The following is a 56,279-nucleotide window of genomic DNA, read 5'->3' as shown; positions in this document are numbered from 1 at the left end:
TCGGCCGACGGCGTGAAAAAAGTGGTATTGAAAGGGGCGCTGGCGGCCAGCCACTGGGCGCCCGATGGCACGCTGTGGCTGGGCAACGAGCAGGAACTGCACCATCGCGCGCGCAATGGCGCCATGACGCGCGTGGTGCCACCCGTGCAAGGACTCGATCCGCAGGCGCTGCAGCAGGATCGCTCGGGCGCCCTGTGGGCCTCGTTTTCCGGCGGCGGGCTGTTTCGCCTGGGCGAAGGAAAATGGATCACGAACGGCGGTTTATCCGGCCTGCCGGCGGTGCTGACCACGGCCATGGCGATCGATGGCGCCGGCACCGTCTGGCTGGGCCATGCCGACAATACCATCAGCCTGGTGGCCGAGGGGCAGCGCGCAGGCGCCGTCAGGCGGCTTGGCGCGCCCGAGGGCCTGCAAGTGGGCACCGTGCTACAGCTGTACCGCGATGGCGACGCGATGTGGGCCGGCGGCGAAAACGGCGTGGCCCTGTACCGCGCCGGCCGCTTCCACACCTTGCGCGGCGCGCACGGCGCGGCGTTTCGCGGCGTGTCGGGCATCGTGCGCCTGCCGGACGGCGACCTGTGGCTGCACGGCGCGGATGGCATAGCCCATATCGCCGCCGCCAGCCTGGCCGCGTGGATGCGGGACGGCAGCGCCGTCACCTCGGAACGCTTCGACGCGCTCGACGGCTTGCAGGGCCATGCCTCGCAGCTGCGCCCCGTACCGTCGCTGATCCATGCGCCCGATGGCAAGCTGTGGTTTTCCACCTCGGCCACCATCGCCATGCTCGACCCGCTGCATATCCGCCGCAACGCCCTGGCGCCGCCCGTGCAGATCCACAGCTTGCTGGCCGATGGCGCGCGTTATGCGCTGGACGATGGCAAGCCTCTGCACCTGCCGCAGGGCAGCAAGTCCCTGCAGATCGGCTTCACGGCCCTGAGCCTGTCGATGCCGGAACGCGTACGCCTGCGCTACAAGCTGGCGGGCGTCGACGCGGGCTGGCAGGAAGCGGTGGGACGCCGCGAGGCGTACTACACCAATCTTGCGCCAGGCAGCTACCGCTTCGACGTCACGGCCGCCAACGAAGACGGCGTGTGGAACACGCAGGGAGCGGGGCTCGACATCGTCATCGCGCCCGCCTTCGTGCAGACGCCGTGGTTCATCGTGCTGCTGGCGCTGGGCGCCGCGCTGCTGCTGTATGGCGGCTATGTGCTGCGCATCCGCCACCTGACGCGCAATATGCAGGAACGGCTGCAGGAACGCTTGCAGGAGCGCCTGGCCGAACGCTCGCGCATCGCCCGTTCGCTGCACGACACCCTGCTGCAAAGCGTGCAAGGCCTGATCCTGTCGTTCCATGCGCATGCGGACATGCTGCCCAAGGGCACGCGCGAACGGGCGCGCCTCGATGGCACGCTCAACCTGGCCGACCAGCTGCTGATCGAAGGGCGCGACCAGATCATGGACTTGCGCGCTTCGGCCGAACCCGACGAACTGCGCCTCGCGCTGCAGCAATTCGGCAAGGGCCTGGCCGAGCACCGCGCGCACGCGTTCACGGTGCATGTCAGCGGCACCTGCCGGCGCCTGCAGCCGCGCGTGCACGACGAAATCTATGCCATCGCGCGCGAAGCGCTGTTCAACGCCTCGCGCTATGCCGAGGCGGCAAACATCGTGCTGGAACTCGACTATGCGGAACAGGCCTTCACGCTGCGCGTGCGCGACGACGGCTGCGGCCTCGATGACGCCGTGGCGCAAACAGGCCAGCGGCCCGGCCACTGGGGCCTGGTCGGCATGCGCGAGCGCGCCGCCAACATCGAGGCCAGCCTGCGCATCGACAGCCGCCCCGGCGCCGGCACGCAGATCGAAGTGAGCGTGCCGGGCCGCCTGGCCTATTGACGGCGCTGGCGGGCGCGCCCGCAAGCGTCTGCGGCCTCGATGAAAAATGTTGTACGATGCGCAAGAGCAATACCTTGCTCGCCCATCCAGCCACACCACTTTCTGAAAGCACCCGATGAAAAAATACCTGCTCGCCCTGCTGCTCTGCGCCTCCGGCTCCGCCTTCGCCAACTCGGCCTGCGACACGCCGCGCAACGACTTCGACGGCCTGTATTGCCTCAACAAGGTCTACCAGGAAGCGGACAAGGAACTCAACGCCAACTACAAGAAACTCGCCGCCCAGCTCGATGCCGGCGGCAAGCAAAAGCTGAAATCGGGCCAGCTGGCGTGGATAAGCAACCGCAACCAGAATTGCTCCAAACGCGAATCGTCGGGCTTTTATGTGAACCTTGATTGCGCCACCCAGACCACCATCGAACGCGCGCAATTTTTGCAGGACCGCGTGCGCGAATGCGTGAGCGCCGGTTGCCAGAACAGCAAACTGTGAGCTGAAGCTGCGCGCCATGGCCGCCCCGCACCGGTCGCAACTGGCCATTCTTGAGCGCCAGTTGCCACGCCCGCTGGCCTGGCGGGGCCACACGCCACCGCCAATACGGCTCAGGCCGGCAAGCGGGCTGCCTTGAAGCGCCGCCAAGCCTTGCGCATGCTGCCATCGCTGCCCTGCGCCTGTGCGTGCGCCGCCAGGTAGCCGCGCACGAAAGCCGCGTGCAGCCGCAGCCCGTCCTGGGCGGACTGGTCAGCCTGAACCTCGGGCAATTGCTGCAGCAGCCGGTCGGCCACCTGCACATCGTTGAGCCAGCCCAGCTCATCCTGCAGCACGGACAGCCGCCCCACATACGGTTGCACGGCGCGCGCGGCAAACAGCGAGGCAAAAAATTCCGTCGCATAGCGCGTCTTCTTGGCCGCGATGCGCACGCGGTGGCGCTGCTGCGGCGTGGCATGCAGCAGGCGCTTGCCGCGCTTCATCAGGCGGCGCTGATCCTTGCGCAGGGTGGCGCGGGCAAACGGCGAGACGTGCGCGTCCAGGCGCCGCACTTGCCGCGCAGAACAGCTGTCGCGCCAGGCGCGCGCCTGCAGCCAGCGCTGCACGCCCAGCATGCAGGCCGTGTAGCGCGCCGACGTGACGGCCTGGGCCGCTTGCACGTGCTTGAGGCGGGCCTGCGCGTGCGCCGCCTCCGCCAGCGCCGCCGCATCCGTGGCCGCCTCGCCATCGAGCTGCGCCAGGGTATTGCCTGCCAACACATCCCAGTCGCGCGCCTCGCCCAGCGCGCCGCCCAGCCAGTCGAGTTCAGCCTTCAAGGCGTCCGGCAAGGCCAGCAGCGCCTTGAACATGCCCAGCGCCGAGCGCAAACGGCGCAGGCCCACGCGCATCTGGTGCACGCTTTCCACATCCTCGCCCGCCGCCACGCCATCCTGGTTGCCGCTGACTTGCTCCAGGCAATTGCCGGCGATGGCCAGGAATACCTGCTCCACGGACATCGCCGCGTCCAGCGCCAAAGGCTGCGCCTTGACCGCCCGCAGGGGCTGCGACACCGCGAGGCGGTAGCCGCGCTCCGCCTTGCTCATGTGGCCCAGTTGCAGCGGCACGTCCTGCAGCAGGGCCAGCGCCACGTCGAACAGGCTGGCGGCCTGCCCCTGCTTCAACTCCAGCTCGATCTCGCTGACGGGCACGCTGTGCACGACACCATCGGCACCATCGGCCCCGTCCGCGCCGCGTTCAATGACACCCTGGTCCAGCACGCATTCGATCTCGTCGCCCTGCGGCGTGCGCAACTGCCATACGGTGCGCTCCATGCGCGTGGTAAACACGGGCTGCAAGGCGTCGCGGATGGCGTCCTGGCGCAGCAGCGCGCGGATGGGCTGCTTGTGGCCGATGGCCGCATCGAGCGCGGCGAGGTTCGGTTGCGGCCCGGGCACCTCGCCTTCCCATTCATGGCGGCTGTGCAAGCCGCCGCTGACGCTGCCGCCGGCCTTCAGGGTTTGCAGCCAGCGCCCGTCCACCTGGCGCACGCGCAAGCCTGCCTGGTGGCGGCACAGCTGCAAATCGGGCGTATCGACATAGATATCGTGCATCTGCAGCACCAGGGGCGCACCTTGCGTAGTCTGCGCCAGCAACGGGTGCGTGCGCAGGCGGGGGGCGTCTTGCGGCGCCAGCAACAATTTCAATTCGATTTCCATGACCGCTCCTTGCGAGACTCCTCAACGCCCATTGTAAGGCGCGTCCGGTCGCGCGCAAGGCGCACGCACACCGGCCTTGATTTTGCGCGAAAATAGGCGCTTCATTCAACCAGGAGATGCCATGACCTACCACGCCGCCGAAAACCGCTACGACAGCATGCCATACCGCACCTGCGGGCGCAGCGGGCTGAAACTGCCGCTGCTGTCGCTGGGACTGTGGCACAACTTTGGCGACAGCAACAGCCTCGCTTCCCAGCGCGACATGCTGCGCACGGCGTTTGACCTCGGCATCACGCATTTCGACCTGGCGAACAACTACGGCCCGCCGTATGGCAGCGCGGAAAGCAATTTCGGCAAGCTGCTACGCGACGATTTTCTACCGTACCGCGATGAACTGATCATTTCCACCAAGGCGGGCTGGGACATGTGGCCGGGGCCGTACGGCCAGGGCGGCGGTTCGCGCAAATACGTGCTGGCCAGCCTGGACCAGAGCCTGCAACGCCTGGGCCTCGATTACGTCGACATCTTTTACTCGCACCGCTACGACGCCGACACGCCGCTGGAAGAAACCATGGGTGCGCTGGCCACCGCCGTGCAACAGGGCAAGGCGCTGTACGTGGGCCTGTCCTCGTACTCTCCGCAAAAGACGGCCGAAGCGGCCAAGCTGCTGAAAGAGTGGAAAGTGCCGTGCCTGATCCACCAGCCAGCCTACAACATGCTCAACCGCTGGATCGAGGAAGACGGCTTGCTCGATACCTTGCAACAGGAGGGCATGGGTTGCATCACGTTCACGGCGCTGGCGCAGGGACTGCTGAGCGACAAATACCTCGATGGCGTACCGCAGGATGCCCGCGTCAACCGCCCCGGCGGCGGCTCGCTGCTGCAAAAACACCTGAGCGCGGAAAACCTGGCCCGCGTGCGCGCGCTGAACCAGATCGCCGCCCAGCGGGGGCAAACCCTGGCGCAGATGGCGCTGGCCTGGGTGTTGCGCGATCCCCGCGTCACCTCGACCCTGATCGGCGCGAGCAGCAGCGCGCAAATCCGCGAAAACGTGGCCGCACTGCAGCAATTGTCGTTCACGGCCGACGAGCTGGCCGCCATCGACGTGCAGGCGCGCGAAGGCCATATCAATCTGTGGGAAGGTCCTTCGCGGGCCGTGTAAGCCGATCACGGTGGCGCTGGCGGCGACAGGGGCGGTGGCAACAGGGCCAGCAGTTCCTGCGCCACCTGCCTTCGCCGTTCGGGCGTGGCAAACACGCCGACGTCGACGTGTGCTCCACCACCGCCGATATCCTTGATGTGTATCAACTGGCGCGGCCACTGCGGCACATCGATGCGCGTGCGCCACGGATGAAAATGGTGGCGCCGGCAATGCCCGGCACTGACCTGTTCGATGATCAACTCACCGTCGCGCAAGGCAATGTGTTCGTAGTCGCGCGCGTGGCGCAGGTAATGCAGCAGGGCGAAGGCCACCAAGGCCAGTTCGGCAAACGAAAAAACGGGGATGTACCAGAGGCCGCGCAATGCAAAGGCGGCGGCAACGACGAGGGAAAACAGGCACAGCAAGCCGTAGGCGCGCAGCAACTGGCGCGCCGTCAAGGCACTGTGGCGCGCGAGCAGCCATTGCGGCTGCTCGCGCGAGTGATCGCGTGGCATGACGCCTCCCGCACTATCGCTCCATCACCGCAGCGGCCCTCGCCGCCACAGGTTCAGCCAGATTGCGCCCGGCTCAGGCGCCCATGCGCACCAGCGCGTGACCCACGTGCTGCCACCAGTGATCGCGCGACTTGACCTGTTTCAGGCAAGACGTGTCGATTTCCACCGGGAAGACGCGATCCTGGCACACCTTCATTTCCAGGGCGTAGCGCTGGTTTTCCGCAGCCGCCAGGGCCACGACGAGCCAGAACGCCAGCGCCAGCAAAACCACCAGCAAACTCCAGGCCAGGTGATTGGTGTTACTTTTTTCGCCAAAAAACTCGCGCGGCCGCGTCTCGCGGTACATCGACATCAAGTCTTTTTCTTTCTCTTCCGACATCTGCGTTTGCATCCTCTGACATCCTATCCTGTGCCGGCCGGCTGGCCATGGCGGCGCGCACGCCGCCTTGCCCACATTTTACGCTGATGGCGCAGGAGAGGCGGTAATTCATGAGGGCAATTCGCCATCGCCTCCCTCGTCCGGCCGCACGGGAGCCAGACTTTCCACATGATCGACATCGATGTCGCCGCCATCGGGCGCCGTATTGCGCGGCTCCACGCCGGCCCGCTCGCCCGTACCGGCCGCATCGCTGTCGTTGTCCAGTGCTTCCGCATCCTGGCCCGGCACGCCCTGCATGTCGCTGCCGCTGTCGGAACTGTCGCTGGGGCCGAGTGCGCCCTTGCCATGGCCGCTGCCCAGGACGCCGTCGGGCGTGACGGGCAAATTGTCCGGATCGAGTGTGCTGCCGTTCATGGCGATCTCCCATTCACAAAAAAACCAGCTTACTCGCCTGGCCTGACTGGCGGCGCACGCCTGCACGGCATTTTCCAAGGAGAAAATGCGGCGGCGCACAACTATTTTCAGAAAATACTTCACAAATGTACTATTCATTGCTATAGTTAATTCAAGTAAGCATCTTCTCATCCAGAAACTGCTTCATCGGCGGCACGGCGCCCACCAGCGCCATGCCGACGAACCGACCGGTACGTGGCGATCCGGCCCATCCACCCAGCCATCATGCACATTTTGGAGTCTTATCATGCAAGCCAAATCACTCATCGCAGCATTGTTTGCCATCACCACCGCCACCTCGGCTTTCGCCCAAAGCACCGCGCCTGCCGCTGCCAGCCAGCAACTCACGCGCGCTGACGTCACGGCCGAATACATCCGTGCCCGCAACGCCGGCGAAATCGCCACCAGCGAAGTCGACTATCCGAAAACGCCGGCCACCGCCGCCAGCAACGTGACGCGCGAACAAGTCATGGCCGAGTTCTACGCCGCCCGCAAGGCTGGCCTGATCCCGCAAACGGAAGCGGACTTTGACGTCGCGCAAACGACAAAACACGTCGTGAAATAAGAAACCAGTCAGCCGGTTTCAGTCAGTAACACATCTCAGTTGCGGCGCAGCACTCGGGCCACTCCCGAAGCTCACCGCGGCGAGCTGTCAGCAGCACCCCCAACACGATCTTTCCCGGAGTCCCTGCATGCCCCTGCACCGCCGTTTGCTTGCCGCCAGCCTGATCCTTGCCTTGAGCGCGTGCGCCGACATGGGCCATATCGCGCCGCAATCGGCCATGCTCGACGCTAACAAGCTGCAATCGAGCCAGGCCATGGATGCCGCCGCCAGTGCCGCCATCCAATGGCCCCGCACGCAATGGTGGCAAGACTTGCACGACCCCCAATTGAACCGCCTGATGGACCAGGCGCTGGCCGATAGCCCCACCCTGCGCGGCGCCCAGGCGCGCGTGCGCCAGGCCGAGGCGCTGGCCGGCGCTGCCGAGGACAAGACCCGCCCACAGGCGGACGCGAGTGTTTCCATCAACCGCGAACTGTATTCGCAGCATGGCAGCACGCCGGCGCCGCTGGCCGGCAATTACGCCTGGCGCAACCAGGCCACCGTCACGGCGTCGTACGACCTGGACCTGTGGGGCCGCAACCGCGCCGCCCTGTCCGCCGCCCTGGGCGACGTGCAACTGGCGTCGGCCGAATCGCAGATGGCCCGCCTGGCCCTGGAAACGGCGCTGGTGCGCACCTACATCCAGCTGTCGTATGAGTTCCGGGTGCAGGATGTGATCGAACGCAGCCTGGCGCAGCGCGCCCGCATCCTCGACATCACGCGCCAGCGCAAGGCGGCCGGCATCGGCACGGACATCGACGTGGCGCAAATAGAAACCACCTTGCCGGCCGGCCGCCGCCAGCTGGAGCAGTCGGCCGAATCGCTGGCCCTGCTGCGCAACCAGCTGGCCGCCCTGGCAGGCAAGGGGCCGGCCGCCGGTGCGGCGCTCACGCGTCCCGTGCTGCGCCTGGACCAGCCGCTGGCCATTCCCGCCGCCCTGCCGGCCGAGCTGATCGGCCGCCGCCCCGACATCGCCGCCCAGCGCTGGCGCGTGGAAGCGGCGGCGCAGCGCATCGACGCGGCCAAGGCCGAGTTCTACCCGAACGTCAACCTGGTGGCCTTTGCCGGCTTCCAGGCCTTTGGTTTCAGCCATTTTCTGGACGCCAACTCGGACATCCGCGGCGTCTCGCCCGCGCTGAGCCTGCCCATCTTTGCCGGCGCCCGTTTGCGCGCCCAGCTGGGCAGCCAGACGGCCGTGTATGACGGCGCCGTGGAGCAATACAACGCCACCGTCATCAACGCCATGTCGGACGTGGCCAATGCCGTCACCAAGGCGCAATCGCTGGCGAAACAGCACCAGCTGACCGTGCAGGCGCTGGCGACGGCGCAGCGCGCGCGCGACCTGGCGGAAAAGGCCTACAAGGCGGGCATGAGCGACGCCATCGCCATGCTCAACACGCAAGTGGCGCTGCTGGCGGAAGAACAGCAGCAGGCGCAGAATGGGGCGCGCGAACTCGATCTGTACGTTTCCTTGATGAATGCACTGGGAGGCGGCATCTGAGCTTGCAATCCTGGCATTGCCCTAGCCCAACAAGATACAATCGGAACTTTATTCACACATGAAGGAATATGACATGACCGCTTTTGACGCCACCTCCAAGCGGCTGCAAAACATCCGCACGCGCATGCCAGGCTTCCCCATGGAACTGATGCGTTTGTTGCGCATGACGTATCACATTCAAAAAGGCATGAAGGACCTGACCAATGCCGCGCTGAAAAAGCACGACCTGGTCGATGCCAGCTACATGGTGCTGGCCGTGCTGTACGGCACGGACGACGAAACCTCGAACGCCTGCACCCTGGGCATGGCCTGCCATGAAAAGCCGGCCAACCTGACACGCGTGTGCAACGACCTGGAAACGCGCGGCCTGATCCACCGCGGCACCCGCCCTGGCGACCGCCGCTCGGTGATGATCTCGCTGACCGACAAGGGCCGCGCCCTGATCGAGACGGCGCTGCCCGACGTGTACCAGGAAACCTCGGCCCTGTACGAAGGCTTCACGGAAGAAGAGCTGCAAGTGCTCGACAAGCTGTACATGCGCCAGCTGCGCAACCTCAACAATCTCAACAACCAGAACTGATAGCCTATCGATGACGCCAGCCACAGCAACAAAACCCACATACGGCCCCCTGACCCAGGCGGCCCGCTGGCTGGCGCTGGCGCTGCAGGACTGGCGCGCGACGGAAGGCGAACGCTGGATCTACGTCGCCAAGACCCTCATCGCATCCTTCTGCGCCCTGTGGCTGGCCTACCGCCTGGGCCTCGATTCGCCCAGCACGGCGATGACCACCACCATCATCCTGGCCCTGCCCAGCAGCGGCATGGTGCTGGAAAAGAGCTTTTACCGCCTGTGCGGCACCCTGCTGGGATGCACGGCCGCGCTGACCCTGATCGGCCTGTTCCCGCAGCAGCCCGTGCTGCTGTTCGCCGGCCTGGCCCTGTGGGTGGGCCTGTGCACGAGCGGCTCGGCCCTGCACCGCAACGCCCAGTCGTATGTGTACGTGCTGGCCGGCTACACGGCCTGCATGATCGTGCTGCCCGCCATCGAGCAGCCGATGCAGGTGTTCGCGCTGGCCGTCACGCGGGTGGCCGAAGTGAGCCTGGGCATCATCTGCTCGGCGGCGGTTTCCAGCGTGCTGCTGCCGCGCCATCAGGGCACGCAGGTGATGCGCACGGTGCAGGCCCGCTACGGAAAATTCCTCACCTTTTGCCAGGACGTGCTGCAGCAAAAGCTCACGCCGGCGCAGGTGGAACTGACGCATCTGCAGTTTGCCGCCGACGTGGCGGCGCTGGAACTGGGGCGCTCGGCCGCCCTGTTCGAAGTCACCAGCAAGGTGAGCCACGTGCGCGCGCAAAACCGCAAGCTGCACGCCTTCAACGCCACCTTCATGACGGCGCTGACCACCTTCTATACCTTCCACCGCCTGTTCGATCGCCTGCAGCGCGACGACGAAACGCTGGTCATGCAAGCCTGCGCGCCCCTGTACGCCATCGTCGCCGAGGCGCTGCAAACGACGCCGTCGCAAGACTCGCTCGACACCATGCAGCGGCATCTGCAGACGGCGCTGGGCCAGGCGCGCGCCGAGATCGACGGCGCCGCCATCGCGCATGCGCAGCGCATCGATTTCGATACCGTATGCGAGCTGCTCGAGCGCTTCGCGCGCGACATGAGCCGCTTTCACGAAGTGTATTTCAGCCTGGCGCACGACACGCCGCTGGAAATCAGCACGCCGCAGGCTTACGCGCCGAAGACGCCACCTGCGCTGGTGATCGCCAGCGGCGCGCGCGCGGCCATCAGCCTGGCCCTGCTGGCGCTGGGCGCCTACTTCCTCGCCTGGCCCTACGCCAGCACGGCGATGCTGATGGCGGCCGTGTTCTGCGCGCTGGCCTCGTCCTCGCCGCGCCCCATCCTGATGATCCGCCAGGTGCTGGCAGGCTTCCTCATCGCCATGCCGCTGTCGCTCGTCTGCGTGTATTTCGTGCTGGTGCACGGCGACGGCTTCCCCATGCTGGTACTCAGTTTTGCGCCCTTCCTGGCCGTCGGCCTGTATCTGATGACGAATCCCGCCAAGCTGGGCGTGGGCCTGGGCGTGTCGACCTTCATCACGCAGATGGCGCCGACGAATCTGATGCACGTCGATGGCGCGGCCTTTTTGAACACGGGCATGGCCCTGATCGTCGGCCTGATGCTGGCCGCCCTCGTGTTTGCCGTGCTGCTGCCCGAGCACACGATGGGCCACAAGGACCATATCGGCCGCGCACTGTGGCGCGAAGCGCTGCATGCGTGCACGGCGCCCGCGCGGCGCGTGAAACACCGCTTCGACAACCGCGTGCGCGACCTGCTCAGCCAGCTTAATGCGGCGGCCGGACCGGCGCCGGGCGAGGCCACGCGCGCCGTCGTGCGCCAGGCCCTGACCCTGCTGGAAATTGGCCATTCCGTGATCGAATTGCGCGAACTGATCGCCACGGCCCGGCCGGGCGCCACGCCTCACGCGCTGCAACAGTGCGTGGACCACATCGCCACCTGGCTGCGCACGCGCAGCGACACGGCACTGCAGGCGGCCCTGGCGGCCACCCTGCAGGCGGGCGCCGTGGTGCGCGCGGCGCAGACGGAAGCGGGTGCGACGCAAGAACGCAAGCAGGAGCAAGACCTGCGCCTGCAGACGGCATTGGCCGACCTGCATTCGATCTACACCTCATTGCTCGACCACATGGCGCCTGGCGCCGGAGACCACCATGCCGCGTGAATTCGCCCTGTTCGGAATTTTGATTCCCACCCTGCTGCCCCTGTTCATCCTCAGCATAGTCCTGCAAACCCTGCTCGACCGCGTGCTGGGCTGGCTGGGCGTGTACCGCATGGTGTGGCACCCGTCGCTGGCGCGGCTGTGCATCTTCATCGCCATCTTCGGCGCGCTGGCTTTATCGCTGTACAAATAATTAAAAAAACTGTTCAACCCCATCAAGGAAAGGCTGCCGCCATGGTAAGCAAACTGACCCGCTATGCAATCACCCTGCTGCTACTGGCCGCAGCCCTGTGGATAGGCAAGACCGTCTGGGACCGCTACATGGAGTCGCCGTGGACGCGCGATGGCCGTATCAAGGCCGACATCGTCAACATCAGCGCCGACGTCGCCGGCACCGTCACGGACGTGCTGGTGCGCGACAACCAGGTGGTGCAAAAGGGAGATATCCTGTTCGTCGTCGACAAGGAGCGCTATGCCAGCGCGCTGGCGCAGGCCGACGCCGTGCTGGCCGCGCAAAAAACGGAGCAGGGCCGCCGCGGCAAGGAAGCGCAGCGTCGCGCAGGCCTGGACGCCAGCATCATTTCCACGGAAAGCCGCGAAAGCGCCGGCTTTGCCGCCAGCTCGGCCTCGTCGCAAGTGCAGGCTGCCATGGCCGCGCGCACCCTGGCGCAATTGAACCTGGAGCGCACCACCGTGCGTGCGCCCGTCAGCGGCTACGTGACGAACCTGAACGTGCACAAGGGCGACTTCGCCGCCGTCGGCGCGGCCAAGCTGGCCGTCATCGACAGCGCCTCGTACTATGTCGTCGGCTACTTCGAAGAGACCAAGCTGGGCATGCTGGCGCAGGACGACAAGGCGGAAATGAACCTGATGAGCGGCGGCACCCTGCATGGCCACATCGAAAGCATCGCGCGCGGCATCACCGACCGCGACGCCGCCACGGGCCGCGAATTGCTGGCCGACGTCAACCCCACCTTCAACTGGGTGCGTCTGGCGCAGCGCGTGCCCGTGCGCATCCACATCGACGAGCAGCCGAAGGGACAACTGCTGGTGGCAGGCACCACTTGCACCGTGGTGATCACGCCCCATTCGGCTCATTCGGCACCGGCGCCGAAACCAGCGGCCGCGCACCCGGCATGATCCGCGGCGGCGCCGGACGCCTGGCGGAAATCGCCCTGTTCCTCGACGCCGCGGCGCTGGGCAGCTTTTCCGCGGCCGGCCGCAAGCACGGCCTGTCGCCGGCCGCCGCCAGCGCCGCCATCGCGCGCCTGGAAACGGCGCTGGGCGTCACCCTGTTCGAGCGCACCACGCGCCAGCTGCGCCTGACGGACGAAGGTGCGCACTACCGCCGCTACAGCGAACAGGCGCTGGACTTGCTGGCGCAGGCCGAAGACGGCTTGCACGCGGGCGGCGCCGTGCGCGGCGTGGTGCGCATCTCGGCGCCGTCCGACATCGGCCGCCAGTTGCTGCTGCCGATGCTCGACAGCTTTGCCGCGCTGCACCCGCAGGTGCGCCATGCGCTGACCTTGACGGACGCCACGGCCAACCTGGTGCAGGACGACGTCGACCTGGCCATCCGCTACGGCGAGCTGCCCGACAGCGACATGGTGGCGCGCCTGCTGCACCCGGGCCGGCGCGTCGTGTGCGTAGCGCCCGCGCTGGCCGCCAGGGTCGGTTTGCCAGCCGCGCCGCGCGACCTGGCGTCGCTGCCGACGCTCGTGCTGACGGCCGGCGACGGCGCGCCGCAGGAATGGCGCTACCGCGAAGACGGCAAGCGCCACAGTCTGCGCCTGCAGGGCGCCTGGCACAGCAACGACGGCGAAATCATCCGCCGCTGGGCAGTGGCCGGCCATGGCTATGCCTACAAATCTCTGCTCGACATCGGCGATGACCTGCGCGCAGGGCGCCTGCAGACGGTGCTCGACGATCACTTTGCCGATAGCGTCCCCCTGAACCTGCTGTACCGGCGCAGCCGCTTCCAGGCGCCGCGCATCACCCTGCTGGCCGACTTCCTGCAGCAGCAGTTCGCCGCCCTGCCAGCCCAGCGCTAAGGGGCCACGCTCAGGGCACCAGCACGCCCAGCTGCCGCAGCAGCGTCAAATTATCTTCCAGGTGCCAGTTGTCGCTGATGCGTCCCTGCGCATTGACCCGGTACAAATCAAACGCGTAAAAGTCGATGGATTGCCCCTGACCGCGCAGCTCGCCCTGTGGCGTGGGGAAGACGCCCGTGAAATGGCCCGTAAAATGCAGGCGCAAGGTGACCCGGTCACCGGCTACCAGCATGTCGTCGATGGTCACCTGCAAGTCCGGCACGGCAGCGTGGAACACCTGCGATGCCTGCAGCGGGCCGGCCCATCCCTGTGGACGCCCGGCGGGCAAGGTGCGGTCGGTAAAATCGTCGGCCAGCGCCTGGCGCGCCACGGCTGGATCGCCGCTCTGCCAGAACGCGGCGTAGCGGCGCGCGGCCAGCACCACCTTGTCGGTGGCAGCGGCACCGGCCAGGTGGGCCGGCATGGGCAGATTGACGACGGCATGGGCTGGCGCGGCGGCCAGCAGCGACAGGGCGAGGATGGCGGGGGCAAAAGCGGGCATGGTAGTTCCAAATGAGTTGATCGGCGTGCCTACTGCAATGGCACACCGTCATTCTGGACTCGCTTGCCCCACTTGATAATTGGCCCTGCGCTTGAATCAGTTGCTTGCAGAAGTTGAAAATCAGCGCCCGCCCGCCACGTCGAGGATGCTGCCCGTCACATACGTGGCGTCCGGTCCCAGCAGGTACAGGATGGCGCCGGCAATTTCTTCCGGCTGGCCGCCCCGCTGCATCGGCACGCCGGACGCCAGGCGCGCCACCCGTCCCGGCTCGCCGCCCGAAGCGTGGATCTCCGTGTAGATGATGCCGGGCCGCACGCCGTTGACGCGGATGCCCTCGGCCGCCACTTCCTTCGCCAGGCCCAGGGTCAAGGTGTCGACGGCGCCTTTCGAGGCAGCGTAATCGATGTATTCGCCCGGGGAGCCGATGCGCGCGGCCACCGACGAGACGTTCACGATGCGCCCGCCCTGCCCGCCATTCGCCGTCGACATGCGCCGCACGGCTTGCTGGCAGCACAGGAAATAACTGATCACGTTGGTGCGCAGCACGCGTTCGAGACGCTGCACGGAAATGTCGGCCAGCCGGCATTTCTGCTCCAGCACGCCCACATTGTTGACCAGCGCCGTGAGCGTCCCCAGGCGCGCGTCGATTTCCGCAAACAGGCGTTCCACGTCCGCTTCATCGCTGACGTCAGCCTGCACAGCGATGGCCTCGCCCCCGTCGGCCACGATGCGCGCACACAGTTCCCCGGCCGCCTGCGCATCGCGCACATAATTGACGCACACGGCATAGCCCTGGCGCGCCGCCAGCTGCGCCGTCGCTGCACCGATGCCGCGGCTGCTGCCGGTAATCAAGATCACTTCCTTCATTGTCCCTCCTGAATAGTTGTGGCTTCATCATACGCGGACGAAAAAAAAACCCGCGCGCGGCGGGTTTTTCGTACTGATACTTTCAATTTCGGAAATGCGTCATGGCGTAAGTCAAGTGCTGCCACCAGTGTTCGCGCGACCGCACGGACGCCAGGCATTTCGCATCGACCTCGTTCTTGAACGCGGGGTCCACGCAAGCCTTGGTGACCAGCGCATTGCGCTGGTTTTCCACGCTGACGACGGCGATCGCCAGCCACGCCACGAGGGCGAAGGCCAGCGCGCACAGGGTCCAGGGCAGCTGTTTCATGACGTTCTCCGTTTACTTCTTCGCAGGCGCCGGGGCGCGCTCTTTCAGCACGCGCGCCACCAGTTCATCCATCACGCGCAGGGTCGCTGCCTGGGTTTGCGGCTCGGACTGGCCAGGACGCGACAGCTGCGCCGGCGACGTGACGAAGCGGCCATCGATGACGATGGTCGGCGCGCTGTCGATCTTGCTGGCGGCGATCAGCTGCTCGTTGCGTTTCAGCTTGGTCTGCACGCCGAAGGAATTGAACATGTCCAGGTACTTCGCCTTGTCGATGCCGTTCTTCACCAGCAGGTCGAGGATGGCGTCATCGCGGTTCAGGCGGTTGCGCTCGACGTGGATGGCGCGGAATATCTTATCGTGGAACTGGTCCAGCTGGCCCATCGCTTCCAGGGTGGCATAGGCGTGCGCCTGCGGGTCTTTCGGGCCGGAGAAGGCCAGGTGGATGCGGCGGAAGGCGATCTTGTCGCCCTGCTTCTTGACCCAGTCGTGCATCAGCGGATCGAGCGCGTAGCAATGCGGGCAGGAATACATGAAGTACTCGACCACTTCCACCTTCTTGCCCGTGTCCGTGCGCACTGGCGTCGGGAGCGTGGTAAAGCCGGTATCGGCCGCCATGGCGCCGCCGGTGGCCGCCACCAGGGTGACGGCGGCAAGCAGGGGACGCAAGAAACGCAGAAAACGCATAATAATCCTTCATCATAAATGGTCGTGAACGGGGCGAGATTACCACTTTTTGCGCCGGGCGATGAGGCCCGGGCGGAAAAAATCCGTGTTTATCGCCCCGGTTTGTGCCCGCTTAAGCCGCATTTAAGCCCCGCTGCGCTCGCTCCTCAAAAATGGTAGCGCGCCGACATGCGCAGCTGGCGCGCGTCGTTGAGGTAAATGCTGGAACGGCAACCGGGCGCATCGCCATAATGGCGGCGGTTGGCCAGGTTGCTGCCGGCCAGTTCCAGCTCCCAGGCGCCCAGCTTGCGCACATAGCGCCCGTCCACGGTGGCAAACGCAGGCACTTGCGCCAGGCAGCTGTTGGCGAAATCGGGACCATAGCGCAGGGCGCGCAGCCATTGCACGCCCACGTCGGCACTGGCGCCGCCCTGCCCCGTCCAGTACAGGCGCAGGCTGGCCAGGGTTTTCGGCACGAGGGCGATGTCCGGGCCGTCGTAGGCGTAATCGTCATAGCGCGCATGCACTTGGCGCACTTGAGCGTCGAGGCGCCAGTCGCGCGCCAGCGCCATGCTGGCCTCGATGGCGATGCCGTCTCGGCGCGAGGGGTCGAGGTTGCCCGCAAAGCCCAGCTGGCCCAGGCTCTGATCGAAGACGATCTGGTTGCTCAGGCGCTCGCTGAACACGCGCACGGAAGCGCTGCGCGCCGCATCGCCGAAGGTGGCGCCCACTTCCATGTCGCGCCGCAGCTGGCCCGCCAGGGGGCGGTAGCCGGCACTGGTATAGCCATCGTCGTCGATGCGGTAGCTGCGCGCAGCCTTGGCGTACACGCTCAGTTGCGGGCGCAATTGCAGGCTGCCCTGCACGTCCCAGGCATTCTGGTTTTCCCAGTCGCTGCCGCCGGCGGGCAGGTCGGCCGGATCGAGCTGGAACTGTTCATGCCGCAGCCCCAGCAGCAGTCGCGGCGCATACGGGCCGCCGAAGGCCAGTTCCTCGCGCAGCAGCAGCGCGCGCGAATACTGGCGCCGGCGCGCATCGCCATCGCGGCCCGAGCGCCGCTGCCACTGCATCAGGTCCAGGCCCACTTCCGTATCCGTGCCCACGCCGCCCACCTTGCCGTAATGGCGCAGGCGCGGCGCCAGTTGCCGGCGACGGCTGCTGTAGGTCGATTCACTGCTGCCGTCCTCGCCCGCATAGTGGGCCGCGGCGCGCTTTTCCCGCTGCGACAGTTCCACGCCCAGCTCGAACTTGCCGACATAGCGCTGCACGAAGGCGCTGGCGCGCCGCACCTCATAGCGGTACAGGTCTTCGGGACGGGCCGCCAGCAAGGCCAGGAACGGCGCCTCGGGCGCGGGATAGCGGGTGTCCTGGTTCAGCTGGTCGGCGCTGAAGCCGAAGCGGCCCTGGCGCGCCTTCCATTCCGCGCCGCCGTTGAAGCCGCGCTGGTGAAACACGCTGCCATCGCGGTAATTGCCGTTGCGCAGAGCGTCGACGGCCGCATCGAGCGTCATGCCGCCCTGCTCGCGCGACAGGGCGCCGCGCACGCTGTGCTGGCCGCCCTGCCCCAGTTCGGCGGACACGTCGCCATGCGTGACGCCGCCATCCACGCCATTCACGCCATCCTGCGCGCACGCCGGCATGGCCAGGGCGCACAGCAGCAAGGCGCGCGTAGCGATGGTCAGGACGGGAGGGGCAGGCATCATGGCGGCAGGCTTGAGGCGTCACCGCGGCGCGGGCGCGCGCTGGTGGAACGGAGCGATGGCAAAAGCGAATCATTATACGCACGGCGCGCGGCGCCGCAAGCGCCAGCCCGATGGTACTTTCCTTATGCCAATATTTTATTGGTGATTTGGCATTTTTGTAGGTATATTAAGCTAGCTGCGCCCGGCGATCCTGGGCGCAGCCGACTGCATTTAAAAATCAACAATAAGAAGTCACTGTGGGAGTCACGCATGGAAAGTCGTAGCACAACGCGCCAGGGGCCACCAAGTCCCCGCGGCACGCGCCGCAGCATTGGTTTTTTCCCCATCTCGGGCAAGCTCAAAGCCCTCTCCATCGCCGCCCTGCTGCTGGCCGGCCTCGCCCTGCAGGCCGACCTGTTCGCCCAGCCGGGCCAAGGCAAGCCGGCCAGCGCGCCCAAGCCGCTGGCGCCATCGGCCGACGGCATCGCCCTGGCGTCGCCGCACGCGTCGGCCGTCAGCACGCCCAGCGCCAGCAACGCCTGGGGCGGTGTGCGCACGGGCGCGCAAGCGACCCTGTCGGACCGCGTGGTCGACTACCAGATCGAAGCGACGCTCGATCCCGTCAAGCACACGATCGACGGCCAGCAGAAACTGCGCTGGCGCAACCGCAGCGCGCAAGCCGTCAGCAGCGTCTACCTGCACTTGTACCTGAACGCCTTCGAAGGCGAACATTCGACCTTCTTTACCGAAAAGCGCAAGCTCGACACGGGCTTCCGCTCGGGCGTCGACACGCGCGACGGCGAGTGGGGCTACATCGAACTGCGCAGCATGACGCAGAACGGCGCCAAGGCGCCCTGGCATTTCGTCCAGCCGGACAACGGCCCGGCCACCGACCGCACCGTCGTGCGCGTCGACCTGCCGCAAGCCGTCGCGCCGGGCGCCGAGACGACGCTCGACATCCGCTTCTTCGACCAGCTGCCGCGCGTCATCGCGCGCACCGGCTATTTCGGCAGCTTCCACCTGGTGGGCCAGTGGTTCCCCAAGATCGCCGTGCTGGAACTGCCCGGCGAACGGGGCGCCACCGCGCCGCGCTGGAACGCGCATGAATTCCACCTCAATTCGGAGTTCTACGCCGATTTCGGCAACTACGACGTAAAGCTGACCGTGCCCAAGGAGTACACGGTGGGCGCCACGGGCGAATTGCAGGGCGCGCCGCAGGAAAAGAACGGCATGCTCACGCATCACTATGTGCAGGGCGACGTGCACGATTTCGCCTGGACGGCCGACAAGCGCAGCGCGCAGCCGCTGACAGGCAGCTGGAGCGGTCCTGGCAGCCCGCCCGTGACCATCAAGGTGCTGTACCCGCCCGAATACGCGTCGAACGCGGCACCCGCGCTGCAGGCGGCGAAGGATTCGCTCACGTATTTCTCGCGCACCCTGGGCCCGTATCCGTACAAGACCCTGACGGTGGTGATTCCGCCGTTTAACGCGGCTGAAGCGGGCGGCATGGAATATCCGACCTTCATCACGGCGTCGAGCTACGCCAACCTGCAGCCGAAGACCATACCCGAATTCGGCCTCGATTTCGTCACCATCCACGAATTCGGCCATGGCTATTTCTATGGCATCCTGGCCTCGAACGAATTCGAGGAGCCGATCCTCGACGAAGGCTTGAACGAGTACTGGGACCAGCGCATGCTGCGCGCGCGCGACCAGCACATCCACGCCACCACGCCCCTGCTCAAGCGCCTGGGATTCGATCCCGTCTTCAAGGTCTTCGAATTCGAGCGCATGGCCGCGCCGCGCCAGGATGCGGCCGACCCGCTGGGCCAGAACGCGTGGAACCGCCTGCAGGGCGTAGGCCCCGTCTACAGCCGCACGGCCATCACCATGCGCGACCTGGAAGCGCGCATCGGCAGCGAAGCCATGGAACGGGGCTTCAAGGCCTATTACGAACAGTGGAAATTCCGCCATCCGAGCGTGGCCGACCTGCGCGAAACGCTGGCCGAGGCGACGGGCCAGCGCCGCATCGTGGAACAGGTCTTCGCGCAGCAAGTGTATGCCAGCGCGAATATCGACGACCGCATCGGCAGCTTCACCAGCGAAGAGCAGACGCCGCTGGCCGGCACGGCGCTGGTGAACGGCAAGCGCGTGGAACATACGGCCGAAACGCTGGAAAAAGAGGAGAAAAAGGTGCGCGAGGCGTGGGACAAGGCGCATCCGGACGCCAAGCCTGGCACGGGACCGTATCCTTATCTCACCAGCGTGGTCTTGCGCCGCCGCGGCGCGCCCGTGCCGCAGGTGCTGCTGGTGAAGTTCGCCGACGGCAGCTCCGAACGCGTGGTGTGGGATAACGAGCAGCTGTGGCAGCGCTACACCTGGAGCAAGCCCGTGAAGGCCGTCTCGGCCGAACTGGACCCGGACCGCGTGCACTACCTCGACGTCAACAAGCTTGATGACAGCCGCACCCTGAAAGCCGATACCTCGGCCTCGCGGCGCTGGAGCTTCGACCTTGCCGCCGTCTTCCAATACCTCCTTTCCCTGATTGCCATCGTATGAGCGCCACTTCCACGACACGGGCCAGCGGCCTGACCCTGACCATGCGCGCCAGCCGCGCCGCCCTGCAATGGCGCTTGCTGCTGCTGTGGGCGGGCCTGCTGCTGATCCCCGCCATCCTTGCCGTCATTCCCCTCTGGCGCACCCTGGGCGCCAGCCTCGATAACGCCGTGCATGCGGCGGCCCTGGCGCACAAGCTCGACCTGATGACCCTGGCCGACCTGGTGGCCAATACGGGGCGCAACGGCGCCGCCATCAGCCAGGCCGCCATCACGGGCATCGTGCTGGCCCTGCTGCTGTCGCCGCTGCTGACCGGCCTGGTGGTGACGGCCGCGCGCGCGCCGGTGCCGCTCGGCTTCGGTCCCCTGCTGACGGGCGCCTTCAGCGAATACGGCCGCATGCTGCGCATGCTGTTGTGGAGCATCGTGCCGCTGGGCGTGGCGCTGGCGATCGGCGCCGGCGCGCTGAAACTGGCCGACAAGCACGCGGCGAAAGCCATCCTGGAAGCCGACGCCGATCTGGCCCGCCACCTGGCCTTGCTGCTCACGGGCGTGCTGTTCCTGCTGGCCTGCGCCACGCTCGACGCCGGCCGCGCGGCGCTGGCTGTCGACCGTCGCCGCACCTCGGCCGTCAAGGCCTGGTGGCGGGGTCTCGGCATGCTGCGCCGGCGTCCGCTGGCCAGCCTGGCCATCTACCTCGTCATCACCGTGCTGGGACTGGCGCTGTATGCGCTGCTGGGCGTGGCGCGCCTGAACCTGGCCGCGCCCGGTCCACTGGCCATCGTGGCCGGCCTGCTGGTGACGCAGCTGGCGGCGCTGGTGCTGGCGTGGATGCGCAGCGCGCGCCTGTTCGCGCTGATCGACGTCAAGCGCTCGCTGGCGTAATCAAGTCCCCAGGCGCCCTTCATCGGCAAGGAAGTCGATGAAGGTGCGCACTTTCGAGGACAGGTAGCGGCGGCTCGTGTAGACGGCGTACACCTTGCCGCCCGCCAACTTGAAATCATCGAAAAGGCGCACCAGCCGCCCGGCCGCCAGATCCGCATCCGTCTGCCACGACGGCAGCAGCGCGATGCCCATGCCGTCGAGCGCGGCCGCATGCAGCAGGCTTTCGTTATTGCATTGCAGGACAGGCGAGAACTTCACCGTCTCGCGTCCCTGCGGCCCGTCGAAGGCCAGCTCATTGCCGTTCGCCAACAAGGAATAGCTGATCATGGCGTGCCGCGCCAGGTCCTGCGGCAGGTGCGGGTGGCCCGCGCGCGCCAGGTAGGCGGGCGCGGCCACCAAGTGGAATTCGATGCTGCCGATGGGCCGCGCGATCAGGGTCGGTGATGGGGCCTGGCTCACGCGCAGGGCCAGGTCGAAACCCTCTTCCACCAGATTGACGACTCTTCCGCTGAGGTCGATGTCGAACGTCACTTCCGGGAAGCGTTCGCGGTAGGCGGCCAGGGTGCGCGTAAAGATGGCGTTGGCGAACCAGACGGGCGCGCTCAGGCGCAGCATGCCGCGCGGCACCACCGTCGTGCGGCCCACGGTCGCTTCCACCTCGTCGAGATTGTCGAGCATGTCGCGGCACTGTTCAAAATACACCTTGCCGATTTCCGTCAGGCTCAGGTGGCGGCTGCTGCGGTTCAGCAGGCGCGCGCCCAGGTGGCGCTCCAGGTGCATCACATGCTTGCTGACCATGGCCGGCGACAGATCGAGGCGCTCGCTGGCGCGCACAAAACTGTCGAGTTCCACCACGGCGCGAAACACGCGCATGCTGCGCAAGGTATCCATGACCATCCCATCATCAACAAAATGGAAATGATATATCAATAATTGCGACCTTGATCAACTGACTGCGCATAACTATCATGGTCCCATCATCAGCCATTCCTTCTGGAGCCGCCATGCAAGAGCACACCTTCCCTACTTACTTCCTGTCGCACGGCGGCGGCCCGTGGCCGTTCATGAAAGACCAGTTCGGCGGCCGCTACGACGTGCTGGAAGCGTCGTTGCAGGATATCCCGCGCCAGATCGGCGCGCGGCCGAAAGCCGTGCTGGTCGTCACAGCGCACTGGGAAGGGCCGCAATTTCTCGTTTCGGCCAGCCCCCGGCCGGGCATGATCTATGACTATTCGGGCTTCCCGCCGCACACGTACCAGATCCAATACCCGGCGCCCGGCGCACCGGAACTGGCGGCGCAGGTGAAACAATTGCTGGACGCGGCCGGCCATCCAGCGCGCCTCGACCACGAGCGCGGTTTCGACCACGGCACCTTCAGCGCCCTGTTCCCCATCTACCCGCAGGCCGACATGCCGCTGGTGCAACTGTCGCTGAAACACGGCTACGACCCGCTCACGCACGTCGAGGTGGGCCGCGCGCTGGCCAGCCTGCGCCGGCAAGGCGTGCTGATACTGGGCAGCGGCCTCAGTTACCATAACCTGCGCCAGTTCGGCCAGGCGGGCGCCGTCGCCTCGCACCAGTTCGACGCCTGGCTGCGTCAGGCCATGGCCTTGCCCCCAGAACAACGGCTGGAGCAATTGCTGGCCTGGGACCGTGCACCCGGCGCGCGCCAGGCCCATCCGCAGGAAGACCATCTGCTGCCGCTGATGGTGGCGCTCGGCGCGGCCGAGCAGGAAGCGGCGCAGGTGGTGTACCACGAGGAGAATTTCTTTGGGGCGCTGGCGGTGACAAGCTTCAAATTCGGCTAATCGGCTAGCACATGAAAAAAGCGCCGCGACATTGCTGTCGCGGCGCTTTTTTCATGGTGAAGCGGTAACTTACGTGCCGCGCTTGCCGCGCGCCGCATTCTTCGCCTTCTCGGCAGCAATTTCCGCTGCCTTGGCCGCTTTCTCCGCCATTTCGGCCGCGTGCTGGGCCAGCAGGGCCGCGCGCGTGTCCGGCGTTTCCAGCGAAATACGTCCGAGGATGCCGCTGCGGTAGTCGAGCAGCAAGGTATGCGAGGCTTTCTCGAAATCGTAGTCGCCGCCCTTGATGCGGAAGCCGCGCTTGGCGGCGATGCCTTCGACCACGCCGATGGCGTCGACTTCATCGACCTTGGTGCCGTAGCGGGTCGCCAGCAAGTCCGGGTAGCGCTTGAGCAATTCTTCGGCCAGGAATACGGCCACTTCCTCTTCGATCAGTGCGTTCGAGCCGATGGCGTGGCTGGCCGCCAGCATCAGGCCGTCGCTCGGGATGGCGATCTTCGGCCACAGCATGCCGGGGGTGTCGACGAGGATGGTGTTCTTGTCCAAGTACAGCTTTTGCTGCATCTTTGTAACAGCCGGCTCGTCGCCCACCTTGGCCACGCGCTTTTTCAGCAACGCGTTCATCAAGGTCGACTTGCCCACGTTGGGGATGCCCATGATCATGATGCGCAGCGGTTTCGTCGGCACGCCGCGGTGCGGCGCCAGCGATTTGGCCAGGTCCGGAATGCGCGCCACGTCGCCCGGCTTCTTGGTCGTCATCGCATACGCGGTCACGCCTTCCTGGGCATTGAAATAGGCCACCCAGGCGGCTGTCGCGGCAGGATCGGCCAGGTCGGTCTTGTTGAGGATTTTCAGGCAAGGGCGCTGGCGGAACAGGCGCAGCTCGTCCACCATGGGATTGCAGCTGGCTGCCGGCAGGCGCGCGTCCACCACTTCAATCACCAGATCGGTGTTTTCCATGGTCTCGGCCGCTTTCTTGCGGGCCGCGTTCATGTGTCCTGGGTACCATTGTATCGCCATGCTCTTGCTTTCAAAATCGTTCGGTCAATCCGCTATTTTACGTGGTTGCCGCCACGACGTCCCATTTTCCGCCGCCAACGCCAGCCGTGCGACATGAACGAGACAATTGGTGATAATTTGGCAGTTACATGAATGATAAGATCCGCAGTCCGTCCAGCCTGGACGGGTTTCCCCATCGCAAGCTTAACCTGGCACGCATTCCATGCATCTTCCCCGCTTCTGCCTCCTCGCCGCCCTCTACGCCTGCCTGCTGCCCGTCATGGCCCAGCAACAAGCAGCGGCGCCGGGCGACCCGGTGAACCAGGAAATGCAGCAGATTGTCGACGTGCAAAGCACGCGCGATCCCGACCTGCGTCCCTACCGCACCATGCTCAGGGGACTCGACGCGTATGCCGATCACCAGCGCCTGGCGCCGGGCGCGCCGCTGCGCTTCATGCTGATCCCCGCCACGCCCCAGGCCAGGCTCGATGGCGTGACCTTGCACCTGTCGGCCGACAACCTGTCGATCCCCGTGCCGCTGGCAGCGGACGGCGGCTTCACCTTGTCGCGCGACAAGACCGCCTACGATGCGAATGCCGACCTGGTCAGCAACAAGAAGCGCGACACCTTGCGCTGGCGCGCCGACATCCACACGCCGGGCCTGCCCCAGAACGTGCGCCGGCTGGGCGACTTGCGCCTGGAATGCGAAATCCGCTGGGCCGTCGAGCAGGATGAGCTGTCTTTTGTGCGGCGCAACCTGTTCCGCCTGGCAGGCGGGCCGTGCCACTCATCGCTGATCCACGTGCCGTTTCCCGTCGTGCGCAAGCTGCTTGCCGTGCAGGCGCGCTCGGGCGAGCGCACGCTGGACATCCGCGTCACGCAAGACCGGCAGCGCTACGTGCCGCCGCTGCATGACGTGAACTGGGACGACAATACCCTGCTGACCCTGACCTATGCCGACGATGGAAAAATGGCCGAAGCCGCCCCGGCTGCGCCCTTGCAGGCGGCGCAGCGCCAGTAAAGGCACCGCTCGCGCAGCCAGGTCAAATATTTCCACATGGATTCTTATATTTACTGAAAGAAACAAAAAAGTATGCTCTAATATCGCCTCTTAAATGAAAAGCAATTATTTTCCAGGCTGGCTCCGGGAGATACGCGATGGGAATAGCTCGATATGATGATGGAACACACTGGCACGGCGCCAGCGGTACACGGGGAATGCGAACGTGGCAGCTCGCGCCCGGCCAAGGCGGCGCCCAAGCGCGTGCCGCGCAATGGCAGCCTGTTGCAGTGGAAGAAGGAATCCCTGCAGTTGCAGGGGCAAGTGGCGCAGCTGGAAGAACGGTTGAAGCGCCAGAGCGCCGACAGCTATGGCTTGCAAGTGCTGTATGACCAATTGGTCAATGAAATCAAGCACCACCGCGACATGTTGCAGCTCGACAGCTTCGATGCGGATAAATCATCGCTCGTCTACACGCAAGCCTGGCGCCGCTTCATGGCTGGCGACGCGCTCGACTACCAGACGCACCGCCACACGAATTCCCGCAGCCGCCCCAGCTTGCTGTAGTTATAACTCAACCGTTACAGCGCAACCATTACAGCTCCGCCAGCGCCTTCACGTGCGCCGCCACGCTGCGGCCCAGGGATGACAGGTTGTAGCCCCCTTCGAGGCAACTGACGATGCGGCCCTTGCCATACTGATTGGCCACGGCCATCATTTGCTGCGTCATCCACGTGTAGTCGGCCTCCACCAGGCCCATGCCGCCCACGTCGTCTTCGCGGTGGGCATCGAAACCGGCGGAAATGAAAATCATCTGCGGCTGCTGTCGGTGCAGCGCAGGCAGCCAGTGGTCGAGCACCAGCTGGCGCACGGCATCACCCTTCGAACGGGCCGGTACGGGCACATTGACGCGCGTGTCCGTATACGATTCCACGTCGCTGTACGGATAGAACGGGTGCTGGAAAAAGCTGACCATCAGGATGCGCGGATCGTGCGCCACGGACTCGGCCGTGCCATTGCCATGATGCACGTCGAAATCCACGATGGCGACCCGTTCGAGCCCGCGCACGTCGAGCGCATGCTTGGCGGCGATGGCGACATTGTTGAACAGGCAAAAGCCCATGGGCTCGCTGGGCCGTGCATGGTGGCCGGGCGGGCGGATCGCGCAAAAAGCGTTGCTGATCTCGCCGTCAATGACGGCGTCCGTGGCGGCCACAGCCGAACCGGCGGCGGCCAGCGCCGCCTCGTAGCTGTGCGCGTTGAGCAGGGTATCGCCGTCGAGCGGGTAATAGTCACCGGCCGGTGGCACGTTGTCGCGCACGAGGCCGATAGCCGTGGCGCTGTGGTTGCGCTCGATATCGGACAATTGCGCGCGCACGCCATCGCGGTGCTCGACCAGGTCGCTGATGTGCGCGAGGATCAATTGATCGTTGATGGCCTGCAAGCGGGCCGGCGATTCGGGATGCCAGTCGCCCATTTCGTGGCGCTGGCAATCGGGATGGGTATAAATGGCTGTGCTCATGCGCTGTACTGGTTACCTATGTCTCTGTCCATTCTCCGGGAACACTGCATGGCATTCCTGTTCGCCCTGCGCGTTCTCGCATAAAATCACTGGCTGGTCTGGGCCGCCGTCGCTGCCACTCTAATCTACCACGTGCACGACACGGGCGGGCGGCACGGCTTGACCTGGCCAAAGCGATTGTAAATTAAATAATCCGACTTACTGTGATAGAAATAGCATGTTTTCGAAAATACACCAGGCCGCACAGCAGATCGGCGAAGTTCTCGTCGGCAAACACTTGCAGATCCGCCAGGCCCTCGCCTGCGTGCTGGCCGGCGGCCACCTGCTGATCGAAGACGTGCCCGGCGTGGGCAAGACAACGCTGGCGCACGCGCTGGCCATCTCGCTGGGCCTGCAATGGAAGCGCCAGCAATTCACCAGCGACTTACTGCCTGCCGACGTGGCCGGCATGAGCGTGTATGACCGGGGCAGCGCCAGCTTCCTCTTTCATCCCGGCCCCCTGTTTACCCAGGTGCTGCTGGCCGACGAAATCAACCGCGCCACGCCGAAGACGCAATCGGGCTTGCTCGAAGCGATGGAAGAGCGTCAAGTGACGCTCGACGGCGTCACGCGCGCGCTGCCGCAGCCGTTTTTCGTCATCGCCACACAAAACTGCGCGCACCAACTGGGCACCTTCCCCCTGCCCGAATCGCAGCTCGACCGTTTTCTCATGTGCGTCACCCTGGGCTACCCCGATGCGGCGGCCGAACGGGAACTGCTGCTGGGTGCCGACCGCCGCGCCATGCTGCAAACCTTGCCGGCCGTCATGAACGCGGAAGAATTGCTGCAGGCGCAAGCGGGTCTGCGCGCCATCCACGCCTCGATCGCCGTCGTCGACTACGTGCTGTCCCTCGTGCATGCCACCCGCGTGCCAGGCGTGTTTGCCGATGGCCTGAGCCCGCGGGCCGCGCTGGCCCTGCTGCAAGCGGCGCGCGCCTGGGCCGCCCTGGCCGGACGCGACCACGTCACGCCCGACGATGTACAAGCCGTGCTATTACCCGTCTGCGCCCACCGCCTGCATGCGGCGCAAGGATCCACGGACAGCCGCCACCTGCTGCAGCAATTGCTGCTGGCAACCCCCGTCTGACCGCCGTGCGCCTGCGCACTATCCGCTGGCTGCCGGCGCGCCCCTGGCTGGGCGCGCAGCGCGTGCATATCCGCCCCTCGCGCGCGGGCCTGGCGTTTGCCGCGCTGCTGCTGGCGCTGTGGATCGCCGCCGTCAATTACCGCCTAGGCCTGGGCTACGCGCTCACGTATTTCGCGGCCGCCTGCGCCATCGCCGACATGCTGTTTGCCAGCCGTAACCTGGCGGGCCTGGCGCTGGCCGCCACGCCGGGCAAGTCCGTGTTCGCGGGTAGCCACGCCACGTTCACCTTGCGCCTGATCAACCGCAGCACGCGCCCGCGCCATGTGATCCACGTGGCCGTGCACGGTTCAACGGCGGCACCCGGCCTGGCCGATATCGATGCCCACGGAGAAACGGCCATTCATATCGTCGTAGCGGCGCGGCAACGCGGATGGCTAGCTGCGCCCTCCGTGCGCCTGTCCGGCAGTTTCCCGCTGGGCCTGTTTCTCGCCTGGTGCCATTGGCAGCCCGAAGCGCGCCTGCTCGTGTATCCGCAGCCCGAACACAACGCGCCGTCGTTGCCCTTGCCTGCAGGGACAGAACAGCCGGCAAAGCAGACACCACAACAACCACGCACGTCCGATGGCGCCTTGGAACTGGCGGGTGTGCGCGCCTACCAGCCGGGCGACCCCTTGCGCCGCCTGGCCTGGCGCCAGATCGCCCGCCATGACGGTGAGCATTTATTCAGCAAGCAATTCCAACTCGCCGCCGACGCGCAGGTCGGCACAGACCGTGGCAGCATCGTGCTTGAGTACGCCGCCCTGCACATGCTGTCGCCGGAAGCACGTTTGTCGCGCCTGGCCGCCTGGGTGCTGCAGGCGGAACGCACGGGCTTGCCGTACGGTTTGCGCCTGGGCAAGCTGACTTTGGCGCCGGCCCTGGGCGCCAGCCAGCGCGACGCCTGCCTGCGCGTGCTGGCCCTGCATGATTTGCCGCGCGATTTTCCACAGGAGTTGCCGCAACATGAGGCCATGGCATGAGGCAATGGCTGACCAACTTGCCACGCGACAAGGCCGACATCGGGCTGCTGTTGCTGGCTGCCGCCATGGTGCTGGCGCCGCACGCGCTGCACCTGCCCCCATGGCTGTCGGCCGCCGCTGCCGCCCTCCTGCTGTGGCGCGCCATCATCACCGTGCGGGGCCGGCGCCAGCCGCAGCTGGCCGTGCTCGCGCCGCTGGCCTTGCTGGGCATCGCCGCCGTCCACGCCAGCTACGGCACCGTGCTGGGGCGCGATGCGGGCGTGGCCATGCTGGCCTTGCTGCTGGCCATGAAATCGCTGGAAATGCATGGCCGGCGCGACATCTTCGTCTTCGTCTTCCTCAGTTTTTTCCTCCTGCTGGCGAACTTCTTTCATGCGCAAGGCATCCTCAGCGCCGCCTGGATGCTGGCCACCGTCATCGTCCTGCTGACCGGCCTGCTGTCGGCCCAATACGGCGCCGTGCAGCCGCGCCTGGCGCAAAGGTTAAGTTTGCTGGGACGCATGCTGGCGCTGGCCATCCCCCTGTCGGCCGTACTGTTTCTTGCCGTGCCGCGCGTCGACGGCCCCTTGTGGGGGACGGCGCCAGAAGGCGCCCAGGCGCGCACGGGCTTGTCCGACAGCATGCAGCCGGGCGCCATCGCCTCGCTGGCCCTGTCCAGCGAACCCGTCTTCACGGCCCGATTCAGTACACCACTCCCGCCGCAAGACCAGCTGTACTGGCGCGGCGTGGTGCTGGGCGACTACGATGGCGCCACCTGGACGCGCCGGGGCGCGAAGGGGCGCGCGCCAGCCAGCGACAACCGGATAGACATCGCGCTGGAAGGCCAGCCCAGCCAATACGAAGTGACCTTGCAAGCAAGCGGCCAGCGGCGCATCTTCGCGCTCGACGTACCGCGCAGCATCGAACGCCTGCCCGGCAACCCGTATGTCGTGTCGTCCGCGCTGGAAGTGCTGACCATACAACCTATTACTTCGACCGTCCGTTACCGCGTCAGTTCCCTGCCCCGCTACCGTTTGCAAGCCGGCCTGTCTTTGGCCCAGCAACAGCCATGGCTGGCCTTGCCCGCAGGCAGTAATCCGCGCAGCGTGGCCTGGGCCCGCGCCCTGCGCGGCCAGGGCGCACAGGCGCTGGCACCCGCCGACGCCATCGCCGCCGTGCTTGAGCACTTCCGCCGCGCGCCCTTCCGCTACACCCTGCAGCCGCCACTGCTGGGCAAGCATGGCGTCGACGACTTCCTGTTCACCACGCAGGCGGGCTTTTGCGAACATTACGCGGGCAGCTTTGTCGTGCTGATGCGCGCGATGGGCATTCCCGCGCGCGTCGTCATGGGCTACCAGGGCGGCCTGCGCAACAGTGACAGCGCCAGCGCCAGCCTGACCGTGCGCCAGTCCGACGCCCATGCCTGGAGCGAAGTGTGGCTGGCGGGTCGGGGCTGGGTGCGTATCGATCCCACCGGCGCCGTCGCGCCCCTGCGCACCGAGCGCAACCTCGACGCCGCCCTGCCGCCGGCGCCGTCGCCGCTGACGGCATGGCGCGCCTTGGCCGGCCTCGATGGCGGCGCGCACGGGGCGGTGGCCGCGTGGCGCCAGCAATGGCAGCAGGCCGAGCAAGCCTGGAGCCGCTGGGTGCTCGACACCACGCCGCAACGCCAGCGTGCCATGCTCGATGGCTTGAAAAACGTGCCAGCGAAAAAGCTGGCACTCGCTTGCGCCGTGCTGGCCCTGCTGGCCGCCGCGGCTGGCGCGCTGGTCTGGTGGCGGCAGGTGCGGCAAGGCAATCCGCTCGACGCCCTGTACGTACAGTTTTGCCAGCAGCAGGCGCGGCGCGGCTACAGCCGTGCGCCGCATGAAGGCCCGCACGGTTATGCTGCGCGGTTGGCCGCAGGCAAGGCCACACAGGAGGCGCACGCCGCCATCGCACAGTTTCTGGCAATCTATGCCGCGATGAAGTATGGTAATGCCAACCCAGACGAACAATTCCACGCGCGGCGCAGCTTGCGCCGCCTGTTAACCCAATGCCGATGAGACGCTCCTTGTTACCGATCAAAACCTCCGCCCTGTCCCTGCTCCTCTCCCTTCCCTTGTGCCTGTCCACCGCGCACGCTGGCGAAAACAGCAATATTTCCGCTGCTGACCGGGCCCGTGCCGTGCGCGCGGCCAAGGCGCCTCCCGTCAAGGCAGCCGCAAAAAAAGCACCGGCGAAATTCGACTTCGAAGGCGAATTTGTCGACTATGCCAACTGGAAAGAAGTACGCGCCTTCCTCGACGAGATGTCCGCCAAGCACGGCTTTAACCGCGCCGAACTCGATACCCTGATCGGCAAGGTGCGCTATGTCGAGTCGACCGTGCAACTGATGAAGCCGGCCCCGCCGGGCAAGCCGAAGAACTGGCAAGCGTACAGCGCCCGCTTCATCGAGCCGGTACGCATCAATGCGGGCGTGAAATTCTGGGAAGAGAACGCGGACGCGCTGACGCGCGCCGAACGCGAATATGGCGTGCCGGCCGAGATCATCGTCGGCATCATCGGCGTGGAAACTGTTTACGGACGCAACACGGGCCGTTTCCGCGTGCTCGACGCGCTGACCACCCTTGCGTTTTCCTACCCGGAAAGCCCGACCCGCGCCGCGCGCATGGAGTTTTTCAAGGGAGAACTGGAAAACGCGCTGCTGTACGCGCGCAAGGATGGCATCGATCCCTTGACTCTGCTTGGCTCGTATGCGGGCGCCATCGGCCTGCCCCAGTTCATGCCGAGCAGCATCATGAAATATGCGGTGGACTTTGATGGCGATAGTCACATCGACCTGCGCAATTCCACGGCCGACGCCATCGGCAGCGTCGCGCATTTCCTCGTCGAACACGGCTGGCGGCGCGACGATCCGGCCATCAGCACGTATTCCGTCACCGTGTCGGCCAGCCGCGCCTGGGAAAAGTTCATCGGCCAGGGCTTGCAAGCGAAGTACCGGCTGGCGGAATTGCAGGACGCGGGCGTGAGTGCCGCCCCGTCCACGCCCCAGAACATGCTGTTCGGCCTGATCGATCTGCAAAATGGTTCAGAAGCAACTGAGTATCACTTGGCAACCAATAACTTCTTTGCTATAACTCAGTACAACAGAAGTTATTTTTATGCCATGTCAGTCATCGACTTGGGCAAGGCCATCAGTCAAGTGCGCGCACGCTAACCGAAAGTCGGTGTAAAGTTATAATATTACTTGTAAGAAAGCGTAAGGGATGTTGAAGCGACCAGAAAACAAGTCTATGGTAGGGCCGATAACATGTGCCAGCCTTGCTCGCCAGCCTTTGTGCGGCACGGAATACGGAAATGGTTTTATACTTAACTTTTGTCAAAGTACAATTTTTGTTCTATCATAGAGCATAATAAAGAATAAATAGGTGTTGCAACAAGACAACAGCTATTTTGTACAAAGCAAGATTACTGGGCTTTCCGGCCTGAAATTGAATCCTGTTGTACAATTGTGTATATATTACGAAAAACTGTATCCCGGATCGTACCGTGTGTGAATTCGTTCCTTTTAGTAAAGAATGAACATGAACGCAGCAAGAGCGAGCTCCGAGTGTTTTTTACTTTGCAGTGCAACTACAGAAGGAACAATAACATCATGACAAACCAAGTCGGCATTGATATGAACAGCGATTCGGACTCCGACGATCTGCTTCAATACAACCCAAACAGATTGCTCGATACCCTGATCGAAAACCTGCGCCTGAAAAACGACGCAGCCTTGTCCCGCGCGCTGGAAGTAGCGCCACCAGTCATCAGCAAAATCCGCCACCACCGCCTGCCGGTCGGCGCATCGCTGCTGATCCGCATGCACGAAGTCAGCGACCTGAGCATCCGCGACCTGCGTTACCTGATGGGTGACCGTCGTAACAAATTCCGCATCAGCGACAAGCAATTCAAGCCAAAAGAAGGCGAAACGCCACAAGGCTGATCCTGCCAGTTTCGCAGGTTTTCCCTCCCCGCCATGGGGAGGGGGTATTTCCAGCAGTTCTCAGGCCGTTCTGGCCGACATTATTTTCCCGTATCAACTATCAAGCAGGAAAGACTCCGGTGGACAAGTATCGGTCGCCGCGATCGCACACGACAAACACGATGGTCGCGTTTTCCACCGTCTGTGAAATGCGCAGCGCGATTTCGCACGCGCCGGCTGCCGAGATGCCGCAGAACAAGCCCTCTTCCGCCGCCAGGCTGCGCGCCATGCGCTCGGCCACGCCCTGGCTCACGTATTCCACCTGGTCCACGCGCGACTTGTCGTAAATTTTCGGCAAGTATGCTTCCGGCCACTTGCGGATGCCGGGAATCTGCGAACCTTCCTCGGGCTGGGCGCCGATGATCTGGATGGCGGGATTCTGCTCTTTCAAGTAGCGCGATACGCCCATGATGGTACCCGTCGTGCCCATGGCGCTGACGAAATGCGTAACCTGGCCATTCGTATCGCGCCAGATTTCCGGCCCCGTGCTTTCATAGTGTGCGCGCGAATTGTCTTCGTTGGCGAACTGGTCGAGGATCACGCCACGGCCATCCTTCTGCATCTGCTCGGCCAGGTCGCGCGCATATTCCATGCCGCCCGTCTTCGGCGTCAATAAAATGTCGGCGCCGTAGGCAGCCATGCTCTGGCGGCGCTCCACGCTGAGATTGTCCGGCATCAAGAGCAGCATCTTGTAGCCGCGTAAGGCGGCGGCCATGGCCAGCGCGATGCCCGTATTGCCGCTGGTCGCCTCGATCAGGGTATCGCCCGGCTTGATGACGCCGCGCTCTTCAGCGCGCTTGAGCATGGACATGGCCGCACGGTCCTTCACCGAGCCTGCCGGATTATTGCCTTCCAGCTTGCCCAGGATGACGTTGTTGCGCGCAAGCGCATCGGCACCCGGCAAGCGCGTCAGCTGCACCAGCGGGGTATTGCCTATCGTATCTTCAAGTGTCTTGTAAGCCATCGTGTCTGTTTGAGTAGGTTCAACAAAGACCCATTCTAATATGAGATGCCGGCCTGCGTATCGCTGATCGGCTCCAGCAGCCTGGCCCGCGCGCGCCCCTTGCTGCGCCGCCACATGCGGCATGGCGCCTGCCGCACTGCCATTTCCGGGCGTACACAAGGGGTATTGCGGCAGGCGCGCGCCGCATGCGCTAGACTCGTCACTGTTAGTTATTTTTGTTATTTGCTTATTCAGCCTCCGAACGGACTCGCCATGGCCAGCAGCACACCCGAATTCATTCCCGAAACGACGCAGGACGATCCCGTCCAGTTCGCCACGCTCGACTTGCACGGCCGCAGCCACCAGATCTCGCCCGTCTTCAATGGGCTCGAACTGCAGCGCTTGCAGCGCTATGGCACGCTGCAGCGCTTTGCCGATGGCGATACGCTGTTCGAGGCAGGCAGCAGCAGCTTCGGCATGCTGGTGATACTGTCCGGGCGGGTCAGCATCAAGCGCCACGAAGTGATGGGACAGGCGTCCGTCCTGCGCGAAGTGGGCGTCGGCCACTTCATTGCCGAGGTAGCGCAATTGTCCGGCCGCCCCACCCTCGTCAACGGCAGCGCCGTGGGCGCCGTGGAATTGCTCGACATCAGTTCGGAATCCCTGCGCGCGCTGATCGTGGCCGAGGCGGAGATGGGCGAACGCATCGTGCGCGCCCTGATCCTGCGCCGCGTGGCGCTGATCGAATCGAATTCGGGCGGCCCCGTGCTGGTAGGGCCGCGCGGCAATGGCAATCTGTTCCACCTGCAAAGTTTTCTGTCGAGCAATGGCCATCCGCACACGGTGCTTGATCCGTCCACCGATGCGGCCGCCGCCGCGCTGGCCGAGCGCTACCAGCCTACGCCGCAGGAATGGCCGCTGGTGGTCTGTCCTGACGGCAAGATCATGAAGAATCCCGGCAATGCGGAACTGGGACGCTGCCTGGGCATGCTGCCCGATTTGTCCGGTGACAAGATCTTCGATGTGCTGGTGGTGGGCGCTGGCCCCGCCGGCCTGGCCACGGCCGTGTATGCCGCCTCCGAAGGCTTATCGGTCCTGGCGCTGGAACAGCGCGCGTACGGCGGCCAGGCGGGCGCCAGCGCGCGCATCGAAAATTACCTGGGCTTTCCCACAGGTATCTCCGGGCGCGCGCTGGCGGGGCGCGCCTATGTGCAGGCGCAAAAATTCGGCGTCGAGATCGCCACGCCAGCCAGCGCCGCCAACCTGCTGTGCGACACCTGGCCCCTGCGCGTCAACTTGTGCGACGGCACGCAGGTGCGCGCCCGCACGGTGGTGCTGTCGTGCGGCGCGCGCTACCGCCGCCCCTCGCTGGCCAACCTGAAAACGTATGAGGGACGGGGTGTGTATTACTGGGCCTCGCCCATCGAAGCCAAGCTGTGCCGGCAGGAAGAGATCATCCTCGTTGGCGGCGGCAACTCGGCCGGCCAGGCGGCCGTGTTTCTCTCCGGTCACGCCGCCAAGGTCCACATGGTGATCCGCGGCGAAGGCCTGGCGGCCAGCATGTCGAGCTATTTGATCGAGCGCATCGCCGCCACGCCCAACATCACTTTGCACACGCACACGGAAATCATCGCCCTCGAAGGTGACGACGATGGCTTGACGGAGGTGCGCTGGCGCAACAACCGCACGGGCGAGGAAGCCGCTTGCGCCGTGCGCCGCGTCTTCCTGTTTGTTGGCGCCGATCCGAACACGGACTGGCTGCACGACTGCGCCGTGGCCGTCGATGAACAGGGTTTCATCCGTACGGGCTTCGACGTCACGCGCGCCGAATGCCGCGCCCACGGCCATGCCGCGCATTTACCCTACCCGCCACCCGGCTTGCCGGAGCGGGCCGCGCTGGAAACAAGCGTGCCGGGCGTGTTCGCCATCGGCGACGTGCGGGCCGGTTCCACCAAGCGCGTGGCCGCCGCCGTCGGTGAAGGCGCGGCAGTTGTTTCCCAGATTCACGGCTTCCTGGCGCGGCTGCCGGCCGGTTCCGCCTGAAAATCGTGCATTGTAGAAACTGCTACAATCGGCTGTCGCCATCCCGCTGAAAGAGTCCGCATGCCCCACACCACCCGGCTTTCCTCGCGCCGCAGCATGCCCGCGGTGCGCTGACGGTGCGCCGCATGCTCGTCAAATTGCTGCTGCTGGCCACCTTGTTTGCCATGCTCAGCATCGCCGCCCTGTACAGCTACGGGCGCTTCGCCGAACGCTCGCTGGGGGCGCCTGGCACGGCCCTGCCCGTGGCGATGGATGCCACCCTGCTCGACCGCGTGCTGGCGCCGCAACTGGCGCAACGGCCCGGCCACAGCGGCACGGCGTTGATCGACGACAATCTGGAAGCGTTCGCCCTGCGCGCCCTGAGCGCGCGCGAAGCGGGCCGCAGCCTCGACCTGCAATACTACATCTGGCATAACGACGTCACGGGACGGCTGCTCGTGCTCGAACTGCTGCGTGCGGCCGACCGCGGCGTGCGCGTGCGCGTGCTGCTCGACGATATCAACGCGCGTGGTCAGGACGCCGCCATCCTCGCGCTCGACAGCCACCCGCTGATCGACGTGCGCATGTTTAACCCGGGCCGCAACCGCGACGGCATCTGGTTGCGCGCCACGGAAATGGCCTTGCGCGCCGTCAGCCTGAACCGGCGCATGCACAACAAAGCCTGGATCGTCGACGGCAGGGTCGCCCTCGTCGGCGGGCGCAATATCGGCGATGAATATTTCGATGCCGCCGAACAAGTCAATTTCCAGGATGCCGACCTGCTGCTGGTTGGGCCCGCCGTGCAGCAGACGAGCGATATCTTCGACCGCTTCTGGAACAGCCGTGCCGTCATCCCCATCCGCGCCTTGCACGCCGGTAAAAATGCGGGCGCGCCGGAACTGCAGGCCGTGCGCGCCCGCCTCGACGCACTGACGGGCGAACTCGGCGCTTCACCCTACCTGCGGCAGCTGACGGATGCGGGCCAGTTGCAAGCCCACCTCGATGGCCGCGTGCGCCTGCACTGGAGCGGGCACGTGCAAGTATTGTCGGATCCGCCGGAAAAAGCCGCACCCGTGGCCAGTTTGCAGCGCAGCGAGCACTGGCTCATGCACAGCTTGCTGCCTCTGCTGACGGAAGCGCGCGAGGAAGCGCTGCTGACCTCGCCATACTTCGTGCCCGGCGCGGAACTGACACAGACCCTGGGCGAAAAAGTTGCCACCGGCGTCCAGGTCCAGGTACTGACCAACTCGCTGGCCGCCACCGACGTGGCCCTCGTGCATGCGGGCTATGCGCGCTACCGCCAGGCGCTGCTGGGCGGCGGCATCGAACTGTTTGAATTGAAGACCCAGCACCGCAAGCGCATCAGCCTGATGGGCTCGAGCCGCGCCAGCCTGCATACCAAGGCCATGGTGGTGGACGGCCAGCGGGGCTTCGTCGGCTCCTTCAACCTCGATCCCCGCTCGGCCCAGCTGAATACGGAAATGGGCGTGCTGTTCGACGACGCCGCGCTGGCGGCCGACATGCGCGCGCTGTTCCAGCACTCGACGGCGAGCGACACCAGCTACCGTTTGCTCCTCGACAACGGCGCCCTGCGCTGGTCCGACGCCACCGAAGTGCCCGCCAAGGTGTGGACGCACGATCCGGAAGCGGGCTTCTGGCGCCGCATGCTGGTGTCCGTGATGCGCTGGCTGCCGATCGAATCGCAGCTGTAGGCGCGCACGGCGTGTGAAAACTTTAACCCTGACAAGATTGCCATCTAAAAATATTTGTTGTTTTCGAGACATGTCAGATGGCGTTTTGTCAAACGCTGCTATAATCGCCTCAACGGGACACCACCGCTGTCCCTGAAGTACCTTTCTCGCCCCTTCCGCGATTGAATCCAACGTTGGCCAAAAGCTCGCCGACAGACTGCAACACTACCCTGTCACTTTTGGAGCTTTATCATGCGTAACACATCTACTTTGCTGGCGCTGGCCGCCGCTTCCCTGTGCGTCACTGCCGCCCAGGCCGCCACGACCAACCTGGTCAAGAATGGCGATTTCGAACTGACCAGCAACGGCACCTCGAAACAACTGAACGAAGGCACGTATGCCCGCGCGGACCGCACCTACCTGAGCGACTGGTCCAGCAAGGGCTATAACTTCGTCTTGAACGGCAACAACATCGACGACACCAACGCCGCGACGGCGCTGGCCTTGTGGGGCCCGAATTCCTACAGCGGCCGCGGCCCGCAAAACGGCCTGGGCGCCAGCCCCACGGGCGGCAATGTGCTGGCGGCGGACTGGGATTACTTTCCCGGCCCCGTCACGCAGCAAGTAAGCGGCCTCGTCCCCGGCCAAGCCTACACCCTGAGCTTTTCGTATGGCGCTGGCCAGCAGGTGGGTTTCCGCGGCGATAATCCCGTCAATTACTGGGACGTTGCGCTGGGCAGCAGCAAGCAGCAGACGGCATCGCTGGCCAACGTCAGCCAGGGCTTCACAGGCTGGCACCAGGCCAGCATGACCTTCACGGCCACGGACAGCAGCGAATTGCTGTCGTTCATGGCCAAGGGCAGCCCGACGGGTGCACCACCGTTCATGCTGCTCGACGGCGTGTCGCTGGTGTCAGCCGTGCCGGAACCGTCGACCTGGGGCATGCTGATCGGTGGCCTGGGCTTGCTTGGCTTTATGGCGCGCCGCCGCAAGACGGCCATTGCGGCCTGAGACACCAACAATTGGGCATTGCTTGATGGAATAAAATGAGCCTGCTGCACACCTTGCAAACCCACCTGCCCGGCATCGCCATCGACGTGCTGCGCCTGGGCCTGTGGCTGGTGCTGCTGGCCGTGATCTTCGTGCCGCTCGAACGCTTCTTTGGCGAGCGCCACCTTGGACGTTCCCGCACGGAACTGTTCAGCGACCTGGGCTTTTATTTCATCAGCAGCCTGCTGCCGGCCGTCTTGCTGGCCGCGCCGCTGGCCATCATTGCCGTCGCTGGCCAGCGCTGGCTGCCGGACGCCATTCCCGCCACCTTGTCTACCCTGCCCCTGTGGGGCAAGCTCCTGCTGGGCTTGCTGATCGGCGAAGTCGGCACTTACTGGGGACATAGACTCAGCCATGAATTACCATGGCTGTGGCGCTACCACGCCGTGCACCACAGCACGGAACAGCTGTATTTCCTCGCCAATACGCGCACCCATCCCGTCGACATGCTCGTCACGCGCCTGTTCGGTCTGACACCCCTGTATCTGCTGGGCCTGGCCGGTCCCGGCGCGGCAGGCAGCACCGCCCCCGTGCTGTTGCTGCTGATCGGCACCGTCTGGGGCTTCTTCATCCACGCCAACCTGCGCTGGCGCTTCGGCCCGCTGGAATGGCTGGTGGCCACGCCTGCCTTCCACCACTGGCACCACAGCAAGTTCGAGCACATCAACCGCAACTACGCCTCCACTTTACCCGTGCTGGACCGGCTGTTCGGCACATATCACTTACCGCGCGCCTGGCCCGCCGCCTGCGGCATCGAGACGCCCATGCCGAAGACGCTGGCAGGACAACTGGCTGCGCCATTCAGGCGTCCTGGCAAGCCAGAATCCCCGGCCGTAGAATGAAAAAAACCCCGCGCGGCCGGTACCGCACGGGGTTTTCTTCTCGTGCTGCGCGGCACCACCACGCAACACGCTTCACAGCAACACGCTTACTTTTTCTCGGCTTCAGCCTTCTTCGCGTCGGCAGCAGCCAGTTTGGCTTCCTTCTTCGCAGCCGCTTCCGCAGCCTTGGCTTCTTTCTTGGCGGCCGTTGCCGCTTTCTTCGCGGCAGCAGCTTCCTTCTTCGTTTCGGCAGCCGTTTTCACTGGGGCGGCATCGGCCGCGGCAGCAGCAGGAGCCGGCGCTGCGGCAGGCACCACCTTGGCGGCGGCGGCTTCTTTCTTCGCGGCAGCAGCAGCGGCCTTGGCTTCTTTCTTCGCGGCGGCAGCTTCTTTCTTCGTTTCAGCGGCTGACTTGGCTGGCGCCGCAGCGGTGTCGGTCGCAGCAACTGGCTTCGGTGCGGCTTCTTTCGCTGCAACTTCCTTCACAGCAGCTTCCTTTTTTGCCGGGGCAGCTTTCGCCGCCGGGGCGGGTGCTGCCGGCGCGCCGGACTTGGCCTGGCCATTCACTTGCAAGCCCGCTTCCGACAGTTTCACGGAACTTTTCGGACCGATGCCTTTTACGCGGCTTTCAAAATCAGCCCAATCCTTGAAGGCGCCGCCCTTGGCGCGTTCATCGACGATGGCTTTCGACGTGACGGGGCCGATGCCCTTGACGCTGTCGAGTGCAGCCTGGTCCGCCTTGTTGACATCGACTTGGGCAAAGGCAAAGCCCATCGTCGCGATCAGGGTGGCGATGGCCAGCAGTATTTTTTTGAACATGGATATCTCTCCGTAAGGTGGTTTCAAGATGACTCGAACGCAAAGGAGGAACGGCGCCTTAACGGCTTAACGGCTGGGGCGTGATACGGTTGACAAGACGGGACAGCGGAACGGTGGGAAAACCTGCGCCAGATCAAACGCTCTGACGCAGGTGAGGCCGCATAGTTACTGCGGGAACAGCTCTTCGCGGGTGACGGTGGCCGTGCCCAGCTTGCCGACGACGATGCCGCCGGCGCGATTGGCCGTGCGCACGGCGTCGCCCAGGGCCATGCCGGCGCCCAGCATGGCCGCCATGGTGGCGATCACCGTATCGCCGGCGCCCGAGACGTCGAACACTTCGCGCGCATCGGTCGGCATGTGCAACACCTCATCGGCCGTGTACAGGCTCATGCCTTCTTCCGATCGGGTCAGCAGCAAGGCGTCCAGACCCAGTTGCGCGCGCATCTGCTGGGCGCGTTCCGTGAGTTGCTCTTCCGTATTCCAGTTGCCGATCACGCGGCGCAGTTCGGACTTGTTCGGAGTGAGCACTGACGCACCCGCATAGCGGCTGAAATCATCGCCTTTCGGGTCGACCATGACGATCTTGCCGGCCGCCCGGGCCGCCTTGATCATCTCGGCCACGTTCACCAGGCTGCCCTTGGCGTAGTCGGACAGGACCACCACGTCATAATCGGGCAGGAGGGCATTGAACTGCGCCAGCTTGTCGCGCAGCACCGTATCGCTGGGCGCATCCTCGAAATCGATGCGCAGCATCTGCTGCTGGCGGCCAATCACGCGCAGCTTGATGATGGTGGAAATGGCCGCATCGCGCTGCAGATAGCTGTGGATGCCGCCGCCTTCGAGCAGGCGCTCAACCTGGCTGCCCGCCTCGTCATCGCCCACCACGCCCAGCAAGCTCGTCTTCGCTCCCAGCGCGGCCGCATTGCGCGCCACGTTGGCGGCGCCACCGAGACGCTCTTCGCGCTTTTCGATGCGCACGATGGGCACAGGCGCTTCCGGCGAAATACGGCTGACGTCGCCGAACCAGTATCGGTCCAGCATCACATCGCCCACCACCAGCAGGCGTACCTGGGCCAATGCGGCCGGCGCCGTCAAGGCGAGCACCTCATGGGCGCTCATGCGCGCGTCAGGATCGAGCGACCGATCCCGTGGTATTCGATGCCATTCTCGGCCATGACGGCCGGCTCGAACAGGTTGCGTCCGTCAAAGATCACGGCCTGCTTCAGGCGCGCCTTGACCTGCTCGAAGTCGGGGCTGCGGAAGGCTTTCCATTCGGTCACGATGACCAGCGCATCGGCGTCCTGCAGCGCATCCTTCGGGCTGTCGGCAAAGCGCACCTTCGCCAATTGCTCCGGCGTCAAGTCCAGTTGCAGCACGCGGCGCGCCTCGGCCATGGCGACGGGGTCGTACACGGCCACGGTGGCGCCGCGCCCCAGCAAGTCAGCCAGCAGCACGCGGGCCGACGCTTCGCGCATGTCGTCCGTATTCGGCTTGAAGGCCAGGCCCCACACGGCAAAGTGCCGCCCCGTCAGATCTTCGCCGAAGCGAGTGACCACTTTGCGGCCCAGCACCTGCTTCTGCTGGTCATTGACGGCTTCGACGGCACGCAGGATCAGCAATTCCTGGCCATGACCGCGCGCCGTGCGCTCGAGCGCCTGCACGTCTTTCGGGAAGCAGGAACCGCCATAACCGCAGCCGGCGTACAGGAAGCTGTGGCCGATGCGCGGGTCGGAACCGATGCCGTGTCGCACGGCTTCGATATCGACGCCCACCTTGTCGGCCAGGTTCGCCAGTTCATTCATGAACGAGATGCGCGTGGCCAGCATGGCGTTGGCCGCATACTTCGTAAATTCGGCCGAGCGCACGTCCATCCAGTAAGTGCGTTCGTGGTTGCGGTTGAACGGCGCGTACAGGCTTTTCAGCAGTTCGCGCGCGCGCTCGCCGTCCGGCGTGGCATCGACGCCGATGACGATGCGGTCCGGGCGCATGAAGTCTTCGACGGCCGCGCCTTCCTTGAGGAATTCCGGGTTCGACGCCACCGAGAAGGTGGCGGCCACGCCGCGCGCGTCCAGTTCGCCCTGGATGGCGGCGCGCACTTTCTCGGCCGTGCCGACTGGCACCGTCGACTTGTCGACGATGACCTTGAAGTCCGTCATGTACTTGCCGATGCCGCGCGCGGCAGCCAGCACGTATTGCAGGTCGGCCGAGCCGTCTTCATCGGGCGGCGTGCCGACGGCGATGAATTGCATCACGCCGTGCGCGGCGGCCGCTTCGACGTCGGTGGAAAAGGTCATGCGCCCGGCGGCGCGGTTGCGCGCCACGACTTCTTCCAGGCCAGGTTCATGGATGGGGATGCCGCCGCTGTTGAGCAAGGCGACCTTCTGTGCGTCCAGGTCGAGGCAAAAGACGTCGTTGCCCAGCTCCGCCAGGCAGGCGCCGGTCACGAGGCCAACATAGCCAGTGCCGATAATAGTGATTTTCATGGATGTACCGTATGGATAAAAAGCAGGTCTTACATAGAAGTACACGCCACATTGCTCAGGGCAAGGTGACGTGTACGAATCAGTTCATGACATTGAGTTCTTCTGTGCGGCGTGGTGGGTAAGTCTCCCACTTGTTGCAGCCAGGGCAGTGCCAGTAGAACTGGCGCGCCTTGAAGCCGCAGTGGCTGCACTGGTAGCGGGCCAGCTTCTGCGTGTAGCCGTGCACGAGGTTTTTCACCATCGACAGCTCCGACCAGATGGCGGCCGGCGCATCCATCATGCGCGCTTCCAGCAGTTTATCCAGGCCCAGCAGGGTCGGCGTGCGGCGCAGCTCGGCGCTGACCAGCTGCTTCGCCGCTTCCACGCCGTCGAGTTCGATGACAGCCTTGAAGACGACTTCGATCAGGTCGATCGACGACGCTTCTTCCAGGTAGGAGCGCAACAGGTTGACGCCTTCCTGTGGACGTCCCAGCTTGGTATAACCATCCATCAGGCGCTGCGCCACCAGGGCCACGTGCGGCACGCTTTGCTGCTCCACGCGGCGCCAGGTGGTCAGCGCGCCTTCCACGTCGCCGCGCGCCAGCAGCACGTCGCCCGTCAGGATGGTGGCGCGCACGCTCTTGCGGTCCGTCTGCAAGGCTTTTTCCAGCAGCGGCATGGCTTCGTCCGGCTTCATGTGCACCAGCGCGTCATGTGCCAGTTCGCAATAGAACTGGGCGATTTCCTTCTGGCGCGCGCCGGCGCCCGATTCCTGCAAGCCCACGGCCGCTTCGATGGCGCGTGGCCATTCCTTTTCCCGCTGGTAGATTTCCAGCAGCGCGCGGCGCGCCTGGGCCGCATATTGCGTATCGATCAGGCTGTTGAAGGTTTCTTCGGCGCGGTCCAGCAAGCCTGCCTTCAGGTAATCCATGCCCAGCTCATAGGCGGCGTGGCCCTGCTGTTCCAACGGCAGATCCGGGCGCGCCAGCAAGTTCTGGTGCACGCGGATGGCGCGCTCCGTCTCGCCGCGGCGGCGGAACAGGTTACCCAGCGCAAAGTGCATATCGGCCGATTCCGGGTCCAGCTTGACGACTTCGATGAAGGCATCGATGGCCTTGTCATGCTGTTCATTGAGCAGGAAATTCAAGCCCTTGAAGTAATTGCGCGGCAGGCTGCGCGATTCGGACACCAGTTGATGAATGTCCACACGCGCGGCAATCCAGCCCAGCGCGAAAAACACGGGGATACCCAAGAGCCACCAGAGTTCAAATTCCATGCGATTGTTTTTATTCGAGTAAGAGAGATAGGAGCGATGGCGCCGCTTACTGCGCGCTCACGCTGTCCGGTTGCGGTTGGACATTGCTGGCCACGCCAACAGTCTGCAGCGCGGCAATGGTGGTTTTTTGCTTGCTCGCTTCGCGGCGGTGACGGAACACGGTCGGCGTCAGGGCCAGTACGCCCAGGCTGGCGCCAGCGACAAAAAAGCCCAGCAGCATCAGGACCAGGGGGCCGCGAATTTCATAATTGAGGAAAACATGCAGGTCGACAACCTGCGCATTCTTCAGCGCAAAACTGAAGAACAGGACGAAAAGAACACAGCCAACGATGGTGGAGATGATTTTCATCGATAGGTCCAGAAAGAGCAAAAAAATACCAGTGCGACATGGCAAATGCCAAATGGCACAAACGTAGAGTGCTGATCAAACCGTAGCGAGCGGCAGTGATTTGTGGCCGAGAAGCGCAACCGTACTGAAGTACGGTGAGCATCGCCGGCCGCAAAGCGCGCCGCGCAGTAGGTTTGAGCAGTGCTCTACAGCATATTAACAAAAAAAAGCGGCATCCAAGGACGCCGCTTTCTATGTCGCCTTCCAGCAGACGATTAATCCTCGATTATCGGTTGCCCGACCATCGCATCCACCCGCTCGCGCAACTGTTTGCCCGGTTTGAAGTGAGGTACCCGTTTTTCGGGAACCATCACCTTGTCGCCGGATTTCGGGTTGCGACCGATGCGCGGGGGCCTGCTGTTCAGGGCAAAACTGCCAAAACCGCGGATCTCGATACGCTGACCGGTCGCCAGGGCATTGGTCATCGCATCGAGAATGGTCTTGACGGCATACTCCGCATCTTTCGCCACCAGCTGAGAATAACGCTCAGCGAGGCGGTTGATCAGCTCGGACTTTGTCATCTGCCGTATCCGCAGTCTTAGTTCTTGTTATCGAACTTAGCTTTCAACAAGGCGCCCAGGCTGGTGGTGCCCGAAGCTGCGTTGTTGTCGGTAGCTGCCATCTTCTGCATTGCTTCCTGGGTTTCAACGTTGTCTTTCGCTTTGATCGACAGTTGGATACCACGGGCTTTGCGGTCGATGTTCAACACCATAGCTTCGACGGTGTCGCCGACTTTCAGGTGCGTACCAGCATCTTCAACGCGGTCGCGCGAGATTTCGGAAGCGCGCAGGTAGCCTTCAACTTCTTCGGACAGTTGGATTACGGCGCCTTTAGGCTCAACCGATTTAACGGTACCGGTTACCAGCGAGCCCTTGTCGTTCATGGCTGCGAAGTTGTTGAATGGATCACCTTCCAGTTGCTTGACGCCCAGGGAAACGCGCTCGCGCTCAACGTCGATGGCCAGAACGATGGCTTCCAGTTCGTCACCTTTCTTGAAGCGACGCACAGCTTCTTCGCCGGTTTCGGTCCAGGACAGGTCGGACAGGTGCACCAGACCGTCGATGTTGCCGGCCAGGCCGATGAACACGCCGAAGTCGGTGATCGATTTGATCGCGCCGCGGACTTTATCGCCCTTCTTGTGGGTCACGCCAAAGTCATCCCAAGGGTTGGCTTTGCACTGTTTCATACCCAGCGAGATACGACGACGCTCTTCGTCGATTTCCAGAACCATCACTTCTACTTCGTCGCCCAGTTGGACAACTTTGTTAGGAGCAACGTTTTTGTTCGTCCAGTCCATTTCGGAAACGTGTACCAGACCTTCGATACCCTGTTCCACTTCAACGAACGCGCCGTAGTCGGTCAGGTTCGTTACTTTACCGAACAGACGGGTGCTTTGTGGGTAACGACGGGACAGACCGGTCCAAGGATCGTCGCCCAGTTGTTTCACACCCAGCGAAACACGGTTTTTCTCTTGATCGTATTTCAGGACTTTGGCGGTGATTTCCTGGCCAACCGTCAACACTTCCGACGGGTGACGTACACGGCGCCATGCCAGGTCGGTGATGTGCAGCAGGCCATCGATACCGCCCAGATCCACGAACGCGCCGTAGTCGGTGATATTTTTGACGACGCCGGTCACGACCGTGCCTTCTTTCAGCGTTTCCATCAGTTTCTGACGCTCTTCGCCCATCGAAGCTTCGATGACGGCGCGGCGGGACAGAACCACGTTGTTACGCTTGCGGTCCAGTTTGATGACCTTGAATTCGAGGGTTTTGCCTTCGAATGGGGTGGTGTCTTTGACAGGACGGGTATCAACCAGCGAGCCCGGCAGGAATGCGCGGATGCCGTTGGTCAATACGGTCAGACCGCCTTTGACTTTACCATTGACGGTACCGACGACGATTTCGCCCGATTCCATCGCTTTTTCCAGAGCCAGCCACGAAGCCAGACGCTTGGCTTTGTCGCGCGACAGGATGGTATCGCCGAAACCGTTTTCCAGCGATTCGATCGCCACGGAAACGAAGTCACCAACTTTGACTTCCAGTTCGCCGTGGTCGTTCTTGAATTCTTCGACAGGGATGAATGCTTCGGATTTGAGGCCAGCGTTCACGATCACGAAATTGTGGTCGAGGCGCACGACTTCAGCGGAAATAACTTCGCCGGAGCGCATATCTTGACGCGACAACGATTCCTCGAAGAGCGCAGCAAAACTTTCCATACCGGTAGATTCGTTAGTTGTAACAGTAGACATAGGGTTCACACAGGTTATCCAGCAGAGATCGCACGATGCGACTTAAACTGGGTTAGGTTTTTGACACACCCGGACAGGCCAGGAGCCGTCAACGGGCACCACATAGCACAGGCTATTTTGCTGCAGCGGCATGCCATTTCAACACGGTTTCGACGGCTTCATCAGCCGTCATTGCCGAGGTATCCAGGACATGCGCCCCTTCCGCGGGGACCAGCGGCGCAATCGCACGGTGAGTATCACGTTCGTCCCGCGCCTGCAAATCCATCAGAAGGTCTTCCATATTAGCAGAAAAACCCTTGTCTATCAATTGCTTGTAGCGCCGTTGCGCGCGCGCCTCGACGCTGGCCGTCAGGAACACCTTCAATTGGGCGTGCGGAAAGATCACCGTGCCCATGTCGCGCCCGTCGGCCACCAGGCCTGGCGTCTTGCGAAAACCCAGCTGCAAACCCACGAGGGCATGGCGAACAGTTGGCAATACGGCAATCTTCGACGCCGTATTACCCACCTCTTCAGCACGAATCTGCTCGGTGACATTTTCATGCGCCAGCAGGATCTCGCCACCGGCGAAGTGGCAAGGCAAGTGTTCGGCCAGCTTGGCCAGCGCGTGCTCGTCGCGCAAATCCGTGCCACGGCGCAGCGCCGTCAGGGCCGTCAGGCGGTACAGCGCGCCCGAGTCCAGGTAATGAAAGCCCAGCTTGTCGGCTACGCGGTGCGCCACCGTGCCCTTGCCGGAAGCGGTGGGGCCATCGATGGCGATGACTGGGATGTTGGAGGTCGGCATAGTATTAGGCAATCAATTAAATCAGGGTATCTTTGGCAATCCCCGCGAATGCGGCGAAATACTCGGGGAAGGTCTTGGCCACGCATTTCGGGTCGTTGATGCGCATCTCGTTGCCGCGCCGCGCGGCGCCGTCCAGCGAAGCGAGCGAAAAGCACATGGCCATGCGGTGGTCGTCGTACGTGTCGATGGTGGCGGCAAGAATCTGCGCAGGCGGCGTCACGCGCAGGTAGTCCGCCCCCTCTTCCACTTCCGCACCGAGTTTGCGCAATTCCGTTGCCATGGCTGCCAGGCGGTCCGTTTCCTTCACCCTCCAACTGGCGATATTGCGCAAGGTCGAGGTGCCATCCGCGTACAGGGCGGCCACGGCGATCGTCATGGCCGCGTCGGGGATGTGGTTGAAATCCATGTCGACGGCTTTCAGGACGCCATTCGAGCGGGCTTCGATCCAGTTCTCGCCCATGGTGATGGTCGCGCCCATCTGCTGCAAGGCTTCGACGAAGCGCACGTCGCCCTGGATACTGTCGCGTCCAACGCCTTCCACGCGCACGGGACCGCCGCCGATGGCGCCGGCCGCCAGGAAATACGAGGCCGACGAAGCGTCGCCTTCCACGTGGATCGTACCCGGACTTTGATATTGCTGGCCCGGCTGCACCGTGAACGACTGCCAGCCGTCATGTTCGACCGTCACGCCGAAGCGGCGCATCAGGTTCAGGGTGATCTCGATGTACGGCTTCGAAATCAGCTCGCCCGTCACGTCGATGGTGACCGCATGGTCGCGCGCCATCAGCGGCGCCACCATCAAGAGGGCCGTCAAGAACTGGCTCGACACGTTGCCGCGCACGGCGATGCGCTGCGCGTGGATATGGCCGCGGCGGATGCGCAGCGGCGGGAAGCCCTGCTCGCCCGTGTACTCGATCTGCGTGCCGACGGCGTTCAGCGCGTCGACCAGGTCGCCGATCGGGCGCTCGTGCATGCGCGACACGCCATGCAGCGTGTAGTCGCCGCCGATGACGGCCAGCGCCGCCGTCAGCGGGCGAATGGCCGTGCCGGCATTGCCCATGAACAGATCCGCCTCGTGGTGCGGGAACACCCCGCCGCAGCCTTCCACGTGATGCACCTGGTGGGCAGTGGCCGGGTCGCCCGTCAATTCATCCTGCGTCCATTTCACGCCCAGCGACGTCAATGCCGTCAGCATGACGAAGGTGTCGTCGGAGGCGAGCAGGTCGACGATCTTCGTCGTGCCCTTGGCCAGCGCGGCCAGCAGCAGCACGCGATTGGAAATGCTTTTCGAGCCGGGCAAGCGCACCGTGCCTTCGGCATGCATCACCGGCTTCAAATCGATATGGTGGGGGTAGTGCTTGGTCTGGGTCATGCTGGAATCCTTGAGTATTTATCGTGAGGGCAAGGCTGGCACTTCCGCCGTTTCAATCGCCTCGATCCATTGCTGCCGCGCGTGCTGGGCGTTCGCATACACGCCTTCGATGGCGGCGCCGTCATTCGCGGCCAGATGGGCGCGCAAGGTCGTCAACTGCGCCAGGTAGGCGTCCAGTTCGTGCAGCAGCGCCGGCTGGTTGGCCAGGCTGATGTCGCGCCACATTTCCGGCGATGAGCCGGCGATGCGCGTAAAGTCGCGAAAGCCGCTGGCCGCGTACTGGAACAGCAGGCCCGCGTGCGGTTTGTTGGCAATGTCGTCGACCAGCGCAAAGGCCAGCAAATGCGGCAGATGGCTGACGGCGGCAAACACCTTGTCATGTTCTTCGGGGCTCAAAGTGTGCAGGATGGCGCCGCAGGCGCGCCAGGCGGCCGCCACGCGCTCGACGTCAGCCGCAGCGTTTTCCGCCAGCGGCGTGAGCACCACTTTCTTGCCTCGATACAGATCGATGATGGCGGCGTCGGGACCGTTCGTCTCGCGCCCCGCGATCGGATGACCGGGCACGAATTGCGCCACCTTGCCACCGAGCGCCGCGCGCGCGGCCGCCACCACGTCGCTCTTCGTGCTGCCCGCATCGGTGACGATGGTAGCGGGCTGCAGGTGCGGCGCGATGGATGCCAGGATGGCGCCCGTTTGCGCCACGGGCGCAGCCAGCAGCACCAGGTCGGCGCCAGCGATAGCCTGCGCCATGTCGCCGCCGATCTCGTCGATGATGCCCAATTCGAGCGCGCGCACCATCGACGCCGGCGAGCGGCCCATGCCGACTACCGTGCCGACCGCGCCCGCGTGTTTCAAGGCGCGCGCGAACGAGCCGCCGATCAGGCCTACGCCAAAAATGACGACCTTCTTCAGTGCAGGCGTCGTCATAAGGTCAGGCCAGCGCTTTCGTCAGCGCGGCGATGAAAATGGCGTTTTCCTGCGGCAGGCCGATGGAAATGCGCAGCCATTGCGGCAAGCCATAGCTGCCCACGGGACGCACGATCACGCCCTGCTTGAGCAGCGCCAGGTTGACGCGTGCGCCCGCTTCATCATCGTCGCCCACCTTGACCAGCACGAAATTGCCGTGCGACGGCACATATTCCAGGCCCAGTTGCGTAAATGCCTCGGTGAACTGCTGGTAGCCGGCCGCGTTGTTGCGCGCGCTTTGCTCGAGGAATGCCTTGTCGTTCAGGGCGGCAATCGCGGCCGCTTGCGCCAGCGAGTTGACGTTGAATGGCTGGCGGATGCGGTTCATCAGGTCCGTCAACACCGGCTGGGCGATGGCGAAGCCGATGCGCAGGCCGGCCAGGCCATACGCCTTCGACAGCGTGCGCGAGACCACCAGGTTCGGATACTGGCGCACCCACGCCGTCGACTCATACTGGTCGTCGGCCGACAGGAATTCGTTGTAGGCCTCGTCCAGCACGACGACGACATGCGCCGGTACTTTCTTGAGGAAGGCTTCCAGCTGCGCCGCCGTCAGGAAGGTGCCGGTCGGGTTGTTCGGGTTGGCGATGAAAATCAAACGCGTGTCGTCGGCAATCGCCGCCGCCATGGCGTCCAGATCATGACCATAGGCTTGCGCCGGCACGACGAGGTGGCGCGCGCCCAGTCCTTGCGTGGCCAGCGCGTACACGGCGAACGAATACTGCGAGTACACGACGGATTCGCCATGCTGCACAAACGCGTGCGCGGCGATTTCCAGGATGTCGTTGCTGCCATTGCCCAGGGTGATCCAGTCGGCCGGCACGTCATAGCGTTTCGACAGCACTGCCTTCAAGTCGAAGCCGTTGGCGTCCGGGTAGCGGCCCAGGTCATCGATGGCGGCGATCATCGCCTGCTTGGCCGATTCCGGCATGCCGTACGGATTTTCATTCGACGCCAGCTTGACGATGGCTGCCTCGTCGAGGCCGAATTCCCGCGCGACTTCCGCGATCGGTTTGCCGCTCTGGTAAGGGGCGATGGCGCGGACGTATTCTGGACCGATATTTTTAGACATGGTGTTCTTTAAAAGTTGGTGAATGATTAGGCTGGTGGTTTTTGTTGGGTTACGCTGCGCTAACCCAAGCTACGGCTTATTGTAGGTCGGATTAGGCGGCAGCCGTAATCCGACACCACCGTCGGCGTCACAAACTGACCGGATACGACCCCAGCACCTTGAAAAACGCCGCGTTGCTCTGCAGCTCGGCCAGCGCCTGGGCGACGGCAGCGTCGTGCACGTGGCCTTCCACGTCGACATAGAAATAATACTCCCAGCTGCCCATGCGCGCCGGGCGCGACTCGAAGCGCGTCATCGACACGCCGTGCTTGGCCAGGGGCGCCAGCAACTGGTACACGGCGCCCGCCTTGTTCGGCACGGCCAGCACCAGCGACGTCTGGTCCTTGCCCGACGGCGCCGTCTGCAAGGTGCCCACGACGGCAAAGCGCGTGCGGTTGTGCGGGTCGTCCTGGATATGGCCCTTGACCACGCCCAGCTTGTACTGCGCGCCTGCCAGTTCGCTGGCAATCGCGGCCACCGTGCCATCTTCGCCTGCCATGCGGGCAGCTTCGGCGTTCGATGCGACGGCATGGCGCGCGATGTGCGGGTAGTTCTGGTTCAGCCACACCTGGCACTGCGCCAGCGCCTGCGAATGGGCGCAGATGGCGGTGACGCCATCCATGTTGCCGCTCTTCGTCATCAGGCTGTGGTGCACGGCGATCGCCACCTCGCCACTGATGATGAGGCTAGTCTGGAGCATCATGTCGAGGGTGCGGTTGACGGCGCCTTCCGAGGAATTCTCGATCGGCACCACGCCGAAGTCCGCCGTTCCCGCCTCGGCGGAACGGAACACTTCATCGATGGAGGCGCACGGCAAGCCTTCGACGGCGCTGCCGAACTGCTGATACACGGCCTGTTCGCTGAAGGTGCCGGCCGGGCCAAGGTAGGCCACGGTGACACGCTTTTCCAGCGAGCGGCAGGACGACATGATTTCGCGGAAGATGGTCTGCACTTCGCGGTCGCCCATGGGACCTGGATTGCGTTCGGCCACGCCGCGCAGCACCTGCGCTTCGCGCTCGGGGCGGAACACGGGCGCCTGGGTTTCCGCTTTCACGTGGCCCACTTGCTGGGCGATTTGCGCGCGGCGGTTCAGCAGTTCGAGGATTTGCGCGTCGATCGCATCGATCTGTTCGCGCAGCGGTTTCAATTTATCGGTCATGGTTGGTTTGTTTCGTCAGCTGTACTTCAATCATGGCCGCGCGGCCTGCGCCGGCGGCGGGCCGGCGCGCTTATTCATGAGAATGCCGGACAAAATGATCAGGGCTAGGCGCGTTGCCGCTGGCAGTACGAATGTACGACAAGGCAATGCAACAACGCCCTGGACTTTTTGGCAGGCATTCTAGCGTCCGGCAAACTCGTTCAGATAATTCACCAAGGCTTGCACGCCCTCGATCGGCATCGCGTTATAGATCGATGCACGCATGCCGCCGACGGACTTGTGGCCCTTCAATTGCAGCAGGCCGCGCTGCTTGGCGCCGGCCAGGAATGCGTCGTTCAAGCTTTCATCGCGCAGATAGAACGGGATGGTCATGCGCGAGCGGTATGCGGGGTCGACCCGGTTCTGGTAAAAGTCGTCCGCATCGAGCGCCGCGTACAGCAGCGCCGCTTTCTCAATATTACGCTGTTCCATGGCTGCCACGCCACCCTGGCGTTTGAGCCACTGGAAAACCAGGCCGGCGATATAGATGCCGTAGGTGGGCGGCGTGTTGTACATCGACTCATGTTCGGCCACGATGGTCCAGTCGAAGGCCGATGGGCAGATCGGCAGCGCCTTGCCCAGCAAGTCTTCGCGCACGATGACCAGGGTCAGGCCGGCCGGGCCGATATTTTTCTGCGCGCCGCCGAAGATGACGCCATATTGCGACACGTCGATCACGCGCGACAGAATGTGCGACGACATGTCGGCCACGATGGTGGTCCCCGCCGGCACGTCCGGCGCCTGCTGGAATTCGACGCCGTCGATGGTTTCATTGGTGCAGATGTGCAGGTAGGCGGCGCCTGGCGTCAGCTTCCACTCGGAGACCGGCGGCACGCCCGTGAAACGGGCAGCCTTCGACGACGCGGCCACGTTGACGTTGGCGTACTTGGCCGCTTCCTGGATCGACTTGCCGGACCACGAGCCTGTGTGCACGAAGTCCACGGTGGCCGGCTGCTGCGCGGCCAGGCCCACCAGGTTCATCGGAATGATGGCGTTCTCGCCCAAACCACCGCCCTGCAGGAACAGGATCTTGTAGTTGTCGGGCACGGCCAGCAGTTCGCGCAGGTCGGCTACCGCCTGCTTGTAGATGGAAATGAATTCGGGACCACGGTGGCTCATTTCCATCACCGACATGCCACTGCCATGCCAGTCCTGCATTTCAAAGGCCGCTTGCGCCAGCACTTCCTTGGGCAGGACGGCAGGGCCGGCTGAAAAATTGTAGATATGGGTCACGATACGGTCCTTGGCAAAATGGGAATCTTATTGGGGCGACTGCGTGGCCGCCCGCATGACCTGGTCAAGCACCGCATTCACGCGCGGGATCAGCACGCGCTGGCTGATGGCCATCGATTCGGCTGACAGTTGCGGCATGGTGGCCAGCATCTTGCGGCCCAGCGGCGTCTTGTAGAAGGCCGTCAGCTGCTCGACTTCGGGCACCGTGTAAAAGCGCGCGTACAGGGGCACCATTTCGGCCGCCAGCTCGTCGATCAGGGTCGGGTCGGCCAGCACCTGCGTCAGGGTGCCGATGGCCAGGGGAATTTCTTCCTCGGCGCTGGCCAGCGCGCGCGCCTTGCGCTGCTCGTCCAGGTTCGGGTTACCGCTGATTTGCTGCTGCGCCGACTGGCGGATCATGGCGGGCACCGATTGCAGCATCTGGTCGAAGATGTTGCGCGTCAGTTGCGGAAATTGCATCGCATCGAGCATGCGCCGCACGGCCACTTTCATGGCGGGGCTGGGCGCCGCCTGGCGCGCGGGCGTGGCTTGCGCACTCTGGGCCAGGGCCGGCAGGGTCGCAAGAAAAGCCAGCGAAAACGCGGCGAAGAAGGTGGCGACGATTTTTCTCATGGCATGCAGGACTCTATAAAAGCGGGGAACTATCTGGGGTATGCAGGCTGGCGCCGCAACTGGCGCGCCAATAGCAATTGGGGCTCCCGAAAGAGCCCCAATCATCTTACTCCGGCTGGGCCGGATCTGCCGGATCGGCCGGTTCAGCCGCTGCCGGCGCGGCTGCGGCATCCGTGCCCGCCTCCGTCGTCAGCTCGACTTCGTCGATATCCGTTTCCACCACGCGCTGCAGGCCGGACAGCTTGGTGCCGTCTTCCACGGCGATCAGGGTCACGCCCTGCGTCGCGCGGCCCATCTCGCGGATTTCCGACACGCGGGTGCGGATCAATACGCCACCGGTGGTGATCAACATGATTTCATCGCTGGTATCGACCAGGGTCGCGGCAACCACTCTACCGTTGCGCTCGCTGGTCTGGATGGCGATCATGCCTTTCGTGCCACGGCCATGGCGCGTGTACTCGGTGATCGGTGTACGCTTGCCGTAACCGTTTTCGGTTGCCGTCAGCACCGACTGCTGCTCGTTCTCGGCCACCAGCAGGGCGATCACGTGCTGGCCTTCTTCCAGGTTCATGCCGCGCACGCCGCGCGCCGTGCGGCCCATCGGACGCACGTCGTTTTCGTCGAAGCGCACCGCCTTGCCCGAATCGGAGAACAGCATCACATCGTGCTGGCCGTCGGTCAGCGCCGCGCCGATCAGGAAGTCGCCGTCGTCCAGGTCGACCGCGATGATGCCGGCCTTGCGTGGATTGCTGAAGTCCTTCAGCGGCGTCTTCTTGACGGTACCGAGGCTGGTCGACATGAACACGTAATGGTCTTCCGGGAACGTGCGGTTCTCGCCCGACAGCGGCAGGATCACGGTGATCTTTTCGTTGTCCTGCAGCGGGAACATGTTGACGATCGGCTTGCCGCGCGAATTGCGCGAGCCTTGCGGCACTTCCCACACCTTCAGCCAGTACATGCGGCCACGATCCGAGAAGCACAGGATGTAGTCGTGCGTGTTGGCGATGAACAGCTGGTCGATCCAGTCTTCCTCTTTCGTCGCCATCGCCTGCTTGCCACGGCCACCGCGTTTTTGCGCGCGGTATTCGGTGATCGGCTGCGCCTTCATGTAGCCGGTGTGCGACAGGGTCACGACCATGTCCTGCGGCGTGATCAGATCTTCCGTTTCCAGGTCGGTCGCGTTCAACTCGATCTGCGAGCGGCGCACGTCCTTGTTGCCAGCGCCGTATTCGTTCTTCGCCGCCGTCATTTCATCGGTGATGATGATGGTGACGCGTTCCGGCTTGGCCAGGATGTCGAGCAAGTCGGCGATATGTTCCATCACGTCCTTGTACTCGTTGACGATCTTGTCCTGCTCCAGACCGGTCAGGCGCTGCAGGCGCATCTGCAGAATTTCCTGTGCCTGGTCGTCCGACAGCTTGTACAGGCCATCCATTTGCATGCCATAGTGCTTCGGCAGGTTTTCCGGACGGTAGGCATCGATGCCGCCTGGCGTCGTGCCGTCACCCGTGCGGGCCAGCATTTCGCGCACGACGGACGAATCCCATGCCTTGGCCATCAGCTCGACCTTGGCGATCGGCGGCGTCGGCGCAGCCTTGATGATGGCGATGAAGTCATCGATGTTGGCCAGCGCGACAGCCAGGCCTTCGAGCACGTGGCCCCGTTCGCGCGCCTTGCGCAGTTCGAACACGGTGCGGCGCGTCACCACTTCGCGGCGGTGCGACAGGAAGCATTGCAGCATCTGCTTGAGGTTCAGCAGCTTCGGCTGGCCATCAACCAGGGCCACCATGTTCATGCCGAAGGTGTCTTGCAACTGGGTCTGCTTGTACAGGTTGTTCAGCACCACTTCCGGCACTTCGCCCCGTTTCAGCTCGATCACCACGCGCATGCCCGATTTATCGGATTCGTCGCGGATGTCGGAAATGCCGTCGAGCTTCTTGTCGCGCACGTTTTCAGCGATGCGTTCCAGCAAGGATTTCTTGTTGACCTGGAATGGCAGCTCGTCGACGATGATGGCGATGCGGCCGCCATCCTTGCCGTATTCTTCGAAGTGGGTCTTGGCGCGCATGACGACGCGGCCACGGCCCGTGCGGTAGCCGTCGCGCACGCCGGATACGCCGTAGATGATACCGGCCGTCGGGAAATCGGGCGCAGGAATGATCTCGATCAATTCATCGATCGTGCATTCCGGGTTGCGCAGCACGTGCAGCGCGCCGTCGATGACTTCGGTGATGTTGTGTGGCGGAATGTTCGTCGCCATGCCGACGGCGATACCGGACGAGCCATTGATCAGCAGGTTCGGGATACGCGTCGGCAAGACCGTCGGTTCCTTTTCCTTGCCATCATAGTTGGGCTGGAAGTCGACGGTGTCCTTGTCGATATCGGCCAGCAGCTCGCCGGCAATCTTGTCCAGGCGACACTCGGTGTAACGCATCGCCGCGGCGCCATCGCCGTCGACAGAACCGAAGTTGCCCTGGCCATCGACGAGCATGTAGCGCAGCGAGAAATCTTGCGCCATGCGCACCAGTGTGTCGTAGATCGAGGCATCGCCGTGGGGATGGTATTTACCCATGGTTTCGCCGACCACGCGGGCGCACTTGACGTAAGGGCGGTTCCACACGTTATTCATTTCATGCATCGCGAACAAGACGCGGCGGTGCACTGGCTTCAAGCCATCGCGCGCATCGGGCAAGGCGCGACCGACGATCACGCTCATGGCGTAATCGAGGTAGCTCTTGCGCATCTCTTCTTCGAGGGAAATAGGAATTGTTTCTTTTGCGAATTGATCCATTGGCGGTTCGACTGATCTCAGGCTGTGGTTAACTTATCTGTTACGCAATGTATGACGCAATACTGCATATCCTGGGTG

At 64.2% G+C, this 56,279-nt stretch carries 52 protein-coding genes (1 of these 52 only partly in view); 24 read left to right on the top strand and 28 right to left on the bottom strand.

Annotated features, from left to right (window positions below):
* On the top strand, positions 1-1,890 hold the 3' portion of the coding sequence (locus tag AC3IQ7_RS08290; RefSeq protein WP_489208947.1) for a sensor histidine kinase. 1,083 nt of this gene lie to the left of the window's left edge; only the last 1,890 of its 2,973 coding nucleotides appear in the window; the start codon falls outside the window, past its left edge; the stop codon is at positions 1,888-1,890.
* A gap of 115 nt (positions 1,891-2,005) precedes the next feature.
* Positions 2,006-2,377, top strand: coding sequence for a lysozyme inhibitor LprI family protein (locus tag AC3IQ7_RS08285; RefSeq protein WP_322427610.1), 372 nt, complete (start codon positions 2,006-2,008; stop codon positions 2,375-2,377).
* Between the two features lie 110 nt (positions 2,378-2,487).
* Here AC3IQ7_RS08285 and AC3IQ7_RS08280 read toward each other — a convergent pair whose 3' ends face one another.
* Positions 2,488-4,068 carry a CYTH and CHAD domain-containing protein gene (locus AC3IQ7_RS08280; RefSeq protein WP_489208944.1) on the bottom strand — a complete coding sequence of 527 codons (1,581 nt, stop codon included), beginning with the start codon at positions 4,066-4,068 and terminating at the stop codon, positions 2,488-2,490.
* 121 nt (positions 4,069-4,189) lie between these two features.
* Here AC3IQ7_RS08280 and mgrA point away from each other — a divergent pair, with 121 nt between their 5' ends.
* Positions 4,190-5,230, top strand: coding sequence for an L-glyceraldehyde 3-phosphate reductase (gene mgrA / locus AC3IQ7_RS08275; protein WP_322427608.1), 1,041 nt, complete (start codon positions 4,190-4,192; stop codon positions 5,228-5,230).
* A gap of 5 nt (positions 5,231-5,235) precedes the next feature.
* Here the strand turns inward: mgrA and AC3IQ7_RS08270 are convergent, their stop codons facing one another.
* From AC3IQ7_RS08270 to AC3IQ7_RS08260, 3 genes are all read right to left on the bottom strand, one after another.
* Positions 5,236-5,724 (bottom strand): DUF2244 domain-containing protein, encoded by a 489-nt coding sequence (locus tag AC3IQ7_RS08270; RefSeq protein ID WP_099378921.1) that lies wholly within the window; start codon positions 5,722-5,724, stop codon positions 5,236-5,238.
* 73 nt (positions 5,725-5,797) lie between these two features.
* Positions 5,798-6,115 (bottom strand): hypothetical protein, encoded by a 318-nt coding sequence (locus AC3IQ7_RS08265; protein ID WP_099378920.1) that lies wholly within the window; start codon positions 6,113-6,115, stop codon positions 5,798-5,800.
* A 96-nt stretch (positions 6,116-6,211) separates the two neighbouring features.
* Positions 6,212-6,517, bottom strand: coding sequence for a hypothetical protein (locus AC3IQ7_RS08260; protein WP_489208941.1), 306 nt, complete (start codon positions 6,515-6,517; stop codon positions 6,212-6,214).
* Between the two features lie 286 nt (positions 6,518-6,803).
* On the opposite strand from AC3IQ7_RS08260, the gene AC3IQ7_RS08255 reads away from it, so the two are divergent.
* The 7 genes from AC3IQ7_RS08255 (at position 6,804) to AC3IQ7_RS08225 (ending at position 13,456) form a co-directional block, all read left to right on the top strand.
* Positions 6,804-7,121 (top strand): DUF4148 domain-containing protein, encoded by a 318-nt coding sequence (locus AC3IQ7_RS08255; protein WP_099378918.1) that lies wholly within the window; start codon positions 6,804-6,806, stop codon positions 7,119-7,121.
* 127 nt (positions 7,122-7,248) lie between these two features.
* Positions 7,249-8,661, top strand: coding sequence for an efflux transporter outer membrane subunit (locus AC3IQ7_RS08250; protein ID WP_099378917.1), 1,413 nt, complete (start codon positions 7,249-7,251; stop codon positions 8,659-8,661).
* 73 nt (positions 8,662-8,734) lie between these two features.
* Complete coding sequence (locus AC3IQ7_RS08245) at positions 8,735-9,241, top strand: MarR family winged helix-turn-helix transcriptional regulator (protein WP_046682655.1); 507 nt, start codon at positions 8,735-8,737, stop codon at positions 9,239-9,241.
* Positions 9,242-9,251: 10 nt separating this feature from the next.
* Positions 9,252-11,408: an FUSC family protein gene (locus AC3IQ7_RS08240; protein WP_489208938.1), complete on the top strand. Its 2,157-nt coding sequence runs from the start codon at positions 9,252-9,254 to the stop codon at positions 11,406-11,408.
* On the top strand, positions 11,398-11,598 hold the full coding sequence (locus AC3IQ7_RS08235) for a DUF1656 domain-containing protein (protein ID WP_086138240.1): 201 nt from the start codon (positions 11,398-11,400) through the stop codon (positions 11,596-11,598). Before AC3IQ7_RS08240 ends, AC3IQ7_RS08235 begins: the two co-directional genes overlap by 11 nt.
* Positions 11,599-11,639: 41 nt before the next feature.
* Positions 11,640-12,545 (top strand): efflux RND transporter periplasmic adaptor subunit, encoded by a 906-nt coding sequence (locus tag AC3IQ7_RS08230; protein WP_322427604.1) that lies wholly within the window; start codon positions 11,640-11,642, stop codon positions 12,543-12,545.
* Entirely contained in the window at positions 12,542-13,456 is a 915-nt protein-coding gene (locus AC3IQ7_RS08225) for a LysR family transcriptional regulator (protein ID WP_099378915.1), read from the top strand. Before AC3IQ7_RS08230 ends, AC3IQ7_RS08225 begins: the two co-directional genes overlap by 4 nt.
* Positions 13,457-13,466: 10 nt before the next feature.
* Here AC3IQ7_RS08225 and AC3IQ7_RS08220 read toward each other — a convergent pair whose 3' ends face one another.
* The 5 genes from AC3IQ7_RS08220 to AC3IQ7_RS08200 all read right to left on the bottom strand — a co-directional run bounded on the left by AC3IQ7_RS08220 (position 13,467) and on the right by AC3IQ7_RS08200 (position 17,537).
* The gene (locus AC3IQ7_RS08220) at positions 13,467-13,997 is read right to left on the bottom strand and encodes an ester cyclase (protein ID WP_099378914.1); all 531 of its coding nucleotides are present in this window, start codon (positions 13,995-13,997) and stop codon (positions 13,467-13,469) included.
* Positions 13,998-14,117: 120 nt separating this feature from the next.
* On the bottom strand, positions 14,118-14,864 hold the full coding sequence (locus AC3IQ7_RS08215) for an SDR family oxidoreductase (RefSeq protein WP_099378913.1): 747 nt from the start codon (positions 14,862-14,864) through the stop codon (positions 14,118-14,120).
* Positions 14,865-14,946: 82 nt separating this feature from the next.
* Positions 14,947-15,171, bottom strand: a complete 225-nt coding sequence (locus tag AC3IQ7_RS08210; RefSeq protein WP_099378912.1) for a hypothetical protein — start codon at positions 15,169-15,171, stop codon at positions 14,947-14,949.
* Between the two features lie 12 nt (positions 15,172-15,183).
* Entirely contained in the window at positions 15,184-15,855 is a 672-nt protein-coding gene (locus AC3IQ7_RS08205) for a thiol:disulfide interchange protein DsbA/DsbL (protein WP_070219418.1), read from the bottom strand.
* Positions 15,856-16,001: 146 nt separating this feature from the next.
* Entirely contained in the window at positions 16,002-17,537 is a 1,536-nt protein-coding gene (locus tag AC3IQ7_RS08200) for a TonB-dependent receptor domain-containing protein (protein ID WP_489208933.1), read from the bottom strand.
* Positions 17,538-17,786: 249 nt separating this feature from the next.
* Between AC3IQ7_RS08200 and AC3IQ7_RS08195 the strand changes: the two genes are divergently transcribed.
* The gene (locus tag AC3IQ7_RS08195) at positions 17,787-20,075 is read left to right on the top strand and encodes a M1 family metallopeptidase (protein WP_489208931.1); all 2,289 of its coding nucleotides are present in this window, start codon (positions 17,787-17,789) and stop codon (positions 20,073-20,075) included.
* A complete protein-coding gene (locus AC3IQ7_RS08190; protein ID WP_489208929.1) occupies positions 20,072-20,956 on the top strand; it encodes a hypothetical protein in 885 nt (294 codons plus the stop codon). The genes AC3IQ7_RS08195 and AC3IQ7_RS08190 overlap by 4 nt, the downstream gene beginning before the upstream one ends.
* Here the strand turns inward: AC3IQ7_RS08190 and AC3IQ7_RS08185 are convergent, their stop codons facing one another.
* Positions 20,957-21,847: a LysR family transcriptional regulator gene (locus AC3IQ7_RS08185; RefSeq protein WP_489208927.1), complete on the bottom strand. Its 891-nt coding sequence runs from the start codon at positions 21,845-21,847 to the stop codon at positions 20,957-20,959.
* A 113-nt stretch (positions 21,848-21,960) separates the two neighbouring features.
* Here AC3IQ7_RS08185 and AC3IQ7_RS08180 point away from each other — a divergent pair, with 113 nt between their 5' ends.
* Positions 21,961-22,764, top strand: a complete 804-nt coding sequence (locus tag AC3IQ7_RS08180) for a DODA-type extradiol aromatic ring-opening family dioxygenase (protein WP_099378909.1) — start codon at positions 21,961-21,963, stop codon at positions 22,762-22,764.
* Positions 22,765-22,833: 69 nt separating this feature from the next.
* Here AC3IQ7_RS08180 and ylqF read toward each other — a convergent pair whose 3' ends face one another.
* Positions 22,834-23,754 carry a ribosome biogenesis GTPase YlqF gene (gene ylqF, locus AC3IQ7_RS08175; protein WP_035825692.1) on the bottom strand — a complete coding sequence of 307 codons (921 nt, stop codon included), beginning with the start codon at positions 23,752-23,754 and terminating at the stop codon, positions 22,834-22,836.
* A gap of 229 nt (positions 23,755-23,983) precedes the next feature.
* Between ylqF and AC3IQ7_RS08170 the strand changes: the two genes are divergently transcribed.
* Both AC3IQ7_RS08170 and AC3IQ7_RS08165 read left to right on the top strand, forming a co-directional pair.
* The gene (locus AC3IQ7_RS08170) at positions 23,984-24,781 is read left to right on the top strand and encodes a hypothetical protein (protein WP_489208924.1); all 798 of its coding nucleotides are present in this window, start codon (positions 23,984-23,986) and stop codon (positions 24,779-24,781) included.
* 153 nt (positions 24,782-24,934) lie between these two features.
* Entirely contained in the window at positions 24,935-25,327 is a 393-nt protein-coding gene (locus AC3IQ7_RS08165; RefSeq protein ID WP_099378907.1) for a hypothetical protein, read from the top strand.
* A gap of 28 nt (positions 25,328-25,355) precedes the next feature.
* Here AC3IQ7_RS08165 and AC3IQ7_RS08160 read toward each other — a convergent pair whose 3' ends face one another.
* Complete coding sequence (locus tag AC3IQ7_RS08160; protein ID WP_099378906.1) at positions 25,356-26,282, bottom strand: histone deacetylase family protein; 927 nt, start codon at positions 26,280-26,282, stop codon at positions 25,356-25,358.
* A gap of 217 nt (positions 26,283-26,499) precedes the next feature.
* On the opposite strand from AC3IQ7_RS08160, the gene AC3IQ7_RS08155 reads away from it, so the two are divergent.
* The 5 genes from AC3IQ7_RS08155 to AC3IQ7_RS08135 all read left to right on the top strand — a co-directional run bounded on the left by AC3IQ7_RS08155 (position 26,500) and on the right by AC3IQ7_RS08135 (position 32,376).
* A complete protein-coding gene (locus AC3IQ7_RS08155; RefSeq protein WP_489208922.1) occupies positions 26,500-27,408 on the top strand; it encodes an AAA family ATPase in 909 nt (302 codons plus the stop codon).
* A gap of 5 nt (positions 27,409-27,413) precedes the next feature.
* Complete coding sequence (locus AC3IQ7_RS08150) at positions 27,414-28,427, top strand: DUF58 domain-containing protein (protein WP_489208920.1); 1,014 nt, start codon at positions 27,414-27,416, stop codon at positions 28,425-28,427.
* On the top strand, positions 28,424-30,451 hold the full coding sequence (locus AC3IQ7_RS08145) for a transglutaminase TgpA family protein (RefSeq protein WP_489208918.1): 2,028 nt from the start codon (positions 28,424-28,426) through the stop codon (positions 30,449-30,451). The genes AC3IQ7_RS08150 and AC3IQ7_RS08145 overlap by 4 nt, the downstream gene beginning before the upstream one ends.
* Before the next feature lie 8 nt (positions 30,452-30,459).
* Positions 30,460-31,605: a lytic murein transglycosylase B gene (gene mltB, locus AC3IQ7_RS08140; RefSeq protein ID WP_489208916.1), complete on the top strand. Its 1,146-nt coding sequence runs from the start codon at positions 30,460-30,462 to the stop codon at positions 31,603-31,605.
* 438 nt (positions 31,606-32,043) lie between these two features.
* Positions 32,044-32,376 carry a hypothetical protein gene (locus AC3IQ7_RS08135; protein ID WP_034751784.1) on the top strand — a complete coding sequence of 111 codons (333 nt, stop codon included), beginning with the start codon at positions 32,044-32,046 and terminating at the stop codon, positions 32,374-32,376.
* A gap of 100 nt (positions 32,377-32,476) precedes the next feature.
* Here AC3IQ7_RS08135 and cysM read toward each other — a convergent pair whose 3' ends face one another.
* Complete coding sequence (cysM, locus tag AC3IQ7_RS08130) at positions 32,477-33,379, bottom strand: cysteine synthase CysM (RefSeq protein ID WP_035825682.1); 903 nt, start codon at positions 33,377-33,379, stop codon at positions 32,477-32,479.
* A 252-nt stretch (positions 33,380-33,631) separates the two neighbouring features.
* Here cysM and AC3IQ7_RS08125 point away from each other — a divergent pair, with 252 nt between their 5' ends.
* The 4 genes from AC3IQ7_RS08125 to AC3IQ7_RS08110 all read left to right on the top strand — a co-directional run bounded on the left by AC3IQ7_RS08125 (position 33,632) and on the right by AC3IQ7_RS08110 (position 38,963).
* On the top strand, positions 33,632-35,401 hold the full coding sequence (locus AC3IQ7_RS08125; protein ID WP_489208913.1) for an FAD-dependent oxidoreductase: 1,770 nt from the start codon (positions 33,632-33,634) through the stop codon (positions 35,399-35,401).
* Positions 35,402-35,526: 125 nt separating this feature from the next.
* Positions 35,527-37,092: a phospholipase D family protein gene (locus AC3IQ7_RS08120; RefSeq protein ID WP_489208911.1), complete on the top strand. Its 1,566-nt coding sequence runs from the start codon at positions 35,527-35,529 to the stop codon at positions 37,090-37,092.
* A 231-nt stretch (positions 37,093-37,323) separates the two neighbouring features.
* On the top strand, positions 37,324-38,082 hold the full coding sequence (locus AC3IQ7_RS08115) for a PEPxxWA-CTERM sorting domain-containing protein (protein WP_099378899.1): 759 nt from the start codon (positions 37,324-37,326) through the stop codon (positions 38,080-38,082).
* A gap of 35 nt (positions 38,083-38,117) precedes the next feature.
* Positions 38,118-38,963: a sterol desaturase family protein gene (locus AC3IQ7_RS08110; protein WP_489208909.1), complete on the top strand. Its 846-nt coding sequence runs from the start codon at positions 38,118-38,120 to the stop codon at positions 38,961-38,963.
* An 86-nt stretch (positions 38,964-39,049) separates the two neighbouring features.
* Here the strand turns inward: AC3IQ7_RS08110 and AC3IQ7_RS08105 are convergent, their stop codons facing one another.
* The 15 genes from AC3IQ7_RS08105 to gyrA all read right to left on the bottom strand — a co-directional run bounded on the left by AC3IQ7_RS08105 (position 39,050) and on the right by gyrA (position 56,201).
* Positions 39,050-39,760: a ComEA family DNA-binding protein gene (locus tag AC3IQ7_RS08105; protein WP_489208907.1), complete on the bottom strand. Its 711-nt coding sequence runs from the start codon at positions 39,758-39,760 to the stop codon at positions 39,050-39,052.
* 165 nt (positions 39,761-39,925) lie between these two features.
* Entirely contained in the window at positions 39,926-40,879 is a 954-nt protein-coding gene (rfaE1, locus tag AC3IQ7_RS08100) for a D-glycero-beta-D-manno-heptose-7-phosphate kinase (RefSeq protein WP_489208905.1), read from the bottom strand.
* Positions 40,876-42,243 (bottom strand): UDP-glucose dehydrogenase family protein, encoded by a 1,368-nt coding sequence (locus AC3IQ7_RS08095; RefSeq protein ID WP_489208903.1) that lies wholly within the window; start codon positions 42,241-42,243, stop codon positions 40,876-40,878. The genes rfaE1 and AC3IQ7_RS08095 overlap by 4 nt, the downstream gene beginning before the upstream one ends.
* 79 nt (positions 42,244-42,322) lie before the next feature.
* Positions 42,323-43,498: a lipopolysaccharide assembly protein LapB gene (gene lapB / locus AC3IQ7_RS08090; protein ID WP_099378894.1), complete on the bottom strand. Its 1,176-nt coding sequence runs from the start codon at positions 43,496-43,498 to the stop codon at positions 42,323-42,325.
* Between the two features lie 46 nt (positions 43,499-43,544).
* On the bottom strand, positions 43,545-43,847 hold the full coding sequence (locus AC3IQ7_RS08085; protein ID WP_077400759.1) for a LapA family protein: 303 nt from the start codon (positions 43,845-43,847) through the stop codon (positions 43,545-43,547).
* Between the two features lie 254 nt (positions 43,848-44,101).
* On the bottom strand, positions 44,102-44,407 hold the full coding sequence (locus tag AC3IQ7_RS08080) for an integration host factor subunit beta (protein ID WP_008446215.1): 306 nt from the start codon (positions 44,405-44,407) through the stop codon (positions 44,102-44,104).
* A gap of 17 nt (positions 44,408-44,424) precedes the next feature.
* Entirely contained in the window at positions 44,425-46,137 is a 1,713-nt protein-coding gene (gene rpsA, locus AC3IQ7_RS08075) for a 30S ribosomal protein S1 (RefSeq protein ID WP_071650172.1), read from the bottom strand.
* Positions 46,138-46,249: 112 nt separating this feature from the next.
* The gene (gene cmk / locus AC3IQ7_RS08070; RefSeq protein WP_099378893.1) at positions 46,250-46,918 is read right to left on the bottom strand and encodes a (d)CMP kinase; all 669 of its coding nucleotides are present in this window, start codon (positions 46,916-46,918) and stop codon (positions 46,250-46,252) included.
* 16 nt (positions 46,919-46,934) lie between these two features.
* Positions 46,935-48,290: a 3-phosphoshikimate 1-carboxyvinyltransferase gene (aroA, locus tag AC3IQ7_RS08065; RefSeq protein ID WP_489208898.1), complete on the bottom strand. Its 1,356-nt coding sequence runs from the start codon at positions 48,288-48,290 to the stop codon at positions 46,935-46,937.
* Between the two features lie 18 nt (positions 48,291-48,308).
* Complete coding sequence (locus AC3IQ7_RS08060) at positions 48,309-49,217, bottom strand: prephenate dehydrogenase (RefSeq protein ID WP_489208897.1); 909 nt, start codon at positions 49,215-49,217, stop codon at positions 48,309-48,311.
* Positions 49,218-49,221: 4 nt separating this feature from the next.
* On the bottom strand, positions 49,222-50,328 hold the full coding sequence (hisC, locus tag AC3IQ7_RS08055) for a histidinol-phosphate transaminase (protein ID WP_489208895.1): 1,107 nt from the start codon (positions 50,326-50,328) through the stop codon (positions 49,222-49,224).
* Between the two features lie 127 nt (positions 50,329-50,455).
* On the bottom strand, positions 50,456-51,526 hold the full coding sequence (gene pheA, locus AC3IQ7_RS08050; RefSeq protein ID WP_077400751.1) for a prephenate dehydratase: 1,071 nt from the start codon (positions 51,524-51,526) through the stop codon (positions 50,456-50,458).
* Between the two features lie 180 nt (positions 51,527-51,706).
* Complete coding sequence (gene serC, locus AC3IQ7_RS08045) at positions 51,707-52,798, bottom strand: 3-phosphoserine/phosphohydroxythreonine transaminase (RefSeq protein ID WP_099378890.1); 1,092 nt, start codon at positions 52,796-52,798, stop codon at positions 51,707-51,709.
* Positions 52,799-52,825: 27 nt separating this feature from the next.
* Positions 52,826-53,410 carry a DUF2059 domain-containing protein gene (locus AC3IQ7_RS08040; RefSeq protein ID WP_158301261.1) on the bottom strand — a complete coding sequence of 195 codons (585 nt, stop codon included), beginning with the start codon at positions 53,408-53,410 and terminating at the stop codon, positions 52,826-52,828.
* A gap of 106 nt (positions 53,411-53,516) precedes the next feature.
* Complete coding sequence (gene gyrA / locus AC3IQ7_RS08035) at positions 53,517-56,201, bottom strand: DNA gyrase subunit A (protein ID WP_099378888.1); 2,685 nt, start codon at positions 56,199-56,201, stop codon at positions 53,517-53,519.
* Positions 56,202-56,279: the final 78 nt, after the last annotated feature.

The sequence above is a fragment of the Janthinobacterium sp. GL_088 genome, from assembly GCF_057837845.1.
Note: the sequence above shows the minus strand (reverse complement) of the source record. Positions and strands in the feature narration are given on the sequence as shown.

Excerpts from the sequence above, each read along its gene's own strand:
- AC3IQ7_RS08285 (WP_322427610.1), top strand. The coding sequence starts at position 2,006 with ATGAAAAAATACCTGCTCGCCCTGCTGCTCTGCGCCTCCGGCTCCGCC.
- AC3IQ7_RS08280 (WP_489208944.1), bottom strand. The coding sequence starts at position 4,068 with ATGGAAATCGAATTGAAATTGTTGCTGGCGCCGCAAGACGCCCCCCGC.
- mgrA (WP_322427608.1), top strand. The coding sequence starts at position 4,190 with ATGACCTACCACGCCGCCGAAAACCGCTACGACAGCATGCCATACCGC.
- AC3IQ7_RS08270 (WP_099378921.1), bottom strand. The coding sequence starts at position 5,724 with ATGCCACGCGATCACTCGCGCGAGCAGCCGCAATGGCTGCTCGCGCGC.
- AC3IQ7_RS08265 (WP_099378920.1), bottom strand. The coding sequence starts at position 6,115 with ATGCAAACGCAGATGTCGGAAGAGAAAGAAAAAGACTTGATGTCGATG.
- AC3IQ7_RS08260 (WP_489208941.1), bottom strand. The coding sequence starts at position 6,517 with ATGAACGGCAGCACACTCGATCCGGACAATTTGCCCGTCACGCCCGAC.
- AC3IQ7_RS08255 (WP_099378918.1), top strand. The coding sequence starts at position 6,804 with ATGCAAGCCAAATCACTCATCGCAGCATTGTTTGCCATCACCACCGCC.
- AC3IQ7_RS08250 (WP_099378917.1), top strand. The coding sequence starts at position 7,249 with ATGCCCCTGCACCGCCGTTTGCTTGCCGCCAGCCTGATCCTTGCCTTG.
- AC3IQ7_RS08245 (WP_046682655.1), top strand. The coding sequence starts at position 8,735 with ATGACCGCTTTTGACGCCACCTCCAAGCGGCTGCAAAACATCCGCACG.
- AC3IQ7_RS08240 (WP_489208938.1), top strand. The coding sequence starts at position 9,252 with ATGACGCCAGCCACAGCAACAAAACCCACATACGGCCCCCTGACCCAG.
- AC3IQ7_RS08235 (WP_086138240.1), top strand. The coding sequence starts at position 11,398 with ATGCCGCGTGAATTCGCCCTGTTCGGAATTTTGATTCCCACCCTGCTG.
- AC3IQ7_RS08230 (WP_322427604.1), top strand. The coding sequence starts at position 11,640 with ATGGTAAGCAAACTGACCCGCTATGCAATCACCCTGCTGCTACTGGCC.
- AC3IQ7_RS08225 (WP_099378915.1), top strand. The coding sequence starts at position 12,542 with ATGATCCGCGGCGGCGCCGGACGCCTGGCGGAAATCGCCCTGTTCCTC.
- AC3IQ7_RS08220 (WP_099378914.1), bottom strand. The coding sequence starts at position 13,997 with ATGCCCGCTTTTGCCCCCGCCATCCTCGCCCTGTCGCTGCTGGCCGCC.
- AC3IQ7_RS08215 (WP_099378913.1), bottom strand. The coding sequence starts at position 14,864 with ATGAAGGAAGTGATCTTGATTACCGGCAGCAGCCGCGGCATCGGTGCA.
- AC3IQ7_RS08210 (WP_099378912.1), bottom strand. The coding sequence starts at position 15,171 with ATGAAACAGCTGCCCTGGACCCTGTGCGCGCTGGCCTTCGCCCTCGTG.
- AC3IQ7_RS08205 (WP_070219418.1), bottom strand. The coding sequence starts at position 15,855 with ATGCGTTTTCTGCGTTTCTTGCGTCCCCTGCTTGCCGCCGTCACCCTG.
- AC3IQ7_RS08200 (WP_489208933.1), bottom strand. The coding sequence starts at position 17,537 with ATGATGCCTGCCCCTCCCGTCCTGACCATCGCTACGCGCGCCTTGCTG.
- AC3IQ7_RS08195 (WP_489208931.1), top strand. The coding sequence starts at position 17,787 with ATGGAAAGTCGTAGCACAACGCGCCAGGGGCCACCAAGTCCCCGCGGC.
- AC3IQ7_RS08190 (WP_489208929.1), top strand. The coding sequence starts at position 20,072 with ATGAGCGCCACTTCCACGACACGGGCCAGCGGCCTGACCCTGACCATG.
- AC3IQ7_RS08185 (WP_489208927.1), bottom strand. The coding sequence starts at position 21,847 with ATGGATACCTTGCGCAGCATGCGCGTGTTTCGCGCCGTGGTGGAACTC.
- AC3IQ7_RS08180 (WP_099378909.1), top strand. The coding sequence starts at position 21,961 with ATGCAAGAGCACACCTTCCCTACTTACTTCCTGTCGCACGGCGGCGGC.
- ylqF (WP_035825692.1), bottom strand. The coding sequence starts at position 23,754 with ATGAACGCGGCCCGCAAGAAAGCGGCCGAGACCATGGAAAACACCGAT.
- AC3IQ7_RS08170 (WP_489208924.1), top strand. The coding sequence starts at position 23,984 with ATGCATCTTCCCCGCTTCTGCCTCCTCGCCGCCCTCTACGCCTGCCTG.
- AC3IQ7_RS08165 (WP_099378907.1), top strand. The coding sequence starts at position 24,935 with ATGATGATGGAACACACTGGCACGGCGCCAGCGGTACACGGGGAATGC.
- AC3IQ7_RS08160 (WP_099378906.1), bottom strand. The coding sequence starts at position 26,282 with ATGAGCACAGCCATTTATACCCATCCCGATTGCCAGCGCCACGAAATG.
- AC3IQ7_RS08155 (WP_489208922.1), top strand. The coding sequence starts at position 26,500 with ATGTTTTCGAAAATACACCAGGCCGCACAGCAGATCGGCGAAGTTCTC.
- AC3IQ7_RS08145 (WP_489208918.1), top strand. The coding sequence starts at position 28,424 with ATGAGGCAATGGCTGACCAACTTGCCACGCGACAAGGCCGACATCGGG.
- AC3IQ7_RS08135 (WP_034751784.1), top strand. The coding sequence starts at position 32,044 with ATGACAAACCAAGTCGGCATTGATATGAACAGCGATTCGGACTCCGAC.
- cysM (WP_035825682.1), bottom strand. The coding sequence starts at position 33,379 with ATGGCTTACAAGACACTTGAAGATACGATAGGCAATACCCCGCTGGTG.
- AC3IQ7_RS08125 (WP_489208913.1), top strand. The coding sequence starts at position 33,632 with ATGGCCAGCAGCACACCCGAATTCATTCCCGAAACGACGCAGGACGAT.
- AC3IQ7_RS08120 (WP_489208911.1), top strand. The coding sequence starts at position 35,527 with ATGCTCGTCAAATTGCTGCTGCTGGCCACCTTGTTTGCCATGCTCAGC.
- AC3IQ7_RS08115 (WP_099378899.1), top strand. The coding sequence starts at position 37,324 with ATGCGTAACACATCTACTTTGCTGGCGCTGGCCGCCGCTTCCCTGTGC.
- AC3IQ7_RS08110 (WP_489208909.1), top strand. The coding sequence starts at position 38,118 with ATGAGCCTGCTGCACACCTTGCAAACCCACCTGCCCGGCATCGCCATC.
- AC3IQ7_RS08105 (WP_489208907.1), bottom strand. The coding sequence starts at position 39,760 with ATGTTCAAAAAAATACTGCTGGCCATCGCCACCCTGATCGCGACGATG.
- rfaE1 (WP_489208905.1), bottom strand. The coding sequence starts at position 40,879 with ATGAGCGCCCATGAGGTGCTCGCCTTGACGGCGCCGGCCGCATTGGCC.
- AC3IQ7_RS08095 (WP_489208903.1), bottom strand. The coding sequence starts at position 42,243 with ATGAAAATCACTATTATCGGCACTGGCTATGTTGGCCTCGTGACCGGC.
- lapB (WP_099378894.1), bottom strand. The coding sequence starts at position 43,498 with ATGGAATTTGAACTCTGGTGGCTCTTGGGTATCCCCGTGTTTTTCGCG.
- AC3IQ7_RS08085 (WP_077400759.1), bottom strand. The coding sequence starts at position 43,847 with ATGAAAATCATCTCCACCATCGTTGGCTGTGTTCTTTTCGTCCTGTTC.
- AC3IQ7_RS08080 (WP_008446215.1), bottom strand. The coding sequence starts at position 44,407 with ATGACAAAGTCCGAGCTGATCAACCGCCTCGCTGAGCGTTATTCTCAG.
- rpsA (WP_071650172.1), bottom strand. The coding sequence starts at position 46,137 with ATGTCTACTGTTACAACTAACGAATCTACCGGTATGGAAAGTTTTGCT.
- cmk (WP_099378893.1), bottom strand. The coding sequence starts at position 46,918 with ATGCCGACCTCCAACATCCCAGTCATCGCCATCGATGGCCCCACCGCT.
- aroA (WP_489208898.1), bottom strand. The coding sequence starts at position 48,290 with ATGACCCAGACCAAGCACTACCCCCACCATATCGATTTGAAGCCGGTG.
- AC3IQ7_RS08060 (WP_489208897.1), bottom strand. The coding sequence starts at position 49,217 with ATGACGACGCCTGCACTGAAGAAGGTCGTCATTTTTGGCGTAGGCCTG.
- hisC (WP_489208895.1), bottom strand. The coding sequence starts at position 50,328 with ATGTCTAAAAATATCGGTCCAGAATACGTCCGCGCCATCGCCCCTTAC.
- pheA (WP_077400751.1), bottom strand. The coding sequence starts at position 51,526 with ATGACCGATAAATTGAAACCGCTGCGCGAACAGATCGATGCGATCGAC.
- AC3IQ7_RS08040 (WP_158301261.1), bottom strand. The coding sequence starts at position 53,410 with ATGAGAAAAATCGTCGCCACCTTCTTCGCCGCGTTTTCGCTGGCTTTT.
- gyrA (WP_099378888.1), bottom strand. The coding sequence starts at position 56,201 with ATGGATCAATTCGCAAAAGAAACAATTCCTATTTCCCTCGAAGAAGAG.